The sequence below is a fragment of the Lactobacillus sp. ESL0246 genome, assembly GCF_003692965.1.
Lineage (GTDB): Bacteria > Bacillota > Bacilli > Lactobacillales > Lactobacillaceae > Lactobacillus.
Genome location: NZ_REHC01000008.1, coordinates 112,882 through 170,552, shown reverse-complemented (window position 1 = coordinate 170,552; position 57,671 = coordinate 112,882). Strand labels below are relative to the sequence as shown.

Annotated in this window: 58 protein-coding genes, 1 tRNA gene and 2 pseudogenes (1 of these 61 running past the window's edge); 47 read left to right on the top strand and 14 right to left on the bottom strand. The window is 34.0% G+C overall.

The window, feature by feature from the left end; all coding sequences use genetic code 11:
* Positions 1 to 132: 132 nt before the first annotated feature.
* A complete protein-coding gene (locus tag F5ESL0246_RS04870; RefSeq protein WP_122018399.1) occupies positions 133 to 747 on the bottom strand; it encodes a 1-acyl-sn-glycerol-3-phosphate acyltransferase in 615 nt (204 codons plus the stop codon).
* A 59-nt stretch (positions 748 to 806) separates the two neighbouring features.
* Here F5ESL0246_RS04870 and F5ESL0246_RS04865 point away from each other — a divergent pair, with 59 nt between their 5' ends.
* The 28 genes from F5ESL0246_RS04865 (at position 807) to F5ESL0246_RS04730 (ending at position 34,147) form a co-directional block, all read left to right on the top strand.
* Complete coding sequence (locus F5ESL0246_RS04865; RefSeq protein WP_122018398.1) at positions 807 to 1,838, top strand: GIY-YIG nuclease family protein; 1,032 nt, start codon at positions 807 to 809, stop codon at positions 1,836 to 1,838.
* Between the two features lie 155 nt (positions 1,839 to 1,993).
* Complete coding sequence (rpsB, locus tag F5ESL0246_RS04860; protein ID WP_199688558.1) at positions 1,994 to 2,770, top strand: 30S ribosomal protein S2; 777 nt, start codon at positions 1,994 to 1,996, stop codon at positions 2,768 to 2,770.
* Positions 2,771 to 2,792: 22 nt separating this feature from the next.
* A complete protein-coding gene (gene tsf / locus F5ESL0246_RS04855) occupies positions 2,793 to 3,668 on the top strand; it encodes a translation elongation factor Ts (RefSeq protein ID WP_122018396.1) in 876 nt (291 codons plus the stop codon).
* A 302-nt stretch (positions 3,669 to 3,970) separates the two neighbouring features.
* Positions 3,971 to 4,885 carry an ROK family protein gene (locus F5ESL0246_RS04850; protein ID WP_122018395.1) on the top strand — a complete coding sequence of 305 codons (915 nt, stop codon included), beginning with the start codon at positions 3,971 to 3,973 and terminating at the stop codon, positions 4,883 to 4,885.
* Positions 4,886 to 5,047: 162 nt separating this feature from the next.
* A complete protein-coding gene (gene pyrH / locus F5ESL0246_RS04845) occupies positions 5,048 to 5,773 on the top strand; it encodes a UMP kinase (RefSeq protein ID WP_122018394.1) in 726 nt (241 codons plus the stop codon).
* Positions 5,773 to 6,330 carry a ribosome recycling factor gene (gene frr, locus F5ESL0246_RS04840; RefSeq protein WP_122018393.1) on the top strand — a complete coding sequence of 186 codons (558 nt, stop codon included), beginning with the start codon at positions 5,773 to 5,775 and terminating at the stop codon, positions 6,328 to 6,330. Before pyrH ends, frr begins: the two co-directional genes overlap by 1 nt.
* 3 nt (positions 6,331 to 6,333) lie before the next feature.
* Positions 6,334 to 7,068 carry an isoprenyl transferase gene (locus F5ESL0246_RS04835; protein ID WP_122018392.1) on the top strand — a complete coding sequence of 245 codons (735 nt, stop codon included), beginning with the start codon at positions 6,334 to 6,336 and terminating at the stop codon, positions 7,066 to 7,068.
* Between the two features lie 8 nt (positions 7,069 to 7,076).
* Positions 7,077 to 7,874 (top strand): phosphatidate cytidylyltransferase, encoded by a 798-nt coding sequence (locus F5ESL0246_RS04830; protein ID WP_122018391.1) that lies wholly within the window; start codon positions 7,077 to 7,079, stop codon positions 7,872 to 7,874.
* 9 nt (positions 7,875 to 7,883) lie between these two features.
* On the top strand, positions 7,884 to 9,140 hold the full coding sequence (gene rseP, locus F5ESL0246_RS04825) for an RIP metalloprotease RseP (RefSeq protein ID WP_122018390.1): 1,257 nt from the start codon (positions 7,884 to 7,886) through the stop codon (positions 9,138 to 9,140).
* A 29-nt stretch (positions 9,141 to 9,169) separates the two neighbouring features.
* A complete protein-coding gene (locus tag F5ESL0246_RS04820; RefSeq protein WP_122018389.1) occupies positions 9,170 to 10,870 on the top strand; it encodes a proline--tRNA ligase in 1,701 nt (566 codons plus the stop codon).
* A 5-nt stretch (positions 10,871 to 10,875) separates the two neighbouring features.
* Complete coding sequence (locus F5ESL0246_RS04815) at positions 10,876 to 15,183, top strand: PolC-type DNA polymerase III (protein WP_122018388.1); 4,308 nt, start codon at positions 10,876 to 10,878, stop codon at positions 15,181 to 15,183.
* A gap of 104 nt (positions 15,184 to 15,287) precedes the next feature.
* On the top strand, positions 15,288 to 15,761 hold the full coding sequence (gene rimP, locus F5ESL0246_RS04810) for a ribosome maturation factor RimP (RefSeq protein WP_122018387.1): 474 nt from the start codon (positions 15,288 to 15,290) through the stop codon (positions 15,759 to 15,761).
* Positions 15,762 to 15,779: 18 nt separating this feature from the next.
* On the top strand, positions 15,780 to 16,961 hold the full coding sequence (gene nusA / locus F5ESL0246_RS04805) for a transcription termination factor NusA (RefSeq protein ID WP_122018386.1): 1,182 nt from the start codon (positions 15,780 to 15,782) through the stop codon (positions 16,959 to 16,961).
* Positions 16,962 to 16,981: 20 nt separating this feature from the next.
* Positions 16,982 to 17,278 (top strand): RNase P modulator RnpM, encoded by a 297-nt coding sequence (rnpM, locus tag F5ESL0246_RS04800; protein WP_122018385.1) that lies wholly within the window; start codon positions 16,982 to 16,984, stop codon positions 17,276 to 17,278.
* Positions 17,279 to 17,280: 2 nt separating this feature from the next.
* A complete protein-coding gene (locus F5ESL0246_RS04795) occupies positions 17,281 to 17,592 on the top strand; it encodes a ribosomal L7Ae/L30e/S12e/Gadd45 family protein (protein WP_122018384.1) in 312 nt (103 codons plus the stop codon).
* A 4-nt stretch (positions 17,593 to 17,596) separates the two neighbouring features.
* Positions 17,597 to 20,230, top strand: coding sequence for a translation initiation factor IF-2 (gene infB / locus F5ESL0246_RS04790; RefSeq protein WP_122018383.1), 2,634 nt, complete (start codon positions 17,597 to 17,599; stop codon positions 20,228 to 20,230).
* An 18-nt stretch (positions 20,231 to 20,248) separates the two neighbouring features.
* On the top strand, positions 20,249 to 20,611 hold the full coding sequence (locus F5ESL0246_RS04785; RefSeq protein WP_122018382.1) for a ribosome-binding factor A: 363 nt from the start codon (positions 20,249 to 20,251) through the stop codon (positions 20,609 to 20,611).
* Between the two features lie 39 nt (positions 20,612 to 20,650).
* Positions 20,651 to 21,544: a tRNA pseudouridine(55) synthase TruB gene (gene truB, locus F5ESL0246_RS04780; RefSeq protein ID WP_122018381.1), complete on the top strand. Its 894-nt coding sequence runs from the start codon at positions 20,651 to 20,653 to the stop codon at positions 21,542 to 21,544.
* Positions 21,545 to 21,563: 19 nt separating this feature from the next.
* Positions 21,564 to 22,499 carry a riboflavin biosynthesis protein RibF gene (gene ribF, locus F5ESL0246_RS04775; RefSeq protein ID WP_122018380.1) on the top strand — a complete coding sequence of 312 codons (936 nt, stop codon included), beginning with the start codon at positions 21,564 to 21,566 and terminating at the stop codon, positions 22,497 to 22,499.
* Between the two features lie 125 nt (positions 22,500 to 22,624).
* Positions 22,625 to 23,674, top strand: coding sequence for a heat-inducible transcriptional repressor HrcA (hrcA, locus tag F5ESL0246_RS04770; RefSeq protein WP_122018379.1), 1,050 nt, complete (start codon positions 22,625 to 22,627; stop codon positions 23,672 to 23,674).
* Positions 23,675 to 23,685: 11 nt separating this feature from the next.
* A complete protein-coding gene (gene grpE / locus F5ESL0246_RS04765) occupies positions 23,686 to 24,264 on the top strand; it encodes a nucleotide exchange factor GrpE (protein WP_122018378.1) in 579 nt (192 codons plus the stop codon).
* Between the two features lie 19 nt (positions 24,265 to 24,283).
* Complete coding sequence (dnaK, locus tag F5ESL0246_RS04760; RefSeq protein WP_122018377.1) at positions 24,284 to 26,125, top strand: molecular chaperone DnaK; 1,842 nt, start codon at positions 24,284 to 24,286, stop codon at positions 26,123 to 26,125.
* A 78-nt stretch (positions 26,126 to 26,203) separates the two neighbouring features.
* A complete protein-coding gene (gene dnaJ / locus F5ESL0246_RS04755; protein WP_122018376.1) occupies positions 26,204 to 27,340 on the top strand; it encodes a molecular chaperone DnaJ in 1,137 nt (378 codons plus the stop codon).
* 160 nt (positions 27,341 to 27,500) lie between these two features.
* Entirely contained in the window at positions 27,501 to 28,337 is an 837-nt protein-coding gene (locus F5ESL0246_RS04750) for a phosphotransferase (RefSeq protein WP_158592798.1), read from the top strand.
* 82 nt (positions 28,338 to 28,419) lie between these two features.
* Positions 28,420 to 30,258: a translation elongation factor 4 gene (gene lepA / locus F5ESL0246_RS04745; protein ID WP_122018374.1), complete on the top strand. Its 1,839-nt coding sequence runs from the start codon at positions 28,420 to 28,422 to the stop codon at positions 30,256 to 30,258.
* A gap of 119 nt (positions 30,259 to 30,377) precedes the next feature.
* Complete coding sequence (recJ, locus tag F5ESL0246_RS04740; protein ID WP_122018568.1) at positions 30,378 to 32,654, top strand: single-stranded-DNA-specific exonuclease RecJ; 2,277 nt, start codon at positions 30,378 to 30,380, stop codon at positions 32,652 to 32,654.
* Positions 32,655 to 32,753: 99 nt separating this feature from the next.
* Complete coding sequence (locus F5ESL0246_RS04735) at positions 32,754 to 33,281, top strand: adenine phosphoribosyltransferase (RefSeq protein WP_122018373.1); 528 nt, start codon at positions 32,754 to 32,756, stop codon at positions 33,279 to 33,281.
* Between the two features lie 347 nt (positions 33,282 to 33,628).
* Positions 33,629 to 34,147, top strand: a complete 519-nt coding sequence (locus tag F5ESL0246_RS04730; RefSeq protein ID WP_122018372.1) for a GNAT family N-acetyltransferase — start codon at positions 33,629 to 33,631, stop codon at positions 34,145 to 34,147.
* A 271-nt stretch (positions 34,148 to 34,418) separates the two neighbouring features.
* On the opposite strand, the gene F5ESL0246_RS04725 is transcribed toward F5ESL0246_RS04730, so the two are convergent.
* Positions 34,419 to 36,692: an HAD-IC family P-type ATPase gene (locus tag F5ESL0246_RS04725; protein WP_122018371.1), complete on the bottom strand. Its 2,274-nt coding sequence runs from the start codon at positions 36,690 to 36,692 to the stop codon at positions 34,419 to 34,421.
* A 254-nt stretch (positions 36,693 to 36,946) separates the two neighbouring features.
* Positions 36,947 to 38,233 carry a phosphopyruvate hydratase gene (gene eno / locus F5ESL0246_RS04720; protein WP_122018370.1) on the bottom strand — a complete coding sequence of 429 codons (1,287 nt, stop codon included), beginning with the start codon at positions 38,231 to 38,233 and terminating at the stop codon, positions 36,947 to 36,949.
* 237 nt (positions 38,234 to 38,470) lie between these two features.
* Between eno and F5ESL0246_RS04715 the strand changes: the two genes are divergently transcribed.
* Together F5ESL0246_RS04715 and F5ESL0246_RS08245 are read left to right on the top strand one after the other, a co-directional pair.
* Positions 38,471 to 39,298, top strand: coding sequence for a DegV family protein (locus F5ESL0246_RS04715; protein ID WP_122018369.1), 828 nt, complete (start codon positions 38,471 to 38,473; stop codon positions 39,296 to 39,298).
* Positions 39,299 to 39,348: 50 nt separating this feature from the next.
* Positions 39,349 to 39,525, top strand: coding sequence for a hypothetical protein (locus F5ESL0246_RS08245; RefSeq protein ID WP_158592797.1), 177 nt, complete (start codon positions 39,349 to 39,351; stop codon positions 39,523 to 39,525).
* A 12-nt stretch (positions 39,526 to 39,537) separates the two neighbouring features.
* On the opposite strand, the gene F5ESL0246_RS04710 is transcribed toward F5ESL0246_RS08245, so the two are convergent.
* Both F5ESL0246_RS04710 and F5ESL0246_RS04705 read right to left on the bottom strand, forming a co-directional pair.
* A complete protein-coding gene (locus F5ESL0246_RS04710) occupies positions 39,538 to 40,092 on the bottom strand; it encodes a phosphatase PAP2 family protein (RefSeq protein WP_122018567.1) in 555 nt (184 codons plus the stop codon).
* Positions 40,093 to 40,894: 802 nt separating this feature from the next.
* Positions 40,895 to 41,527 carry a helix-turn-helix transcriptional regulator gene (locus F5ESL0246_RS04705; RefSeq protein WP_122018368.1) on the bottom strand — a complete coding sequence of 211 codons (633 nt, stop codon included), beginning with the start codon at positions 41,525 to 41,527 and terminating at the stop codon, positions 40,895 to 40,897.
* A 281-nt stretch (positions 41,528 to 41,808) separates the two neighbouring features.
* On the opposite strand from F5ESL0246_RS04705, the gene F5ESL0246_RS04700 reads away from it, so the two are divergent.
* From F5ESL0246_RS04700 to F5ESL0246_RS04675, 6 genes and pseudogenes are all read left to right on the top strand, one after another.
* Positions 41,809 to 42,300, top strand: a complete 492-nt coding sequence (locus F5ESL0246_RS04700; RefSeq protein ID WP_122018367.1) for a hypothetical protein — start codon at positions 41,809 to 41,811, stop codon at positions 42,298 to 42,300.
* A gap of 381 nt (positions 42,301 to 42,681) precedes the next feature.
* Positions 42,682 to 43,176: pseudogene (locus F5ESL0246_RS04695) on the top strand (ATP-binding cassette domain-containing protein); the annotation flags it as partial.
* Positions 43,169 to 43,873, top strand: coding sequence for an HlyD family efflux transporter periplasmic adaptor subunit (locus tag F5ESL0246_RS04690; RefSeq protein WP_122018365.1), 705 nt, complete (start codon positions 43,169 to 43,171; stop codon positions 43,871 to 43,873). The pseudogene F5ESL0246_RS04695 and the gene F5ESL0246_RS04690, both read left to right, overlap by 8 nt.
* Positions 43,874 to 43,887: 14 nt before the next feature.
* Positions 43,888 to 44,784 carry an ABC transporter ATP-binding protein gene (locus F5ESL0246_RS04685; protein ID WP_122018364.1) on the top strand — a complete coding sequence of 299 codons (897 nt, stop codon included), beginning with the start codon at positions 43,888 to 43,890 and terminating at the stop codon, positions 44,782 to 44,784.
* Positions 44,777 to 45,985: an ABC transporter permease gene (locus tag F5ESL0246_RS04680; protein ID WP_122018363.1), complete on the top strand. Its 1,209-nt coding sequence runs from the start codon at positions 44,777 to 44,779 to the stop codon at positions 45,983 to 45,985. Before F5ESL0246_RS04685 ends, F5ESL0246_RS04680 begins: the two co-directional genes overlap by 8 nt.
* Positions 45,986 to 46,078: 93 nt before the next feature.
* A tRNA-Ser gene (locus tag F5ESL0246_RS04675) sits at positions 46,079 to 46,167 on the top strand.
* Between the two features lie 110 nt (positions 46,168 to 46,277).
* Here F5ESL0246_RS04675 and F5ESL0246_RS04670 read toward each other — a convergent pair.
* From F5ESL0246_RS04670 to F5ESL0246_RS08525, 5 genes are all read right to left on the bottom strand, one after another.
* Positions 46,278 to 47,363 carry a tyrosine-type recombinase/integrase gene (locus F5ESL0246_RS04670; RefSeq protein WP_122018362.1) on the bottom strand — a complete coding sequence of 362 codons (1,086 nt, stop codon included), beginning with the start codon at positions 47,361 to 47,363 and terminating at the stop codon, positions 46,278 to 46,280.
* 142 nt (positions 47,364 to 47,505) lie between these two features.
* On the bottom strand, positions 47,506 to 48,189 hold the full coding sequence (locus F5ESL0246_RS04665) for an MAE_28990/MAE_18760 family HEPN-like nuclease (protein ID WP_122018361.1): 684 nt from the start codon (positions 48,187 to 48,189) through the stop codon (positions 47,506 to 47,508).
* Position 48,190: 1 nt separating this feature from the next.
* On the bottom strand, positions 48,191 to 49,222 hold the full coding sequence (locus F5ESL0246_RS04660) for a DUF262 domain-containing protein (RefSeq protein WP_122018360.1): 1,032 nt from the start codon (positions 49,220 to 49,222) through the stop codon (positions 48,191 to 48,193).
* The gene (locus F5ESL0246_RS04655; protein ID WP_122018359.1) at positions 49,215 to 50,267 is read right to left on the bottom strand and encodes a DNA cytosine methyltransferase; all 1,053 of its coding nucleotides are present in this window, start codon (positions 50,265 to 50,267) and stop codon (positions 49,215 to 49,217) included. Before F5ESL0246_RS04655 ends, F5ESL0246_RS04660 begins: the two co-directional genes overlap by 8 nt.
* A 123-nt stretch (positions 50,268 to 50,390) precedes the next feature.
* Positions 50,391 to 50,579 (bottom strand): SHOCT domain-containing protein, encoded by a 189-nt coding sequence (locus tag F5ESL0246_RS08525; protein WP_370448555.1) that lies wholly within the window; start codon positions 50,577 to 50,579, stop codon positions 50,391 to 50,393.
* A 142-nt stretch (positions 50,580 to 50,721) separates the two neighbouring features.
* Here F5ESL0246_RS08525 and F5ESL0246_RS04645 point away from each other — a divergent pair, with 142 nt between their 5' ends.
* Both F5ESL0246_RS04645 and F5ESL0246_RS08240 read left to right on the top strand, forming a co-directional pair.
* Positions 50,722 to 50,904: a hypothetical protein gene (locus F5ESL0246_RS04645; RefSeq protein WP_122018358.1), complete on the top strand. Its 183-nt coding sequence runs from the start codon at positions 50,722 to 50,724 to the stop codon at positions 50,902 to 50,904.
* Positions 50,889 to 51,305, top strand: a pseudogene (locus F5ESL0246_RS08240) (DUF5067 domain-containing protein); the annotation flags it as partial. The gene F5ESL0246_RS04645 and the pseudogene F5ESL0246_RS08240, both read left to right, overlap by 16 nt.
* A 50-nt stretch (positions 51,306 to 51,355) precedes the next feature.
* On the opposite strand, the gene F5ESL0246_RS04635 reads toward F5ESL0246_RS08240, so the two are convergent.
* The 3 genes from F5ESL0246_RS04635 to F5ESL0246_RS04625 form a co-directional block, all read right to left on the bottom strand.
* Positions 51,356 to 52,219: a minor capsid protein gene (locus F5ESL0246_RS04635; RefSeq protein WP_122018356.1), complete on the bottom strand. Its 864-nt coding sequence runs from the start codon at positions 52,217 to 52,219 to the stop codon at positions 51,356 to 51,358.
* A gap of 123 nt (positions 52,220 to 52,342) precedes the next feature.
* Complete coding sequence (locus F5ESL0246_RS04630; RefSeq protein ID WP_122018355.1) at positions 52,343 to 52,975, bottom strand: helix-turn-helix domain-containing protein; 633 nt, start codon at positions 52,973 to 52,975, stop codon at positions 52,343 to 52,345.
* Positions 52,976 to 53,010: 35 nt separating this feature from the next.
* The gene (locus F5ESL0246_RS04625; RefSeq protein ID WP_122018354.1) at positions 53,011 to 53,661 is read right to left on the bottom strand and encodes a LexA family transcriptional regulator; all 651 of its coding nucleotides are present in this window, start codon (positions 53,659 to 53,661) and stop codon (positions 53,011 to 53,013) included.
* Between the two features lie 145 nt (positions 53,662 to 53,806).
* Between F5ESL0246_RS04625 and F5ESL0246_RS04620 the strand changes: the two genes are divergently transcribed.
* Genes F5ESL0246_RS04620 through F5ESL0246_RS08235 form a run of 4 tightly spaced genes read left to right on the top strand, consistent with a single transcriptional unit; the run spans position 53,807 to position 55,336 of the window.
* A complete protein-coding gene (locus F5ESL0246_RS04620) occupies positions 53,807 to 54,109 on the top strand; it encodes a helix-turn-helix domain-containing protein (protein WP_122018353.1) in 303 nt (100 codons plus the stop codon).
* Positions 54,066 to 54,812, top strand: coding sequence for a phage regulatory protein/antirepressor Ant (locus tag F5ESL0246_RS04615; protein ID WP_122018352.1), 747 nt, complete (start codon positions 54,066 to 54,068; stop codon positions 54,810 to 54,812). Before F5ESL0246_RS04620 ends, F5ESL0246_RS04615 begins: the two co-directional genes overlap by 44 nt.
* 60 nt (positions 54,813 to 54,872) lie before the next feature.
* A complete protein-coding gene (locus F5ESL0246_RS04610; protein ID WP_122018351.1) occupies positions 54,873 to 55,109 on the top strand; it encodes a hypothetical protein in 237 nt (78 codons plus the stop codon).
* A 50-nt stretch (positions 55,110 to 55,159) separates the two neighbouring features.
* Positions 55,160 to 55,336, top strand: coding sequence for a hypothetical protein (locus F5ESL0246_RS08235; protein WP_158592796.1), 177 nt, complete (start codon positions 55,160 to 55,162; stop codon positions 55,334 to 55,336).
* On the opposite strand, the gene F5ESL0246_RS04605 is transcribed toward F5ESL0246_RS08235, so the two are convergent.
* Complete coding sequence (locus tag F5ESL0246_RS04605) at positions 55,300 to 55,629, bottom strand: hypothetical protein (RefSeq protein ID WP_122018350.1); 330 nt, start codon at positions 55,627 to 55,629, stop codon at positions 55,300 to 55,302. The two genes, F5ESL0246_RS08235 and F5ESL0246_RS04605, sit on opposite strands and share 37 nt — an antisense overlap.
* A gap of 88 nt (positions 55,630 to 55,717) precedes the next feature.
* Between F5ESL0246_RS04605 and F5ESL0246_RS04600 the strand changes: the two genes are divergently transcribed.
* From F5ESL0246_RS04600 to F5ESL0246_RS04575, 5 genes are all read left to right on the top strand, one after another.
* Complete coding sequence (locus F5ESL0246_RS04600) at positions 55,718 to 55,915, top strand: helix-turn-helix transcriptional regulator (RefSeq protein WP_122018349.1); 198 nt, start codon at positions 55,718 to 55,720, stop codon at positions 55,913 to 55,915.
* A gap of 21 nt (positions 55,916 to 55,936) precedes the next feature.
* On the top strand, positions 55,937 to 56,275 hold the full coding sequence (locus tag F5ESL0246_RS04595; RefSeq protein ID WP_233551597.1) for a DUF771 domain-containing protein: 339 nt from the start codon (positions 55,937 to 55,939) through the stop codon (positions 56,273 to 56,275).
* A gap of 229 nt (positions 56,276 to 56,504) precedes the next feature.
* Positions 56,505 to 56,990: a siphovirus Gp157 family protein gene (locus tag F5ESL0246_RS04585; RefSeq protein ID WP_122018347.1), complete on the top strand. Its 486-nt coding sequence runs from the start codon at positions 56,505 to 56,507 to the stop codon at positions 56,988 to 56,990.
* Between the two features lie 10 nt (positions 56,991 to 57,000).
* Positions 57,001 to 57,663: a DUF1071 domain-containing protein gene (locus F5ESL0246_RS04580; RefSeq protein ID WP_369916909.1), complete on the top strand. Its 663-nt coding sequence runs from the start codon at positions 57,001 to 57,003 to the stop codon at positions 57,661 to 57,663.
* A gap of 3 nt (positions 57,664 to 57,666) precedes the next feature.
* Positions 57,667 to 57,671: the start of a conserved phage C-terminal domain-containing protein gene (locus F5ESL0246_RS04575; protein ID WP_147441040.1), read on the top strand. Its footprint extends 811 nt past the window's final position; 5 of the gene's 816 nt are visible here — the first part of the coding sequence; the start codon lies at positions 57,667 to 57,669; its stop codon lies beyond the right edge, outside the window.

Sequence of the window (57,671 nt, the reverse complement as noted above, 5' to 3'; positions counted from 1 at the left end):
CGAAAAATCTTGCATCAATTCCATATATAAGTTTGCTAGTGTTTATTTAATTAAAAAATCAAAAGTTGCAATAATAATGCGTTCTGAAATATTAAATGAGAACAAATAAAAGTCGAGAAAATTTCTCGACTTTTATTTAGGTTGATAATGAAAATTGGGATTTTGTTCGTAGTCTATTTTATTCCATGCCTCTTGAAGCTGCTTGCCCAGTAATTCTTCATTTTCATGTGTCAGTTTCACTTTTCGATCAACTTGAAAGGGTTCTCCAAAGCAAACTTCCAAAGGCTTACGTTTGAGTAAATCAGTAAATGTAAGCGGTCCTTGATAAACTACGGGGACAATTGGTTTGCCAGAAAGCTTGGCAATAGCAATCGTTCCTCCTTTAAGTTCTGTGGAATGGCGAGTTCCTGATGGAAAAATAATTAATGAATAATTGCCATTTTTAAGTCCCTTAATTGGGGTCTTTAAAGCAGAAGGTCCGGGATGCTGGCGATCGACAGCAAAAGCATGAGCATGTTTTAGAATAAAACGTAAAATTGGATTTTTAAATAACTCGATTTTACTCATAAACATAAATTCTTTTGGACTGGCAGCAAGAGCAAACAAGATGGGTTCCCACCAAGTGCGATGCGGCGCAGCTAATATATAATTTCCTTCAGGAATGCGTTCCTTATGATTAACGTGTAAATGCCCATTAATTAGCCACACAATGAAGCGAGCAACGGGTCGAATAAAATGATAAAACATAATTCCCTCCATTTGTTGTAAAATATTATAGCAAAGCTTAGGAAGAGGATAAAACTTTTATGATAAATTTGAAAAAAAATGAGCGAATTGACTATATGTATAGCGACCATTTAAAAATCATTCAGGATAAAACGTCCTTTAGTTTTTCTCTTGATACATTACTTTTGGCCTCAATGGCTAAAAATTCAATTAAGGATAACTTTAAAGTTGCAGATCTTTGTGCAGGTAACTGTGCGGCAACAATCTATATGGCATATTTTAACCGAGCAAAGTATGATGCAATAGAAATTCAAGAAGATATTGTTTCTCAAGCAGAGCGTTCAGTTACATTAAACCAAATGGAAAATCGAATCAAGGTTTATTCGGAAAATGTTAAGGATGCAACGACCTTTTTACGAAAGGATTACTATGATGTTATAGTCGTGAATCCACCGTACTTCAAGGTTGTTAAAGATCACAAGATTAATCCAGATGCTAAAAAAGCCATTGCTCGCCATGAACTTCTAATTAATCTTGAAGAAATAATTAACGTTTCGAGCATGTTACTTAAGATGAAGGGGAAGATGTTTATGGTTCATCGACCCGAGCGTCTGAATGAAATTGCCTACTGTTGTCTAAAGCATGATTTAAGCATTAAGTTGATTCAGCCATATGTTTCTCATCGCGGTGAAAACAGTAATTTAATTATTATTGAGGCAGTCAAGCATACCAGTAGTGATGGCTTGGTTTTAAAAGATCCAATTGAAGTTCATAATCAATCTGGAGATTATCAACCAGTCATTCAGCGAATAATTCGTGAATCAGATACTGAAAAGAGGAGTAGAGCAGATCGCAAAGAATATTATTTCTATGTTCTTCTTTGCAGTGACGGAAGCTTCTATGGTGGTTTTACTGATAATCTTAAAAAGCGCCTACAAACTCATAATGATGGCAAGGGAGCTAAATATACCAAAGCACGTCGACCAGTCAAGATGATTTACCACGAAAAGTTTGCTGATAAAAAGTTGGCTCTTAAACGTGAATACTGGTTTAAACACCATTCTAGACAATGGAAGGAAGCTTTTTTAAAAGAACACAGAGTTGACTTTTAGTCTTGCATCTTTAGTAAAAATTTAGTATTATTTTCTAGTGTGCTATAAGTACATGGATAAAACATCAAGGGCGATTAACATTTTGGTGCCAAATATTGGTGAAACGTTAAAATGACCGCTTGAGAGGATTAAAACCATAGGAGGAAGTTATAATTATGTCAGTAGTTTCAATGAAACAATTACTTGAAGCTGGTGTCCACTTTGGCCACCAAACTAGAAGATGGGATCCTAAAATGGCTCCTTACATTTTTACACAAAGAAATGGCATTTACATCATTGACTTGCAAAAGACAATTAAGATGTTAGATGATGCATACGCATTTGTTAGAGCAGTTGCTCAAAATAATGGTGTTATTCTTTTTGTGGGTACTAAAAAACAAGCTCAAGATTCAATTGCTGAAGAAGCAACTCGTGCAGGTCAATATTATGTTAACCAACGTTGGTTAGGTGGTACTTTGACTAACTGGAAGACCATCCAAAGCCGAGTTCAAAGATTAAAAGATTTAAAGAAAATGTCAGAAGATGGTACTTTCGATGTACTACCAAAGAAGGAAGCCTCACTTTTAACTAAAGAAATGGATAAGTTAGAAAGATTCTTAGGTGGTATTGAAGATATGCCTAGAATTCCTGATGTCTTATTTGTTGTTGACCCTAAGAAAGAAAAGATTGCTGTACATGAAGCAAATATTTTGGGTATTCCAGTCGTAGCGATGGTTGATACCAATACTGACCCAGAACCAGTAGATGTTGTTATTCCTTCAAATGATGATGCTATCCGAGCAATTCGCTTAATTTCTGGTGCAATGGCTGATGCTGTTATTGAAGGTAAGCAAGGTCAAGATGATAGTGATGAGAAAGTTGAAGCCGAAATGGTTAAGGGCAGTGACGACAATGCTACTGTAGAAACTGAAGAAGCTTCAGACGAAGACTAGTTTTATTTGGAAGGAAACTTTAATGGCTAACATTACTGCTAAACAAGTTAAAGAGTTACGTGACCGGACCGGTGCCGGGATGATGGATTCCAAGAAAGCTTTAGTTCAAGCTGATGGAGACATTGAAAAAGCAATCGATATCTTAAGAGAAAATGGTGTTGCTAAAGCTGCTAAGAAGAGTGGTCGGATTGCAGCTGAAGGCTTGGCAGAGTTCGCCTTTGAGGGCAATACTGCTGTTTTAGTTGAGATCAACTCAGAGACTGACTTTGTTTCTTCAAATGACAAATTCATTAAATTAGTCGACGATGTTACTAAGGCAATTCTTGCAACTAAACCTGCCAATGTTGAAGAAGCATTGAAAGCACCAATGGGTGATACTACTATTGGTGATGCAATCACTAATTTGACTGCTGTTATTGGCGAAAAGATCACTTTGAGAAGATTCGATTTGATTTCTAAGAATGATGATGAAGTATTTGGTGCATACAAGCATAATGGTGGTGCAATTGTTGCTCTTGTTACTTTAAAGGGTGATAGCGCAGAAGCCGCTAAGAATATTGCAATGCACGTAGCTGCAATTAATCCAGAATACTTAAACAAAGAATCAGTTCCTAAAGCTGACTTTGATCGACAAAAAGAAGTTTTCACTAAGGAAACTGAAAAAGAAGGCAAGCCTGCTAATATTATTCCTAAGATCGTTGAAGGTCGAGTTAATAAATACTTGAGTGAAATTTGCTTGGTTGATCAACCTTACGTTAAGGATAGCGACATGACAGTGGCAGAATATGCAAAATCAGCCAATTCTGAAGTAGTAAACTTTACTCGTTATGAAGTTGGCGAAGGTATTGAAAAGAAACAAGAAGACTTTGCTGCTGAAGTTAAAGAACAAATGAAATAATATTTTCAATTTTAATTTTTAAAATTGATACGAAACCCCATAATTAGTTGTCGTAATTATGGGGTATTTGTATGTTAATTAATGACTCATAATTAAAGGTATTATCATTGAATTCACAAAAATTATGAAGATAGTTTTACTGTCTTTAATATTGAAATTTGTTTTCAGTTAAAACTAATAATCCGTCCTAATTTAAGTGATGAATTCTAGCTAATTATAATAAATGTAAAGTTTGATAATATTACAATAGAGTGTTAATTAGATAGAGACGATAGATTAATTTAACTATATGAAAGAAAGTTATGAAAACGTATTTAAGTATTGACATTGGTGGTACAGAAATTAAATTTGCTCAATTTAACCAAGCTGGTAATGTTATCGATAAAGGGAAAGTTAAAACCAAACATGAGAAAAAAAACTTTTTAGCAACTATAGATCAAATTATTGATAATTACTCAGCCGAAATAAAAGGTATCGCTTTTTGTACTCCAGGTAAAGTTGAAAAGACAAGAATTCGATTTGGTGGAGCTTTGCCTTTTCTGGATGGAGTTGATTTTGCCCAAAGATATGGTAATAAGCTTAATATTCCAGTTGCAGTTATCAATGATGGTAAAGCTAGTATTTTGGCTGAGAGCTGGCTGGGCAGTTTAAAGGGTGAGAAAAATTGCGCAGCAATTACTTTGGGTACCGCTGTTGGAGGCGGCATTATAATTGATGGACATTTGCTGGAAGGAGTTCATTATCAAGCTGGCGAGCTTAGTTTCATGATTTGTAATAGTTCACATCTGTCAAAGATGGCTGGAAGTGCTGCAATAACTGGCTCGGCAGTCAAATTTATTCAGGAAGTTAATCATCATCTCGGTTATTCAGATGAAAATGATGGTCAAAATGCTTTTGATGCTATTCAAGAAAAAAATCCTGAAGCGGTCAAAATTTTTCATTCGTTTTGCTTGAGGATTGCAATCTTGATTTTGAATCTTCAAACAGTTGTAGATGTAACTAAAATTGCAATTGGTGGTGGAATAAGTGCCCAGCCCATTTTGCTTCCTGCAATTAATAAGGCGTATGATAAATTAATTTATGAGATAAACCCGGTGATCGGGCAAACCTTAACTAAACCAAAAATAGTTGCAGCAAGTTTTCAAAATGAATCTAATCTTTATGGGGCTTTGTATAATTTGTTGTTACAAATGAACAACGAAAATTTGAATCATTAAATTTGAAACTCATTTCGAAAAAATAGATTTTGTTAGTTTAACTACCAATTTGTTTGATAAAGGATGAGTTTTTTTATGACAAAAATCCGTTCTTTTGTTTTGTTCATCAACATTAAAAGACTTTATATGGTAGAATAATTTAAGTTAATAGAGGAGGTTGTCATGACTGAAGTTAAATATAGGCGGGTTGTTTTGAAAATTTCCGGAGAAGCTTTAGCCGGTGATAAGGGTACTGGTATTGATCCGACGGTCATTAGTCATTTAGCAGAAGAAATCAAGACAGTTCACGATTTAGGCGTTGAAATTGGAATTGTTTGTGGTGGCGGAAACATGTGGCGAGGAGAAACCGGGGCGAAACTTGGAATGGAACGTTCCCAAGCAGACTACATGGGAATGCTAGCGACTATCATGAACGGCCTAGCTCTTCAAGATGGTTTAGAGCATGTCGGTGTTCCAACAAGGCTTCAAACTTCTATTGAAATGAGACAAATCGCTGAACCTTACATTAGAAGAAAGGCAATCCGTCATTTAGAAAAGGGCCGTGTAGTAATTATGGGTGGAGGTACTGGTAATCCGTATTTTTCAACCGATACAACTGCGGCTTTACGTGCAGCCGAAATAAATGCTGATGTTATTTTAATGGCTAAAAATGGCGTTGATGGTGTTTATACAGCTGATCCTAAGCTTGATCCAAGTGCAACAAAGTATAGCGAATTAACTCAACTTGATGTTATCGCTAAAGATTTAAAGGTGATGGACAGAACAGCAAGTTCACTTTCAATGGACACAAATATTCCGTTAATTGTTTTTAATGTGAATACTGAAGGAAATATTAAACGAGTTGTTTTGGGAGAAAATATAGGAACAGTTATTGAAGGAGGAAAATAATGAATAATGAAGTAATTAAAAAAGCCAAACAAAACATGAGTAAGTCGATCAATGTTTTTGAAAAGAATCTTGCGTCTATTCGTGCAGGCGTAGCAAATTCAGCTATTCTTGATGGTATTAAAGTGGATTATTATGGTGTTCCAACTCCTTTAACGCAAATGGCAGGTATTACAATTCCAGAAGCACGTGTTCTTTTGATTACGCCATATGATCAAACTAGTTTAGATAACATTGAACATGCTTTGCTCGCTTCTAATCTTGGATTGACTCCAGCAAATGATGGTAAAGTCATCCGTTTGGTAATTCCACAGTTAACTGGTGAAAGACGCCAGGAAATTGCTAAGCAAGTTAATAAACTTGCCGAAGAAGGTAAAATTGCTATTAGAAATATTCGTCGTGATGCAATGAATAGTTTAAAAAAACAACAAAAAGATGATGAAATAACTGAAGATGAGCAACGTAATCTTGAAAAGCAAGTTCAAAAGGAAACTGATAATGCAACTAAAAAGGTGGATGAACTTGCTGAACAGAAGCGTAAAGAAATCACGCAAGGATAACGAATGGCAGATAAAAAGAATCAATTAAATCATCTGGCAATTATTATGGATGGTAATGGCCGTTGGGCTACTAAGCAGGGCAAACCTCGCATTGCTGGACATCATGAAGGAATGAATAATGTTGAGCGCATAACATTGGCCGCTAATGATCTTGGAATTAAAGTACTATCATTATATGCCTTTTCTACTGAAAATTGGGCACGTCCAAAAGAAGAAGTAGCGTATTTAATGAATTTACCTGTTCGCTTTTTTGATAAATTTATGCCAACATTGATGGAAAATAATGTTAAGGTTAATATTATGGGTTATCTTGATCAGTTGCCAGCAAAAACTTTTACAGTTGTGGAACGTGCCATGACTCAAACTGCTAATAATACTGGTTTGATTTTAAATTTTGCTTTCAATTATGGTTCAAGAAGTGAGATAACAACTGCAGTAAAGGAAGTAGCTGGGTTGGTAGAATCTAAGCAAATTACTTCTAGTCAAATTAATGAGCAAATGATTTCTGAGCATTTGATGACCGCTAACCTTGGAGAATATTGTGATCCAGACCTTTTGATAAGGACTTCAGGAGAGCAAAGGCTTTCAAATTTTTTGCTCTGGCAATTAGCTTATGCTGAATTAGCTTTTAGCCCTAAATACTGGCCGGATTTTACTAAAAAAGACTTAGCGGAGTTTGTTAAAGATTTTCAAAATCGACATCGTCGTTTTGGCAAAGTCGATGAATCAGATAGTTAGGTAATTATATGAAACAACGTGTGATCACAGCAATTATTGCTTTAATGTTATTTATTCCTATTGTTCTTTTAGGTGGAATATGGATGGATTTACTAACAGTGGCTTTTGCTGCAGTTGGTATTAGCGAAATATTCTTGATGAAGAAGCAAATTTTGGTTTCTATAAACTTTTTATTAGCTTTACTTGCAACGATAATTTGGGCAGTTCCTGATAGTTTTATCAAGAGTATGCCATTTCATTGGACAAAATATGGAATTTACTTTAGTTTAATTATGCTAATGTTGACTTGGACTGTTTTATCTAAGAACAAGACGACATTTGATGATGTCGGTGCATATACATTAGGTTCTTTGTATATTGGAACAGGATTTCATTACATGGCAAGTATAAGAAATAGTTCTAACGGATTAGCTTTATTGTGCTATGTATTTGTAGTGGTGTGGCTAACTGATACAGGAGCTTACATGATTGGTCGCAAAATAGGTAAGCATAAATTATGGCCCGTAATTAGTCCCAACAAAACCTGGGAAGGTTCCCTGGGGGGGACGTTATGTGCCGTAATATGTGCAGCAATTTATACTTATTTTGTTCAAGTAGGTCAACCACAAATAGAAATGATCGGTTTTGCACTAATTTTATCAATTATCGGTCAAATGGGGGATTTAGTAGAATCAGCGTATAAACGTTACTACGGCGTTAAAGATTCGGGTAAAATATTGCCAGGTCATGGTGGTATTTTAGATCGCTTTGACAGTATGTTGTTTGTTTTACCAGTTTTTGCTGCTTTATTAGGAATTGTGCATTAGGTGATAAATTTGAAAGGAATATTAATCTTTCTAATAGTTTTTGGCTTGCTGGTTTTTATTCATGAATTTGGTCATTTTATTGTCGCAAAAAAATGTGGGATTTTAGTTCGTGAATTTTCGATTGGGATGGGACCTAAACTCTTTCAAGTTCGTCGTAATCCAACTATGTATACTATTCGTTGGTTACCTTTAGGCGGATATGTACGTTTAGCTGGAAGTGACGAAGATACTGCACTTGAGCCTGGGATGTTAGTTATTGTCCAATTGGATAATAACGAAAAGGTAACAAGAATCGATGCTTCCGGTTCAGATATTCCAATTGAAGGAATACCTGTGCAAATTACCAAGGCGGATTTAGTTGATAAGTTGTTTATTAGTGGTTATGAAAATGGTAATGAAAGTAAAAACGTAACATATTCTGTCTGTCATGACGCCACTATTATTGACCAATCGAAGACAGAGTTAGTTATTGCCCCTCGTGATACGCAATTTCAAGAAGCCAATGTTTGGCAAAAGCTTGCTACAAATGTTGCTGGTCCTCTAATGAATATTATTTTAGGTTTTGTCGTTTTTTTGATCTGGACTTTTACGGTTGCTGGTCCTCCAACGACAACAATTGACAAGGTTAGTGCGGCCTCACCAGCAGAAAATGCACAAATTGAAGCAGGTTCAAAGATAATTTCAATTAATAATCATCCAGTCACCAGTTTTGACGATATTTCACAGCAAATTGATCAAAGCAGAGGAAACAATTTGCATATTAAGCTAAATAAAAATGGTCAAAATCAAGTAGTAAATGTTAGACCTCAAAAAGTTTCTATACAAGGTCAGACTAGTTATCAAATTGGTATTAAGGCCAAAAGTGATGAACGAGCAATAGTTAAATTAAAACGAGGCTGGTCTACCTCGGTTACAACAACGGGAATGATATTTAATGCTGTTGGGGATTTATTTAGTCATTTTAGTTTGAATAAATTATCTGGTCCGGTTGGTATTTATTCACAAACTTCACAGGTTTCACAGATGGGCTTTTCCTATGTATTAGCCTTTTTAGCAATGATATCAATTAATTTGGGGATAGTAAATTTAATTCCAATACCTGGCTTGGATGGTGGAAAATTTTTATTAAATTTAATTGAGCTTTTTCGTGGAAAACCGATTTCACCTGAACATGAAGCAATGGTTGAGCTTATCGGGTTTGGTTGTTTATTATTATTAATTATTGCTGTTACAGGAAACGATATTTATCGTTATTTTATTAAGTGAAAGATTTTTGTTCATTTGGGAGAAAATTAATGCGTCAATCTAAATTTTTTATGCCTACTTCAAAAGAAGCTCCTTCGGATGCAGTGGCAGAGAGTCATAAACTAATGCTTAGGGGAGGATATGTTCGTCAGGTTACTGCGGGGGTATATTCTTATTTACCATTAGGTTTTCGAGTTCTAAATAAAGTTCAACATATAATGAAGGAAGAAATGGCTAAGATCAATGTACCTGAAATGGCCATGCCTGATTTATTACCAGCTTCTCTTTGGGAAGAATCTGGTCGTTGGCAAAAATATGGTTTAGAAATGTTTAGACTAAAGGATCGACATGGTCGTCTAAGTCTATTAGGACCAACGCACGAAGAGACTTTTACCGAAATTGTAGCCAAAAATTTAAAGAGCTATAAACAGATGCCGATTGCGTTATATCAAATTCAAACTAAGTTTCGTGATGAAAATCGGCCACGCTTCGGATTACTTAGAACTCGTGAATTTATTATGCTAGATGCATATAGCTTTGCAGCTACCAAAGAACAACTTGATCAACAATTTGATGATGAGAAGAAGGCCTTTGAAGCTATATTTCATCGTTGTGGAGTCAAGGTGACCCCAGTTATTGCCGATTCTGGCACAATGGGTGGTAAAAATTCTACGGAGTTTCAAGCTCCAGCAGCAATAGGTGAGGATACTATTGCTACTAATGAAACTGGTACTTACTCTGCCAACCTAGAAATGGCAGCCAGTGTTGATACTTTCAAACCGGTAAAAGAAGATCCTCAACCTCTTAATCTGGTAGCAACACCCGATCAAGAAACAATTGCTGAATTGGCTAATTTCTTAAATGTTGAGAATACTCGAATTGTGAAGAGCGTTCTATATATTGTTAATGAAAAAGAACGTGTTTTAGTTTTAATTAGAGGTGATAAGCAAGTTAATGAGGTGAAGCTGACCCATTTGCTTGATGCGGATTCAGTTCGTGTTGCAACTGATGAAGAATTAAAACAAATAACTACTATTAGTAAGGGAAGCATTGGTCCGGTTAATGCAGACTGGGCTGATCAAATTGTTGCTGATGAAACAGTTAAGAATTTATCTAATGTGATTGTTGGGGCTAATAAGATCGGTTATCAGTTTGAAAATACAAATATCAATCGTGATTACAAAGTTGATATTTTTGGAGATATCCGAGTTGCTAATGAAGGCGAGCCTGACCCTATTGATCATTTGCCATTACAATTTACAACTTCAATTGAAGTTGGTCACATTTTCAAGCTTGGTACTTACTATACTGAAAAAATGGGTGCAAATTTCTTGGATCAAAATGGTAAGGCACAGCCAGTAATTATGGGTTCATACGGAATAGGTGTTACTCGCGTACTGTCTGCAGTTATTGAGCAACACCTAACTAAACATGGAATTGCTTGGCCACAGGAAATTGCTCCATTTGCTCTTCATATTGTCCAAATGAAAATGAAAGATGAAGCACAGACTCAATTAGCTGAAAAACTTGAACAAGAATATGGTAAGAAATATGATGTTCTATATGATGACCGCAATGAACGTGCTGGTGTAAAATTTGCAGATGCTGATCTTGTAGGCGCACCAATTAGGGTTACTATTGGTAAGAAAGCTAATGAAGAAATTGTTGAAGTCAAACGTCCGGTTGATGAAAAGGCTACTGAAATGACAATTAGTGAATTAGCTGATTTTGTAGAAAAAGAGTTAGGATAATTTTCGTGGCTACTAAAAACGAACTTTTCTTACGACTTTTAGAGCAAATCCATTTTCCAAATGAATTTGAGGATAATGAAGTTTTGCAAAAAGGCCAAATTACGGATGTAGACGTATATACTAAAGAACATAGGTGGGATATCCATGTTCTTTTTGCTACACCATTAAAATACGCGACTTACGATGCTTTAAATAATGCAATTACAGCAAGTTTTTCATCCTTTGTCAAAACACGGTTATTGATAAATTCTCAAGATGGTTCAGATGAATATTTGAAAGAGTATTGGAAACATGCGGTGCAAAATTCTCAAATTTTACAACCTGTTGCCCGAGAATTTATTTCAACTCATTTACCCAAAAAAGTAAATGGCCGCTGGATTATACCTGTTGATAATTTAGTAGTTGATGACTTAATTGACCAAAAGACACTTGATCAATTAGCAATGGAAATGCGTACGTTTGGCTTTTTCAATTTAAAATTTTTGACAGAAATTGATGAAGCAAACTCTCAAAATAATTTAGCTAGTTTGCAGCAACTACAAAAAGAACATGAGCATGATATGCAAAAAGCATACAATGCTGCAACACCAAAAGAACATTCTAACTCTCAACCTTATTCAACGAAAAAAACTCACTATGGAAATCATAAGCTTGATGAAAATATTCCAATTACTAAAATCAAAAACGTAATTGATGGCAGTAGAAATGTTGTAATCGAAGGTAATATTTTTAATGTTGAAACGCGCGAACTAAAAAATGGTGCAGTGATTTTTTTGGGTGAAATTACCGATTATACGGACTCACTGGTGTTTAAAAAATTTATAGCTGATAAAGATCAATTGCAAAATATTGCTAATTTAAAAGTTGGAACTTGGGCAAAAATGCAAGGTTCTGCTCTAGAAGATCAGTGGAGTCACGATACTGTTTTTAATATTTCTAATTTTGAAATTATCGAACATATTGGTCGCCAAGAAAAATATGATGGTGAGCAAAAGCGAATTGAGTTACACCTACATACTAATATGAGTCAACTAGATGCGACTAATCCAGCAAGTAAATTTATTGCAGCTGCAAAAAAATTCGGGCAAAAGGCAATTGCAATTACCGATCATGGCGGGGTTCAAAGTTTTCCCGAAGCCTATAACGCTGGGAAAAAGAACAATATTAAGATAATTTATGGTCTTGAAGCAAATATGATCGATGATCATGCTTTACTTATTCTTAATCCAGCTCCAATGAAATATCGAGACCGTGAATTTGTGATTTTTGATGTTGAAACAACGGGATTGTCGTCAGTGTACGATACAATCATTGAAATCGGTGCAGTCAAAATGAAAAATGGGGAAGTTATTGCTCGGTTTGATAAATTTATTAATCCCCATCACCCACTGAGTGAGCAAACAATTAACCTGACTTCGATTACTGATGAAATGGTGAGGTCAGCAGATGATGAAGCTGTTGTAATTAAACAGTTTCAAGACTTTTATGGTGATCGACCATTATGTGGACACAATGTACAATTTGACTTAGGATTTGTAAATGCTGCGCTAAGGCGTGCATCATTAGATGAAATCACGCAACCTGTAGTAGATACTCTGGAAGTATCAAGACTTTTACATCCAGAGCAAGCTAGACATACTCTGGATTCTCTTGCTAAAAAGTATCGAGTTGTTTTAGAACATCATCACCGTGCAAATCAGGATGCTGAAGCAACCGGCTATTTGATGTTTAAATTATTAGATGCATTTAATGATAAATATCATGAAGATGATTTGGGAAAAATGAATAGTTATGCTGCACATGGTCAGATCTTTAAGCGAGCAAGACCCCAGCATATGACTGTTTTGGCTCAAACGCAGGCTGGACTTAAAAATTTGTATCGACTAGTTTCAATTGCAAATACTAAATATTTTTATCGCATTCCACGAACTCCAAAATCAGACTTAATTAAAAATCATAAAGGCTTACTATATGGATCTGGATGTTCAGAAGGCGAAGTTTTTACTGCAATGTTGCAAAAAGGATATAATGAGGCTCGTGAAAAAGCAAAATTTTATGATTTTCTTGAGATTCAGCCCCCAGCGAATTATTCGACATTGATTGAAGACCATTTAATTAGTGACAAAGCGGAGTTAGAAGAAATTCTAACTAATATATATAAATTAGGTAAAGAGTTGGATAAACCGGTGGTGGCAACTGGTGATGCACATTATGTTGAACCAAGAGATGCAATTTACCGAACAATTTTAATTTCGGCTCAAAGAGGCAATCCTAATCGTAATAAAAAACAACCTGATTTACATTTTTACACAACTCAAGAAATGCTTGATGCGTTTAGTTTTTTGGGTGAAGAGGTCGCCAAAGAAGTAGTAATTTCAAATCCAAATAAAATAGCTGAGTCTACTGAAGAAATTTCTCCAATTAAGGATGGATTATATCCACCGCACATTGATAATGCAGATGAAGAAATGAAACGTCTAACTTATGATAAAGCACATGAATTATATGGTAACCCGCTACCTCAAATAGTACAAGATCGTTTAGATATGGAACTAAATTCGATTATTTCCAATGGTTATGCTGTTATTTATCTTATTTCACAACGATTGGTTGCTAAATCCAATAAAGACGGCTATTTGGTTGGTTCCCGTGGATCAGTTGGTTCTAGTCTAGTCGCTACGATGTCTGGTATTACTGAGGTTAATCCGCTAGCACCACATTATCGTTGTCCAAATTGCAAATACACCGAATTCTTTGAGAATGGTGAATATGGTTCGGGTTATGATTTACCAGATAAAAAATGTCCAAAATGCAATACTGAATTGGTAAAAGACGGACAAGATATTCCTTTTGCAACTTTTCTAGGCTTTCATGGTGATAAGGTGCCAGACATTGATTTGAACTTTTCTGGTGATTATCAACCGGTGGCACACAACTTTATTCGAGTTATGTTTGGTCCGACTAATTCATATCGGGCTGGGACTATTGCTACAGTTGCTGATAAAACAGCTTATGGCTATGCTAAACATTACGATGATGAAAAAGAATTAAGCTTGCGAAAAGCAGAATTAGATCGTCTGGCTACTGGTGTTAGTGGCGTTAAGCGAACAACCGGTCAACATCCAGCTGGAATTGTTGTAGTTCCAGATGACATGGATATTTATGATTTTACTCCTGTTCAATATCCTGCAGATGATGTAAATGCAGCTTGGAAAACCACTCATTTTGATTTTCATTCTATTCATGATAACATTTTAAAATTTGATATTCTTGGTCACGATGATCCAACGATGATCAGAATGTTGCAGGATTTGTCTGGGGTTGATCCATTAACTATTCCACCAGATGATCCTGGAGTTATGTCCTTGTTTTCTAGTCCTAAGATTTTAGGAGTAACTCCGGAGCAAATCCAATCAAAAACAGGAACTTTAGGCGTGCCAGAGTTTGGAACCAAATTTGTTCGTGGAATGCTTGAAGAAACAAAACCAACAACATTTTCAGAATTATTGCAAATTTCTGGATTATCCCACGGTACAGATGTATGGCTGGGCAATGCTGAAGAATTAATTAATAATGGCACGTGTAAATTAAAGAATGTAATTGGCTGTCGCGATAATATTATGATGGACTTAATTCACTGGGGTGTACAGCCTGAAGTTGCGTTCTCAACGATGGAGTCAGTTCGTCATGGGCGTGGAATTAGTGATGATGATATGGCTATTTTACAAGAAAATGATAAAATTCCTAATTGGTACATTCCTTCTTGTTTGAAGATTAAGTATATGTTTCCCAAAGCTCATGCCACTGCTTATATCTTAATGGCTTTGAGAATTGCATGGTTTAAGGTATATTATCCTGAAATATACTATGCCGCTTATTTTTCAGTTCGTGCAAATTTATTTGACTTAGTTGCAATGAGTCATGGGAAAAACACTGTAAAAAAAGCAATGAGTGATATTCAAGAAAAGGGCAATGATGCATCGGCGAAAGATAAGAGCTTGTTAACTGTTTTGGAAATTGCCAATGAATGTCTTGAACGCGGAATTAATATCAAAATGGTTGATCTTAATCAATCAGAAGCAACAAATTTTAAAATTATTGATCAACATACAATTTTGGCACCATTTAATGCAGTTCCAGGACTCGGTATTAATGCAGCAAAGCAAATTGTTGCCGCTCGCGCTGAACAAGAGTTTTTATCAAAGGAAGATTTGGCAAACAGGGGTAGAGTTTCTCAATCAATAATGAATTATTTAGAGGATAATGAGGTGTTAGCTGATTTACCAGATCAAAATCAACTCTCGCTCTTTTAATTTTTTGCAGTATTAATATAAATGTGGTATACTTCATATAGAAGTTCGAATAATGATTCGGAGTGAGCTATCTAGCTCACTCTTTTTATTACGGAGGAAAGTACTTGGCGAAAGTTAAAGAATCTGTTCTCGCAGAAATTAAGCCAATCATTGCGTCATGTAATGATGAATTAGTTGATTGTGAATACGTAAAAGAAAAAGGTCAAAATTATTTAAGGATATACGTTGATCGTGAAAATGGTATTGATATAAATGAAATTGCTAATTTAAGCGAGTTAATATCTGTAAAACTAGATAAAATTGAACCTGATCCATTTCCAGAGCCTTATGTTTTAGAACTATCTTCACCTGGAGTTGAGCGTGAGATTAAAACAGCTAATGATTGGAAAAAGGCATTGAATAATTATATTCATGTTGCCCTTTATCAAAAAATAGCTGATAAAAAAGAATATGAAGGTACATTGAGGTCATATAGTGGTGACGAGATTGAATTGGAAATCAAGATAAAAACTAGGCGAAAACAGATTACTATTCCCCGTAAATTGATTGCAAGTATTAGGTTTGCAATTGAATTTTAGAAAGGCTGATTAAAACTTATGTCTAAAGAAATGCTGGAAGCGTTTGCTACTTTAGAAAAAACAAAGGGCATTAAACAAGATGTTATCGTTGAGGCAATCGAAGCAGCTCTTGTTGCTGCTTATAAAAAAAATTATAACCAAGCAACGAATGTAGTAGTTGAATTTGATGAGCGCAAAGGTGATTTCAAATTAATGACTGAAAAGGCTGTTGTTGAAGAGGTTCATGATGATCGATTAGAAATCAGTTTAAAGGATGCTTTGGCTATTAATAGAGCCTATGAATTAGGCGATACAATTAGATTTGAAGTGGCTCCGAAGAACTTTGGTCGTATTGCCGCTCAAACAGCTAAGCAGGTCATTATGCAACATTTACGTGAAGCTGAAAGAAACCAAATAATAGATGAATATTCACAATATGAAGATGAATTGATCACTGGAACTGTCGAAAGACGTGATAATAGATTCGTTTATGTTAAAATTGGAAATGTTGAAGCAGTGATGCCACGTAATGATCAAATGCCTAATGAAAGTTATAATCCGCAAGATCAAATTAGAGTGCTAGTAACTCACGTAGGTTCCGATTCTAAAGGTGCACAGATTACTGTTTCACGAACTGCTCCTGACATGGTTAAGCGACTATTTGAACAAGAAGTTCCTGAAATTTATGACGGTACAGTTGAAATAGTTTCAATTGCTCGTGAAGCTGGTGATAGAACTAAGATTGCTGTTAAAACAAACGATCCTAATATTGATCCGGTTGGTACTTGTGTAGGTCAGCGTGGTGCCCGAGTTCAAAATGTAGTAAATGAACTTGATGGTGAAAATATTGATGTTGTTAAATATGAAGAAGATCCATCAGATTTTATTGCTAATGCGCTTAATCCTGCAGAGGTTATTGCAGTACAATTTGGAGATGAAGAGGATGAAAAGAGTGCTTTAGTAATTGTACCTGATTATCAATTATCGCTAGCAATTGGTAAAAAGGGACAAAACGTTCGCTTGGCAGCACGTTTAACAGGCTATAAAATTGATATTAGACCTGAATCAGAAGTTGAATTTGTTGATGAAGCTAATGCTGAAGAGCCTGAAGTCACAGCTGCTGTTGAAGCAAATGAGTCTTCTGAAGAAAGTAACGATCTTAGTCAAACCAGTGAAGCTGATGAGTCAACTTCTGATGAAGTTATTGATATTGAAGAATAATAAGTCAAGGAGGGGGTCTTTTGAAAAAAAGAAAAATTCCAATGCGAAAAGATCTGCTAACGAATACTATGAAGCCCAAAAAAGAGCTAGTTCGAATTGTAGTTGACAAGGATAAAAATGTGACCGTTGATCCGACAGGAAAAGAACCAGGTCGTGGAGCTTATGTTTCACTAGACCCGAGCAAAATTCAGTTTGCTAAAGATAAAGGCCTACTGGAACGCAGCTTAGGTGCAAAAATATCAGATTCATTCTATGAGGAATTATATTCTTATGTTGATCATCAAAAAGCAAGAAAAGAATTGTTTGGTGATAAATAACGTTGCAGAATAGACAAAAGGCATTAAATTTGTTGGGACTGGCTGAACGAGCTGGGAAACTAGTTACAGGACAAGAAATCGTTACTGTTGGACTTAAGGCAAAAAAAATTAAAATTGTTATTTTGGCTAGTGACATTCAACCAGATACCAGTGAAAAAGTAAGAAGAGTTGCTGGAAAAAATGAAATTAAAGTTATTTCCGACTTTACTAGTAATGAACTTTCACATGCTATCGGTAAGAAGCGTAAAGTATTAGGAATTACCGATGCTGGCTTTGGTAAAGCATTAGTTCAAAAGATTCATGAAGGAGTGTGATTGGATGACTAAGAAAAGAATTTACGAAATTGCAAAAGAGTTAGGCATCGATAATAAAGTTGTGGTCAATAAAGCTAAAGACCTAGGCTTTGATGTAAAAAATCATATGTCATCACTAGAAGATTCAGAAGTGGATCAGTTAAAGGGTAATTTGCGTAACCCCGCTCCCGCAAAAAAGGAAGATAAGTCAGTTAAAAAGATTAATAAAATCAAAATTTCTGTTACTTCAATTCGTAAAAACGAAAAAAAGCACGAAGAAGAAAAAAACAGTAGCAATCATCAAAATAGACGTCGTTCAAACAATCATAGGCGACAAAAAGAATCTAATGCAAAACTTGCCAACCACAGTCAAAAAACGGCAAAACCTGTGGCACAGGATTTGCTTAAACAACTAAAGCATAAACAAAGAGTAGAGGAAAATACGCTGAATCGTCAAAATGAAAAGGTTAGTAAAAATTTTGGTCAAGAAGTGACTAAGTCGACTTCTACAAGAGAAGAAGTAAAAAAAGAACCTAAAGAAAACAAAGAAGTAATTACTAAAAAAGAAATTTCAAAATCAAAAGTAACTGGTCCAAAAATTATTAAACCGTCACCTGCTAGAATGAAGCAAAATCATAATTCAGCAGTAGCAAACAAGGTTAAAATAGTTGAACCAAGTACTACTCAAGAGCCAGCAAAAGATGATAACAGACGTGGAAATGGACATACCCGCAATACTGGCAAACCAGGTCGCAAAGGTAGAAATCAATCATATGCTGGTGGCAATAATCATCCTAAACGCCAAGAAAGACGTAAAGCAAAGTCTAAAAAACGTCAAATAGAACAAATTCCTAAGAAGCAACCATCCCAAAGAAAGGAACGTCCGCTGCCAGAAACGTTGACTTATGAAGTTGGTATGAATGCTCAAGATTTAGGTAAAACTTTACACAGAGAACCAGCAGAAATTGTTAAGAAATTATTTATGCTTGGGATAATGACCAACCAAAATCAGTCGCTTGACAAAGATACAATTGAATTAATTGCAGCTGAGTATGGCATTAATGCTGAAGAAAAAATTCATGAGGATATTTCTGATATTGATAACTTGTATGAAAAACAGATGGCTGCTTCAAAAGAATCGAAGTTTCAAGTTAAGCGTCCGCCAGTTGTTACCATTATGGGACATGTTGATCATGGTAAGACTACATTGCTTGATCGATTGAGACATACTCATGTTTCAGCTCATGAAGCTGGAGGAATTACTCAAAAAATTGGTGCATATCAAGTAAGAATCGGTAAGGACTTAATTACATTCTTAGATACACCGGGACATGCGGCATTTTCAAATATGCGTGAACGCGGAGCAGAAATTACAGATATTGTTGTTTTAGTTGTTGCTGCTGATGACGGTGTAATGCCCCAAACAATTGAAGCTATTGATCATGCTAAGAGTGCCCATGTTCCAATTATTGTTGCAATTAACAAGATGGACGCCCCAGGTGCTAATCCGGAACATGTTATTGAACAGCTAATGCAGTATAACTTAATTCCGGAAGATTATGGCGGGGACACAATTTTTGTTAAAATATCGGCTAAAACAGGTGAAAATGTTGATGAGCTTTTGCAAATGATTCTCCTTCAAGCTGATGTGATGGAATTAAAAGCTGATTCAAAGCAAAAAGCTATTGGTACTGTAATTGAGGCTCGGTTATCACGTGGTCGTGGACCAGTTGCTGATATCTTAATACAACAAGGTACGTTGCACACAGGTGACCCAATTGTTGTTGGTAATCGCTTTGGTCGTGTTCGTGTGATGACTAATGATCGTGGTCGACAAGTTGAAAAAGCAACGCCTTCAATGCCTGTTGAAATAACTGGTTTGAATGATGTTCCTGAATCTGCTGATAAAATTGTTGTCTTTGATGATGAAAAAACTGCTAGAAGTGTTGGAGAGCAAAGGGCACAACAAGCTTTGCAGCAATCCCGTGAAAATACTCAACATGTTACGTTGGACAATCTTTTTGATACAATGAAAAAAGAAAACATGAAAGAAGTTGGTGTCGTTTTAAAGGCTGATGTTCAGGGATCAGCTGAGGCATTACAGCAATCACTTGAAAAAATTGAAGTTGAAGGTGTACGTGTAAATATTATTCACTCTGGTGTTGGTGCTGTTAATGAATCTGATGTTGCACTGGCAGCGGCTTCTAATGCCTTTATCCTTGGGTTTAATGTACGACCAACTGCAACAGCTAAATCACAAGCGGAATCCGATGCTGGAGTTGATATTCGACTATACAGTGTTATCTATAAAGCAATTGACGATGTTAAAGCAGCCATGCAAGGAATGTTGGAACCAACTTACGAAGATAAAGTTGTCGGAAATCTGACCGTTCGTGAAATTTGGAAAGTATCTAAAGTTGGGACTATCGCAGGAGCATTTGTTGATTCTGGCTATGTTTCTCGTGATTCTGAAGTAAACTTAATTCGCAATGGTGTTGTAATCTATACTGGTAAAGTTGGTTCGCTAAAGAGATTTAAAGACGATGTTAAGGTTGTTAAGCAAGGGTTAGATTGTGGACTGACAATTGAAGGCTATAATGACATTAAAGTTGGCGATGAGCTTGAAGCTGTTGAACAACAGGAAGTTAAGCCTAGTTAGTTAAAATTGGAGGCAAGGATGAAACACAGAATAGGTCGCGTTGAAGGTGAAATCCTTCGTGAGTTAACTAAAATTTTGCGCAAAAACATACGTGATCCACGTGTAAAAGATGTAACCATAACTGCTGTAGAATGCACCAATGATCTTTCATATGCAACTGTTTTTTATAGTATACTCAGTGATAGTCCTCAAAAAGAAGAAGAGGCTGCTAACGGATTAGAAAAAGCCAAAGGCATGGCACGTCATCTTTTGGGACAGGTTTTAACTGTCTATAAGGTTCCAGAGCTTATATTTAAGCGAGACAATTCAGTTAAATATGGTAGTAAAATTGATCAATTAATTGCCGAGGTAAAAAGACAAGAAGAAGATCGAAATAATTAAAAAAAGCGCTCTTTGGCGCTTTTTTGATAGGTAGGTAAGATGATAAACGGAATTTTAGTAATCGATAAAGATAAAGGAATGACTAGTGCAGATGTTGTTTATCAGTTGCGAAAAGCTTTACATATTAAAAAAATTGGTCACGCAGGGACGTTAGATCCCGATGTTACTGGTGTTTTACCTATTGCCCTAGGTCAAGCTACAAAGTTAATTGAGCTAATGCATACTAAAAATAAAGAATATTGTGGGACTGGTATTTTAGGTTTTTCGACTGATAGTTATGATCTTAGTGGTAAACTTTTACAAGTTCAAAATTTGACAGAACAATTGTCAGCTGAAGATATTAGTAAGGCAATGCAACAATTTGTAGGAAGAATAGAGCAAGTGCCACCAATTTATTCAGCTGTTCGAGTTAATGGACGACATTTATATGAATATGCTCGAGAAAATATTACGGTTGAGAGACCAAAAAGACTGGTCAATGTTTTTTCGTATAATCTAGTTGGTACGCCAACTTTTAATAAAGAAAAAGGGCAAGAGGAATTTAGCTTTCAAATTGAATGTAGTAAAGGTACGTATGTTCGTTCTCTTGTCAATGATTTATCCAATAAGTTGAATATCCCGGCCACAATGAAAAGTTTACGTCGTACTGCTAGCTCTGGCTTCGATATTAGCCAAGCGGTCAAGTTAGATGACATTGTTTGCAATCCATCCCACATTGTTGAATATATTCAACCGATCGAAACATTTTTTAAGGATTACCAACAACTAGATTTAACTGAAGATCAATGGAAAAAAGTTCAAAACGGTGCAGCAATTTCATTACAAACGAATGAAAAACAAGTTGCTTTACGTTACAATAAAAAGGTTAAAGCAATTTATCATGTGAAAGGACATCTTTATTGTCCCGAACTGATGCTTTTACAAAATAAATAGTTGAAATGAAGGTCTCAACGTGCAAATTATCCATTTAAATTATCCAATTACAGATAATATTGTTCAGGGTAAACTAATATTGGCTTTAGGCTTTTTTGATGGTGTTCATCGTGGACATCAACAACTTATCAAGATTGCAAAAAAAACTGCAATAAAAAAAGATCTGCCTCTAATGGTAATGACATTTGATAGACATCCTAAAGAAGTGTATCAAAATGCTGGTGTAACGTATATTGACAACTTAGATGAAAAAGCATATAAAATGCAGAAACTTGGCGTAGATTACTTATTGGTAATGCATTTTAATAAGATGTTCAGTAGACTAACTGCACAGAAATTTGTTGATAATATTATTGTCAAATTACATGCTGACACAATTGTTGCAGGTTTTGATTATACCTATGGTCCTAAAGATGTAGCTAATATGCAAAATTTACCACAGTTTGCTAAAGGTAGATTTGATATTATTAATGTTCCTGAACAATGCTATGATGGACAAAAAATAGGCTCAACAGAAATTAAAAAGGCAATTGGTGCAGGGAATATGACTTTAGCTAAGAAGTTATTAGGATTTCCATATGTAATGTCTGGTTATGTTGGTCATGGACTACGAAATGGACATAAGTTAGGCTATCCTACTGCTAACTTAGTTTGGGATACAAATAAAGTGATTCCTAAGATAGGAGTCTATGCTACTAAAACAAAAATTAATGGCAAGTGGTACAATTCAATGACCAGTGTCGGTTATAATGCTACAATCAATGACGATTCAAAAATTTATATTGAATCAAACTTGTTTGGTTTCAATCAAGATGCATATGATCAAAAAATGATTATAAAATGGTATAAGTATACAAGAGGAGAAATTAAATTTAGCAATTTAACCGACTTGAAAAAGCAAATGGTTCAGGATGAGGCAGAAATAAAAGCATATTTTTCTAATCTAAATAAATAGACTAATCTATTTATACAAATTTGTTCAAAAAAATTAGCACTCAACTTGACAATCTGCTAAAACCTAGTATCATAATAATTGTTAGCACCTTTGAAGTGTGAGTGCTAAAAGTGAGGGCGATATTTATGTTGACCGAACGTCAAGAACTAATTTTAAAAACTATTATAAATGATTTTACGCAAACGCATGATCCTGTAGGCTCTAAAACTGTTATGAATCAGTTACCAATTAAAGTTTCTAGCGCAACAATTCGAAATGAAATGGCTCTATTGGAAGAGCGGGGATTGATTGAAAAGACCCATCTGTCTAGTGGACGTGTGCCATCAACTGATGGATATCGTTATTATTTGGACAATTTAGTTGAGCCTCTTCAAATTCCATCTTCTGTTTATAAAAAAATTATTAATCAGTTTAGTCAACCGTTTCATCAAGTTAATGAAATTGTGCAAGAAGCCGCTAAGATTTTGTCTGATTTAACAAATTATACAGCTTTTGCGGAGGGTCCTGAAAGTAGTACATTGACTATTACCGGTTTTCGAATAGTTCCCTTGTTCAGTTGTCAGATCATGGCTATTTTAGTAACTAGTGATGGTAACGTTCATAATCAAGTTTATCAATTGCCATCTAATGTTAATGGCGATGAAGTAGAAAAAGCTGTTCGAATGATAAACGATGAACTTGTTGGTAAAACATTGGGAGATGTATCACCAACCATATTAAGTCATGTACTAAATAAGAAATTTAACAGTAGTCATATCGATGGTTTGATTGAACTAGTGGAAGATGTTATTAATGAAGCAGCTAGTGAGCAAATGTATGTCGATGGTCAAATCAATCTGCTCAATAATACATCTTTAAATGATGTAACCAGCTTACGAACGCTTTATGACTTAATTGATCATGAAGATCTAATTTCACACTGGATGAGTCAAGGAACAATTACGAATAATAATCATTCTCCCATTCAAGTCAGTCTAGGTTCAGAATTATCTAATGATTTGCTAAAAGATTATAGTTTGTTAACAGCAGAATATAGCGTTGGTTCTCATGGTAAAGGTGTAATTGCTTTACTTGGCCCCAATAATATGCCATATTCGCAAATAATTAGTTTATTAGAATATTTCAGGAATGAATTAGCTAAAAAAATGCTTGAGTATTATGGTCGATTTAAATAAAGGAGGTTAACGTGAGTAAAGAAAAATTTACTAGCGAACAGGATTTGGATAAGGCTCAATCACAAACAACTAAAGCAACTGATAGTGATACTAACAAAATTAATAAAAAGAAGTCAAAATCTATAGAAAATAAAGAAGTGGCTGAATTAACTAAGTTGCGCGAAGAAAATAAAGATTTAGAAGATAAATTTTTACGTAGCCAAGCTGAAATGCAAAATATGCAAAATCGGTATAATAACGAGCGGGCACAGTTGATTAAGTATGAATCACAATCATTAGCTAAAGACGTTTTACCTGCAATGGATAATTTAGAGCGGGCTTTAGCAACTAAAGTTGACGATGAAGCTTCTAAGCAATTAAAAAAGGGTGTTGAAATGACCCTTGATTCGCTTGTAAAAGCCATGAAAGATCATGGAATTAGCGAAATTGATGCTGAAGGTGTGGAATTTGATCCAACTTTGCATCAAGCGGTTCAAACCGTTGATGCTGAAAGTGATGATCAAAAAAATCATGTTGTGCAAGTTTTACAAAAAGGATATTTATATAAAGATCGTACATTAAGACCAGCAATGGTTGTTGTCGCACAATAATTGGAAGGAAGTTAAAAAAATGTCAAAAGTTATCGGTATTGATCTTGGAACTACTAACTCAGCTGTTGCAGTTCTTGAAGGTAAAGAACCAAAAATTATTACTAATCCAGAAGGTAATCGAACTACTCCATCTGTAGTTGCTTTTAAGGATGGTGAAATTCAAGTTGGTGAAGTAGCAAAAAGACAAGCAATCACTAACCCTAATACAATTTCTTCAATTAAACGCCACATGGGTGAAACAGATTATAAGGTAAAGATTGGTGATAAAGCATATACACCACAAGAAATTTCTGCGATGATCTTACAATACATTAAGAAATTCTCAGAAGATTACTTAGGTGAAAAGGTTACTGAAGCAGTTATTACGGTTCCTGCATACTTTAATGATGCACAGCGTCAAGCAACTAAAGATGCTGGTAAAATCGCTGGTTTAGATGTTAAACGAATTATTAATGAGCCAACCGCTTCATCACTTGCTTATGGCCTAGATAAAGACGCAGAAGACGAAAAAGTTTTGGTATATGACCTTGGTGGTGGTACCTTTGACGTTTCAGTTCTACAATTAGGTGATGGTGTGTTCCAAGTATTGTCAACTAATGGTGATACTCGTCTTGGTGGTGATGACTTTGATAATAAAATTATGGATTGGCTCATCAAGAACTTTAAGGATGAAAATGGTGTTGATTTATCAACAGACAAAATGGCTTTGCAGAGATTAAAAGATGCCGCAGAAAAGGCAAAGAAAGATCTTTCTGGTGTCTCTTCAACACATATCTCACTTCCATTCATTTCTGCTGGTGAGGCAGGACCTTTGCACCTTGAAGCTGATTTGACTCGAGCAAAGTTTGATGAGTTAACTGCTGATCTTGTTGATAGAACCAAAGTACCATTTGACAATGCTCTAAAAGATGCTGATTTGACGGTTAATGATATTGATAAAGTGATCTTGAACGGTGGTTCAACTCGGATTCCTGCTGTTCAAGAAGCAGTTAAGAAATGGTCTGGTAAAGAGCCTGACCACTCAATTAACCCTGATGAAGCTGTTGCTTTGGGTGCTGCAATTCAAGGTGGTGTTATTTCAGGTGATGTTAAGGATGTTGTTTTACTTGACGTTACGCCGCTTTCACTAGGAATCGAAACTATGGGAGGCGTTTTCACTAAATTAATTGAAAAGAACACGACTATTCCAACTTCAAAGAGTCAAATTTTTTCGACAGCTGCTGATAATCAACCAGCGGTTGATGTTCATGTGCTGCAGGGTGAACGACCAATGGCAGCAGATGACAAGACTTTAGGTAGATTCGAATTAACTGACATTCCGGCTGCACCACGTGGAGTTCCTCAAATTCAAGTTACTTTTGATATTGATAAGAATGGTATCGTAAACGTTTCCGCAAAAGATATGGGTACTGGCAAGGAACAAAAGATTACTATTAAGAGTTCATCTGGTTTGTCTGATGAAGAAATTCAAAAGATGCAAAAAGAGGCCGAAGAACACGCTGAGGAAGATAAGAAGAAGAAAGAAGAAGTTGACCTACGCAATGAAGTTGACCAATTAATCTTCTCAACTGAAAAGACTTTAGGTGAAGTTAAAGACAAGGTATCTGAAGATGATACTAAGAAGGTTCAAGACGCACTTGATGCACTTAAGAAAGCTCAAAAAGATAATAATTTAGATGAAATGAAAGCTAAGAAAGATGAATTATCTAAGGTTGCTCAAGACTTAGCAGTTAAATTATATCAAGCTAACGGTGGAGCTCAAGGACAAACTGGACCACAAGATCCTGGTGCACAAGGCGGTAATCCAAGTGATGGTTCTGCTAGTGACGGAGAATTCCATAAGGTAGACCCAGATAAGTAAAGGGTTTATAATTAAATAAATTAGAAAAGAACTGCCACGAAGTAGTTCTTTTCTTTTGGAAAGTAAGGAGCTTTGTAGATGGCACAAGAAGACTATTATAATGTGCTAGGCGTTAATCGAAATGCCAGTGATAAAGAAATTAACTCTGCTTATCGTAAATTAGCTAAGAAATATCACCCTGATATTAATCATGAGCCGGGTGCTGAAGAAAAATACAAAAAAATAAATGAAGCATATGAAGTTTTACATGATCAACAAAAACGTGCACAATATGATCAATTCGGCTCAGCAGGAGTAAATAATGGTCAAAGTGGATTTGGAGGTGGCCAAGGTTATGGTGACTTTGGAGGCTTCGGCGATTTTGGAGATATTTTCAACGATTTCTTTGGTGGTGGTACTGGCCAAAGGCGTGCCGATCCGACAGCACCTACACGAGGAGAAGATCTAGATTATACTCTAACGATTGATTTTATGGATGCAATTACGGGTAAAAAAACGCAAGTATCATATACTCGAAGCGAGACCTGTTCAACTTGTAATGGCAGTGGTGCAGAAAAGGGCACACATCCTATCACCTGTGATAAGTGTAACGGTACAGGATATATGACAATAACTCAAAAGTCAATGCTTGGGGTTATTCGGCGACAAACTACTTGTGATAAGTGTAATGGTCGTGGGACAATTATTCAGCATCCCTGCCAGACATGTCATGGTAAAGGTGTAATTGATAGTAAAAATACGATTGAAGTTAATATTCCAGCCGGAATTGATAATGGTCAACAACTTCGCTATGAGGGTCAAGGTGAAGCCGGTAAGAATGGTGGTGCTTATGGTGACTTATATATTAGCTATCGCATAAAACCATCTAAGGAATTTAAACGAGAAGGTACAACTATTTATACTACAGTTCCGATTTCATTTGCTCAAGCGACCCTTGGAGATGAAATCAATGTAAAAACTGTTCACGGTGATAAAAAGCTCAAGATTCCTGCGGGAACGCAACCTAATAAGAAGTTTACAATTCGCGATGAAGGTGTTCCGTATCTTCGTGGCAACGGTAATGGTGATCAAGTTACAACTGTTGAAGTTCAGATTCCAAAGTCAATCAACGAAAAGCAAAAACAGGCTTTAGTTGACTTTGTTAAAGCAGGTGGTGGTTCAATTACACCGCAGGAAAAAGGCTTTTTTGAAAGACTAAAAGATAAATTGCAATAAAAAAACGAAGCATTAAGGTAGGTGAATTACCTTAATGCTTTATTTTTATTCTCTGATAAATCATTAAATATGAAAAAATACAAAGGTTATAATTTATCAGTGCAATTAATGGTATCCTATATTTTAGAACTACTATTTCACTTGCTAAATGAGAGAGGCTATGATGAACGTAAAACAAATTTTGGATCAGCAACTGGTGGCGGATTTAAAACTGATCCCCCATGAATCGAAAAACATATCCTTTAGTGGATTTAGCTATTTATACCAACAAACTATCTTTGTCAAAGTTTTTCAAGTCAAGCATAAAATGGAAACGGAAAAGAAAGTCAACCAACAGATCAATCAGCGTTATTTAACTGACTTTGTGATTGAACCGGCACAATATGTTTTAGTTATGCATAATCTCGACCTTGAAGATATTGCTAGACCGATTACACCTGATTTGGCTAGCACAATGGGAGAGGTGTTAAGTGATTTTCACCGAGAAGTAAAACCGTTTGCGGGTATTAATAAAGAGATTGATTATTGGATCATGGCGAATGAAACACTGACCAACATCTCTGCAAGTAGTTTTAATATTCATTTGCAAGAAATACTCAGTTACTTTGAGCTTTATGCAAAAACAATTGAGCAAGACATTAATCGTACCTCCAAGCATGTAATTCATGGGGATGTAGGTTTGCGCAATTATAAAATTGTTGCTGGCAGGATATGTTTGATCGACTTTGAAAAAGCTAAAATTGGACCAGTTTTTTTAGATTTCACCAAACTGTTCTACCAAGACTTTCGCAATGATCAAAAACTGAAAAAGGCGTTTTTACGTGGTTACCAGTCAAACCAAATCGATTGGCAAATAAGCAAAGTTACTGAGAATTTTCTACTTTTTATAACTGCTCTAGGAATCTTTAGCTATACCAGTCAAATTATGGATACTAATTTTGAGCAAGTAGGAATGAGAATGCTGGCTGACGTTGAGCAGTATTTATCACAGCAATAACATGTAAATGTAACGCTTTAGTTTTAACTGCTACTTTTGATTTGGTATAATAAAAAGATAGAAAAAAGGATGCAAATAATTTATGGACATTAAAAAATTACAAGATTATCAAAATCATATTCGCAACTTTTCAATTGTGGCACACATTGACCACGGTAAATCAACGATTGCCGATCGAATTCTCGAATTAACTGATACCGTTTCTGAGCGTCAATTAAAAAATCAAATGCTTGATGACATGCCGCTTGAGCGGCAGCGTGGAATCACTATCAAAATGAATTCGGTTGAAATCAAGTATCATGCAAAAGATGGTGAAGACTACATTTTTCACTTAATCGACACCCCAGGACACGTTGATTTTTCCTATGAAGTATCACGGTCGCTTGCAGCATGCGAAGGGGCTCTTTTAGTTGTTGATGCTTCACAGGGGGTTCAGGCACAGACACTGGCTAATACTTATTTGGCGATTGATGATGATTTGGAAATTTTACCCGTCATTAATAAAATAGATCTGCCATCGGCAAATCCAGAACAAGCAAAAGAAGAAATAACTGAAATGTTAGGAATTGATGCAACAGAAGCTGCTGAAGTTTCTGGCAAAACTGGTCAAGGAATCAGTGACTTATTAGAAAAGATTGTACAGGAAGTTCCCTCACCGACAGGTGATTTAGAGTCACCACTGAAAGCTTTGATTTTTGACTCAAAATACGATGACTATCGCGGTGTTGTTCTGTCCATTCGTGTTGAAGATGGTATGGTTAAACCTGGAGATCATATCAAGATTATGAATACAGAAAAGGAATATGAAGTTACTGAAGTAGGAGTTTCTAGCCCACATCCAGTTAAAAAAGATCTTTTAATTGCTGGTGATGTAGGCTATTTAACAGCGAATATTAAATCTGTTCGAGAAACTCGAGTTGGAGATACGATTACCTTGTCTGATCGACCTACTCAAGAACCACTTCCGGGCTACCGTCAGATTCCACCGATGGTTTATTCTGGTATGTATCCCGTTGACAATTCTAAATATGATGATTTAAAAGAAGCATTACAAAAATTACAGCTTAATGATGCGGCTCTAGAATTTGAACCTGAAACCTCTACGGCATTAGGTTTTGGTTTTCGTTGTGGCTTTTTGGGCTTGTTGCACATGGATGTAGTGCAAGAACGACTGGAACAAGAATTTGACTTAGATTTAATTATGACTGCCCCATCGGTTGACTATCATGCTATTATGAATGATAATTCAACTAAGATAATAGATAATCCTTCTGACTTGCCTTCGGCGGGCGAATACAAAGAAGTACAGGAACCGTTTGTCAAGGCTGAGGTTATGGTGCCCAATGATTTTGTGGGTCCAGTGATGGAATTGTGTCAACGTAAGCGGGGAGAATTCGTCACTATGGATTATTTAGATAAGTACCGTGTAAATGTTATCTACAACATGCCATTAGCTGAAATTATTTATGACTTCTTTGACGATCTGAAATCTTCAACAAAGGGTTATGCTTCACTTGATTATGAGATTACGGGTTATCGAGCAACTGACTTAGTAAAGATTGATATCTTGCTAAATAAACAAGTTGTTGATGCGTTAAGTTTTATTGCTCACCGTGATGAAGCTCAAAACCGGGCTCGTCAAATGACTTCAATGCTGAAAAAGCTGATTCCGCGGCAAAACTTTGAAGTCGATATTCAAGGAGCAATTGGGGCAAAAATTATTTCTCGTGCAACTGTTAAACCATATAGAAAAGACGTTACATGGAAAATTCACACGGGTGATCCTGATCGGCGTGCTAAGCTGCTTGAAAAACAAAAACGAGGTAAAAAGCGAATGAAGGCTGTTGGTCATGTGGAAGTTCCTCAAGATGCTTTTATGGCTGTCTTAAAAATGAATGACGATGATTTATCTTCGAAATAATTATTAATTCCAGAGATGCATTTATTGATTTCCTATAATTGAGGTTAATTTTGAGTGCAGCTTTGGAATTTTTCTTAGAAATTAATCTAATGATAGAAAAAGGCGTAGTTAATTAAATGATAGAATGGAAAGAACGTTATAAAGAAACGTTAGATCCTGAATTAATTGAACAGTTTCAATTGTCTCCTGTTTCGGCAAGTTTATTGGCCTCGCGACATATAAATACGGCTGAAAAATTAGATTTTTGGCTAAATTCCACTGAAGATAGCCTAGCTGACCCCAAATTAATGCATGATCTTGTTAAAGCTGTCGAACGGATAAACCAAGCGGTTGACAATGGTGAAAAAGTTACGGTGTATGGTGATTATGATGCAGATGGGATTACTGCTACCACAATTATGGTGGAAACTTTAAGTATTCTTGGTGCCGATGTTCATTTTTTCATCCCGGATCGCTTTAAAGATGGTTATGGCCCTAATCTCGAAATTTATAAGCAAATTATAGCCAATGGTACCAAGCTGATTATTACGGTCGATAATGGTGTAACCGGAGTTGAAGAAGTTAAGTATGCCAAACAACAAGGCGTTGATACAATTATTACAGATCACCATAAAATGCAAGAAATTATTCCGCAAAGTTATGCGCTGGTTCATTCTAATTATCCGGGACAAAAATATCCGTTCGATGATTATTGTGGAGCTGGCGTTGCCTACACAATTTGTCGCGAGCTTATGCAAGACCCGATGACTGAATTGCTTGATTTGGTGATGATTGGGACAATTGGAGATATGGTTAAAGTTTCTGGTGAAGGGCATGTAATTATTAAACGAGGTCTGGAAATTCTAAATCAAACTCAGCGACCGGGGTTATTAGCCTTAATCAAAAATGCCGGATTAAATATGGGACAAATTAATGAAACAGATATTGGTTTTAGTATTGCTCCACGTTTAAATGCAGTTGGAAGATTGGCTAATGCGGGACTAGCAGTTGAATTGCTTTTGTCAGAAGATGAAGAAACTGCTCAAAAATTAGCTGATGAAGTCGAACAATTAAATGATAAACGTAAAGTTTTGACAGAAAAAGTTTACCAGAATTGCTGTCATCAAATTAAAATCAAAAATTGGTATTTACAAAACACCTTGGTTATTTATAATCCTGAGTTTCATGAAGGCGTTTTAGGATTAGTTGCCAATAAAATTGCGGATAAATTTCATAAACCGACAATTATTTTAACTAAAAATGCTGCTGGTATTATTAAAGGTTCAGGTCGATCAGTTCCAGGATTTAATCTTTTTAACGCACTTGTACCTTTGAAAGGTAAGCTACTGACTAAGTTTGGTGGACACGATTTTGCTTGTGGTTTATCCCTTGAAAAAGATAAAATTGTGCCATTAAGACAAGCTTTTGAAGCTAGCTTTACGATTGCTAATACCGCGATTATCAAACAATATGACTTTGAATTACCTTTTAATCAACTTGATTTGAACATTTTATCAGAAATTAAACTTGTTGGGCCTTTTGGAACTGACAACGATCAACCAATTTTCAAAATTACTTCGCCCCAAATTAAAAATTGGTTTTTTATGGGCAAAGAAAAAAATCATATTAATTTAACCATTGAAAAGAGTAACAAGAAACTTGAGGTTGTTGGATTTAATAAAAAATTTTTAACCAAATCACTTTTACCGTATATTGGTGAACTATTTATACAACTGAAAGAAAACTGCTATCGTAAGCAAAAAAAGCTTCAAGGAATAATAGAGGGAATTGTCTTTGCTGCGCCCAAACTAGACATAGTTGAGCCAGTAATAGATTTACGGCGAGAAAAGCATGTAATGGGTTTTGCAGACCGGTATCTATTATTTGATGAAAGAAATCGATCGTTAGCAGCTAACGCATTTGACCTTGATCCTAACAAAATCATCTCAATTGGTGATTATGATGGTGAGAATGAAGTTGCTGTATTGCTTGATGCGCCTCATAGTCAAAAGGAGCTTGATGCTGCTTTAACAGTTAGGTATGAACAATTATATTTACGCTTTATTCTCGATCGGCTACCTGTAAAAAAGATACCAACTAAAACTTCTTTTGAAACGGTTCTAAAATATGTTTATTCACATCCTGGACTTTCTATTGAAGATTATCGACAGGTCGGTCCCTTCATTGGATTAGATTTTCAAAGTATATTATTTATTTTGCGTGTCTTTTTTGAACTTAATTTTGTTGAATTACTTTCAGGAAAACTTTTTGGAATAAAAAATCCTTCTAAACAGTCTCTGACAGCATCAAAATATTTAATTGCAACACAGTCACAAATTAACTTTGTACAACAATTGCGTCGAATGTCTAGTTCTAGACTGTTAATGTATGTAAAAAAACAACTAAAGCAGCATTAAATAGGTGCTTTTGATGCTTTTCAGTAAAAAGTTTGTTAGAATAGGTAAGTCAAAGAAGCTTTAGCAAGCAATTAAAGTTTTGGAGGTTTTATTCTTCTTATGGCAAACGTTTTTGAAAAGCATATCGCTAGTGTTAAAGATTTTCCTAATCAGGGAATCATGTTTCGGGATATTACACCCATTTTGCAAGATGGAGAATTATTTCAAATAGCAACACATAAATTGGCTGAATATGCTAAGAGTCGGAAGGCAGATGTCATTGTTGGTCCCGAAGCACGTGGATTTATCGTTGGCTGCCCAGTTGCAACTGAATTAGGACTAGGTTTTGTCCCCGCGAGAAAACCTCATAAGCTTCCTCGCGAAGTTGAACGTGCTTCATATGATCTTGAATATGGATCAAATAGTTTGGAAATGCATAAAGATGCGTTAAAACCGGGTCAAAGAGTTGTTATTTGTGATGATTTGCTAGCTACTGCTGGAACACTGCGTGCATGTAAACAATTAGTTGAAGAGTTAGGTGCTCAATTGGTTGGTGCGGCATTTTATATTGAATTGCCTGATTTGAAAGGTAAAGAAAAGCTTCCGGGATTGGACGTATTTTCTCTTGTTCAGTATCATGGAGCATAATAACAATTATTAAACTCTTTCAAGTATTGTTAGTCGAGTTTAATGATTATTTTAGCACAAAGCTATTTAGATAGTTTTGTGCTTTTTTACTTCTTTAATTGATAAGTGATTTAAATTGCTGGGTCAAGAAAACAGCTTGATAATGGAAAGCTTAAAGGAGTTTCATTAAAAATAATGATTTTTGTCAATGAATTTTATTTGACTCCTTCACAGTTTAACTTATTCAGCAAAATTTGTGCTGAAAGTTAGTCTTAGTAAATTTTCTCGTAAGTAGAAGGCAAATTTTTTTACAAGCACTGGTCAAGTATATATAATAATACGGTATCTCAAAAAAGGAGAAAGGTATTATGCAATTAAGAAAAGCAACGATGGCCGACTTTGACCAAATTATTACCATTTTAAAGGATGGGGCAAATCAATTGGCTGAACGAGGAGTTAATCAATGGCAAGGTGATTATCCTTCGACAGAACAGATTAAAGAGGATATTAAAAACGGCTCAGCTTATTTAGCTTCATCAGCTGATCATGAAACTGTTGGAGCAATTTCGATTGTAAATGCACCTGATCATGCTTATGATAATTTAAATGGAAATTGGCTATGTGATACTGATAAGTATGTCGTCATTCATCGTGTGGCTATTCATTCAAATTATGCTGGTAAGGGATATGCAACAGAGCTTTTAAAATCTGTAATTAATTTTATTAAAGATCATGGTAATAATATTGATTCTATCCGAATTGATACACATGAAGATAATAAAGCTATGCAACATTTAATTGACAAGATGGGGTTCACAAAGGTTGGTACTTTACATGGTGTATACAGACCAGATGAAATTTCTTACGTTTATGAATTAAAAAAATAAGATTAAAATGACCAATTTTTACTTAAATTTTCTTGAATAATTTTTCTATTTCGTTTTGCTAGATTAATAGAAAAATGTTTTTACTTTAAAAATGTAAGAAAGAATATAATTGTCTTACAAGTTTACAATAACCGTATTTGATGATAAATCGAATGCGGTTATTTATATACAATGTAAACAAACGGATATATTTTTGTGATTTGAGAAAATATAAAAAAACACCCAAGATACGCATTTAGCAGTATTTTGGGTGTTTTATCAAATTTTGTAATTATTTATTTTTCATGATAGGTTGGTAGAAGAGATCAATAATTACTGCGGCTATGAGTGCGACAACAAAAGTAAGTAATAAATTAGTTAAATTGATTTTAGTCATCGCAATACCAAATAGTGCAAGAATTATTGTTAAAACAATGTCTGCAAGCTGAGTTAGACCAACTGATTTTGAGGGGTAATCCTGCCAGAAGTAATGTTTTGTACGAGTAATAAGAATAATAAACATTGCGCTCAATACCAAAAAGACATATACCATTGTTGATACTGTTCCATGACTATATCCATGGGTATTGAGAAAATCTATTCCTAATATTCCTATTAGAGTCCAACCAATGGCAAGTGAAAATGCAATTTTGGCTAATTTAGCCATATTCCAATTTTCAGGCTTATAAGTAATATGAGTGCGATCGGTTCCGATCATCATAGTAACCATATTATTCATAATAGTATATATGACCATTGCATTTAGAGCCATTGGAATGTAGTCGAAGAAAAGGTAGCCGAAGGTCAAGATCATAGTCAATTGAGCCGTTCGTGCAAGTTTTGTCAATGACCAGGTAGTCATACGCTGGTAGACACGGTGGCCTGCATCCAGAATTTTAACAATCGAAGTTAAACCATCATTTAGTAAGACCATTTTTCCCGATCGCTTAGCAACATCTGCAGCATTTGAAACGGCAATTCCAACTTCGGCTTGTTTCAATGCAGGCGAGTCATTAACACCATCTCCTGTCATACCAACAATATAACCCTTGCTTTGGAAAAATTTAACTACACGTAATTTATCTTCTGGGAGAACATCAGCAATTCCAGCAAGTGTCTCCATGTCTGTCTGATCATTAAAATTATGGATTGAAATAACTTGTCCTTGCAATTCAACTTGTTTTGCTACGGCTTCAGCCGTTTTTTGATTATCTCCAGTTAACATAATTGGTAAAACGCCACGTTTTTTGAGTTCAGCTAATGCTTTTTTTGAATCAGGACGAACTTTATCTTGTAAAATAAAGACACCAGCTAATTTATCATCAACTAAAAGAGCAACGGACCGTCCAGCACTAAAATCAATATCCTTAACTTTATCATTTGCACTTGGATCAATTCTTGACAACTGTTTAAATGAACCTAGCTTAATATTATGATTATCAATATTAGCCATTGAATATCCAGTAGCAGACGTGAAAGGAGAGAAGTTATCAGTTGACTTCATCTTTAAATCATTACTTAAGATAAAATCTTCAATCGCGTTATCAATAATTTTTTTGTTTCTTTGATCAACAGCTGCAGAGGCTAATTGCAAAATGATATTGTCATCAAGTTCACTAAAATTAATCCATTGCGAAACGGCAGTTTTATTTTCTGTAATTGTACCGGTTTTATCAAGTAAAATCAGATTTAAATTAGCTGCATCTTGAATTCCCGTTAAATCGGAGGTTAATACTCCTTCCTTACTTAATCTGGTCGCCTCAAATGAATTAGAAAGTGCAAAAGTTGAGGGCATAGCGACTGGAATAGAGGCAATAAACATCATAGCTAAGAATGGTAACATGTTAATCAGATTTTGAATGTCGCCACCCTTAAAAAATGAAGCAATAACAATTACAAGTGTTAAAATCCCATCTAATATACAAAGATAGTAAATAATTTTAGTTAATAATTGCTGTAAATGTCCCGGTGCAGCTGAATTATTGATCAAATTAATAGTTTTTCCTGAACGAGAATTAGCTCCAGTTGCAACAACTACTGCTAAGCCATTACCTTCAGTCACAGTAGTACCGGCAAAAGCAGTATCGGGAGGATTTTTGCGAACAGTTTTAGATTCACCAGTGATTGAACTTTCATCACTTGAAATTTGACCGTCAATTAATTTTACGTCAGCAGCAAGAACATCTCCCTGTTGAATACTTATTAAATCGCCAGGAACTAGGTATTTTGAATCAATATTTTGCCATTGACCATCGCGCTTAACGGAATTTGTAGGTGTCAATTTGTGTGAAATATCGTTTAGGACACGTCGCGATTGTTTTTTCTTTGAAGCACCATTCCAGGCAGCGAAAAGCAACATTAGTAACACGAAAAAAGATTGGATCCATTTACCTAAAATGCATTCTAAAAGTAGAGCTGCCTCCAAAATCCAAGCTGATAAATTCCACAATTTAGATAAAAATTCTTTAAAAAAATTGAATTGAGGTTCTGGGACTTCATTAAGTCCATTTTTTTTAAGAAGTTTATCTGCTTCGGCTTGACTTAAGCCGTTATTTTTTTCAGACATAATTACCCTTTCTTGATATTATAAATAATCTTTATCTAAATTAGCACAATTAGTTGATTTTTTCTAGCAAATGGGAGTAGACAAGTAGGGGAGTATTTAAACTTGCTAAATTTGAAAAAACTTTATGTAAGCCTAATTCTGTGATTGTTAAGCTTTAATTTTTGGGGGATTTTGCAATTAGCTAGTAATTTTTAAAAGCATTCTTTTATTGGAAACAAAAAAGCTTGCATCGCAAGCTTTTTTGAATTGACTAGTTAGTCTTTATCAACATTATCTGGGAATGTAGCTAAACGCTCACCTTCGCCAAGCTCTTCTTCAATTTCAAGTAGACGGTTGTACTTTTCAACACGTTCTGAACGAGCTGGGGCCCCAGTCTTCAATTGACCACCGTTAACGGCAACTGCAAAATCAGCGATAAACGTGTCGCCGGTTTCACCTGAACGGTGGGAAATCATGGTGTTGTAACCATTCTTACGTGAAAGTCGAATAGTTTCCAATGTTTCAGTAACAGTACCGATTTGATTTAACTTAATTAATGAAGCATTACCGGCACCTTCCTTAATGGCTTTGTTTAAAAGCTTAGGATTAGTACAGATGAAATCGTCCAAAACAATTTGAATTCTGTCTTTGTGACTTTGGGTAAACTTAATCATACCTTCTACGTCATTTTCGTCGTATGGGTCTTCAATTGAAATTAATTCTGGGAATTCTTCCAATAACTTGTCATAGTAATCAGCTAATTGATCATCATCAAAGACTTTACCTTCAAAGTGATATTTGCCATCTTCTTTGTTGTAGAAATATGAAGCAGCACAGTCACATGCAATAGCAATGTCTTCACCTGGTTTGTAACCAGCTTTAACAATAGCATCATGTAATGCTTGCAAAGCTTCTTCTGAGTTCTTCATGTTAGGAGCAAAACCACCCTCATCGCCAAGGCCAGTTTCGTAACCCATGTCTTCAAGAACTTTCTTCAAAGTATGGTAAGTGTTAACGATCTTTTCAAAACCATCACGGAATGATGTCTTTTTAACAGGGGTGATCATGAATTCTTGAACATCGATGCCGTTGTCAGCATGCTCACCACCATTGATAACATTGTGGAAAGTTTGTGGCATTTCTAGATCAGTTCCGCCAAGGTATCTGTACAAAGGTTGGTGACTATCTTTAGCAGCAGCAGCGGCAGTTGCCATAGATACACCTAAAATTGCGTTAGCACCAAGTTTAGCCTTGTTTGGGGTACCATCTAATTCAATCATAACGTGGTCAATGTTAGCTTGATCGTGTGGATCTAAGCCTTTTAATGCTTTAGCAATCTTAGTATTGACATTTTCAACTGCTTTAGAAACACCTTTACCGCCAACACGTTTACCACCATCACGCAATTCAACAGCTTCGTTTTCACCAGTTGAAGCACCTGATGGAACTTCGGCTTTTCCAACTACACCATTTGAAAGGGTAACAAAAGCCTCAACAGTTGGGTTACCACGTGAATCATAGATTTCCAGTGCATGAACATTTTCAATGACTGATTTTAACATCTAAAAACCTCCTAAATATTAAATGTTGTGCAACCGCACATACATTATTGGAGCAACAGCTCCATCTCTACAAAATAAATTTTAGACTAAGTTTGTGATTATGTAAACATTTGTAAACGATTTCTAATATTAAAAATTTCCAAAAACATTTTGTCGCTTTTTCTAGCATTTTGCATTATTATTTAACTATACAAATTAAAGTTTAGTTGGTTTATTTGATTTAAGGATATACAATACATGGAAAAAGTAAAATTAATAGTAGATTCAAGTGCTAATGAACAAGCATCTGACAAGTTAACGGTAGTTCCATTAACAATAACAATTGCTGGTCAAGATTTTATCGATAATGAAAACCTTGATATGGAAACCTTTATTTCTGATATGAACAAAAATACTGAAGAAGGTAAGACCTCATGCCCTAGCATTAATGACTGGCTTGAAGCACTTGAAGGAAGTACAAAGGCAATTATGTTAACAATAACTAGCGGATTAAGCGGCAGCTTTTCTTCTGCTTATCAAGCAAAACAGATTTATGAAAAGGATCATCCTGGTAGTAGCGTAATTGTTGTAGATTCAAGAACTGCTGGTCCAGAGGTTGCAATGATTCAACATAAGATTGAACACCTAGCTGAAAGTCAAGTTCGTTTTTTGGATTTGGAACAAAAAATTGCAAAATATAAAACGCATACCCATTTATTGTTTATCCTGCAATCGCTACATAATTTGGCATTAAATGGCCGTGTTAATATGGCCGTGGCTAAGGTTGCTAAGATGTTAAAAATTGATTTAGTAGGCACAGCAAGTGAAGAGGGGAAACTGGAACCAATTTCCAAAGTTCGGGGTATGAAACGAGCTTTAGGAGAAGTTATAAAGCTGATGACTGAAATGAAATATCAAGGGGGGCGAGTAATTATTGATCATTGTAAGAATGAAAAAGATGCAAATATATTAAAGGATAAAATAATTGCATTGTATCCAGATGCTAATATAGTTATTCGACCAATGATGGGATTATGTGCCTTTTATGGAGAAGAGGGAAGCCTGATGATTGGCTTTGAAGGATAAATGAGTAAAATTGACAGAAGCACTTTGTTTCTGGGTACTAAAAATTAAAAATGAACAGACTGGCTTTTAAAGAAAGCCATTTTTGTTTCAAAAAATCAGAAAACGCTATAAAAGTAATTTCACCACAAGTTATTATTGCAACTAAGCTTGAAGAACAAGAAGATCTTTTAAAAAAGTACCAAACATCGCTTAAATTAAAAGCAATGTTTGGTACTTTTTTAGTTTAATTAGTTGAATTCTTAGGGAAACAAAAGAAAAATTTGCTGTGATAAGGTAAAACAGAAGACAGCTAAAGAAGTTGCACCAATAACGTCTGAAGGATAGTGGGCTTTAAGACTAAGTCGAGAAATGACCACCATAACCCAAATCACAGTCAAAGTAATTAAAAGTCCACTACCAAGTTCACTTGCAAATATTTTCCATATAATAAGAACCATTATTGTGGTTCCTAAAACATGTCCACTGGGAAAACTATAGCCGTCTTCAAGGTTTGAATGTTTAATAGGACGTTTCCGGTGCATCCATTTCTTAAGTAGCAGTCCAGTTAAATCCGTAAAACCTAGGGTAAAAAGAACCCAAAAAGCAGTTAGATTTTTTTCTTCATTGATTAAAAAGCTGGCAAGAAAAATATCCCAAACTACTAAGAGTTTTGGATCATTGATGAAAGTAATTATTTGCCAGCTAAAACCATCATGTTGCCCAACTAATTTGTGATGGAGCCAATGGTCAAACAAATTAAATCGACGTGAGTTTCTAACATTAAAAATAAGTAGTACCAGTATTAGAGCGGACATAATTGCAACCCAGATGTTTAAATACAAGATAAATCCCTACCTATCAAACTTTAACTTTATTTGACTGTATTTTAACAGTTACCGAGGTTTCAATATACTTTAAAGTACACTCTTGAGTAAAAATTAAGAAAATTGCTAGTTATAAATGTTTTTTGTCATTAACTTGTTATTGGTTTAGTTAGAATTATAAACAATTAATTTTAAAAATTTAGTCAAATGTAATTGAATATTCCTAGGCAAAAATATTTTTTGCTTCATTAAAATATTTCTGCATGACTTAATAAATCAAGCTCTAATGCATGTCTTAGAAACTTAGCTTGAAAAAATGCCGACTTTGATTATAAGATATTATAATCTTAAAAGTCTAAATAGGAGAAATTAGAGGATGAAAAAACAAGAAACAGTTTTACTGAATTACTCTAACTTGTTTTTGTTTAGTTTTGTGAAAGTACGATTTTTTAGATTATTTAGTTAACTTTTTTAAATAATATTAATTTAAGAGAGGAATTAATTATGAAAAATGCAACAAAAAAATACAATTTTATTTGCTAAAAAATGCGGATTTAATTGAAATACGCGGAGGCAAACATTCTGAAACAAATTTATTAAATAAATACATACATAAATACATGGGTTTTTTTAGAAGTCTCAAAGACTAAAGAAATTAAAGCTAAAGGGTTTTTATTATAATCAAAAATAATTTTGTTCTACTTAAAATTAATAAAAACATATTACTGCTACCTATAGACTTATAGCAAAGATTGTCTAATGAAAAAGTTGATTAATCTAAGAGAGAAGTAGGCTAGAAATTATTTTTTGTGAGTTTTTTTATATTAAAAGGACTAAAAAAAACTATTGTTGTAATAATAAATGTGGTAATCAAAACATATGTAATTGAAGCTAAAGTAACTAAAATATTATTTATATAATCTGTCGAATAAGAAGAAAAAAGGTAGTTGTTTTTAAATAATAAACAGCAATTTAGTATAAGAAAAATAAAAATAGAACATAAAAGAAGGACAAGTGCTTTTGGTTTAGAAAATTTACTCCATTCAGAATAAAAATTAAGATAAACAATATTGATTATAAAAGCTATAAATGGAGTATATTTAATAATCAATTTAAATCCAAAAAATCTCAGATAAGTCATTACGGCAAATGCACATAATAATAAATATAGTATAACGGTTAACGGCTTATTTTTCTTTTTTACATTATTGTCTTTTTTTAATTTTGTATCTTGTATACTACCTAGCTCATCAAGTGAAATTTCAAATATACTACAAAGCTTAGAAAGCATTTCAATATTTGGTGTACTACGATCATTTTCCCAGCTTGATACTGTTTTACGAGAAACTAGTAATTTTTTAGCTAATTGTTCTTGTGTAAGACCATATTTAATACGATAATGTTTAATTTTGTCTCCTAACTCCATCTTTATGACTTTCTATTAAAAAATTTAAATCATGTGTACATACATAATGATATTCAAGCATTATTGGTTTAAAAAGACAATATAATATTTAAAAATTATAAAAGATAAATTTTATATTAATTATTTGTGATTTTTTCAGTACCAATTGTTGAGATGATATTTTTTTAGAAATCATTTTTATGGCTTACTGTAGAGTACATCAAGTAATAACTTTTAATATCATACTATTGAAAATGTTTTTTTAAAAAATTGTTTGGGTGCATAGAAGAGGTGAGACTAAAATGAAAAAAAACGGGATTATAGAAAGCTTAATGGATATCCATAACCATATTTCTAAATGGAAAAGATTAAATATGGATAAATTAGAGAAAAAAAATACTTTTCTAAAATTCGATTCCCGTTTATGGTTCTGTGTTTTCATGGTATTGCAAGATTTAAATTTTAATTATGGGGGTAACGAATCTGCAAGTGTTATGGGCCCACTTTTTGTTTTTGATGTATTTGCAGAAATATGGACTGGCTTTTGTTATCAATGTGCTATCATTAAAGAAATTAACGCTAATAATATCAACGATTCAATGAAAAGATGGATTTTAATTAATACATCTATAAGAATGAGCTTGATTATTGTTAGCATCATGCTTTCAATTTGTACTTATACTAAAATGAAATTTAATCTTTGGTCAGTATTAATATTTTCAATAATAGCTAGCTTAATAGGAGATGGACTTCAAGTTTGTTTTTTAATAAAGAAAAACTGTTGGGAAAATTAATGTTACTTTGAATTTTCGAATAAGTTTCAAAAATCGCGAGAAAAATGTTAATAATTGTTTGTCTTTGCTTAAATTCTTTTGCATCAAATAATAATCCGTTTTTCAAAAAATTTATTAAGCAATTTCTACATGACTTAATAAATCAAGCTCTAATGCATATCTTAGAAACTTAGCTTGAAAAAATGCCAACTTTGATTATAAGATATTATAATCTTAGAAGTTCAAACTAGGAGGAATTAGAGGATGAAAAAACAAGAAACAGTTTTCGAGGCGTTAAAAGATATTTATCATCATCTGAAAGAATGGTCAGATCCTAGCTCTGCTTTAAAAAAGGGTAATCTCTTGCCACTGGCGATTGTAATTTTTTGTTTTTCAATTCTAATTGTCTATATTCCGCAAGAGCCATTCATTTTTTCTGGAACAATTCTTGAAAATTTACAACTTGGAAATAGACCTGATATTAATTATTCAGATATTAGTGAAGCATGTCGAATTGCACAAATAAAAAATGATATTGAGTCTATGCCATTGCAGTACAACACAAAGCTAGATGAAAATAGTGCCGGACTGTCAGGTGGTCAAAAGCAGCGTTTGACTATTGCAAGAGCACTACTTTCTCCAGCACAAGTGCTAATTTTTGATGAATCGACAAGTAATTTAGATGCTCTAACTGAAGCAAATTTGGTGAATGAACTACTTAAGCTTCGTAAAACTGTAATCTTTATTGCTCACCGTTTATCGATTGCACGGAAAACTAATAATATTGTAGTTTTAAAAAAAGGAAGAATAGCTGAACAAGGTAGCCACTACAAATTATTAACCAAAAAGGGTGAATACTACCGGCTTTTGAATGCAACAGGTGAGTTAAATGAATAAATATGAACTAGAAAGCAGTGATTATTATAACAAGCATTTTAAGAATTTTTCTATAATAATTATTTTACCAAGTATAATTTTATTACTGATACTAGTGATTTTATTTTCATTTTTACCACATGAGTCAGTGTTAAAGTTAAAAGGTCAGATTGAGCCCATTGGTATAATTGAAACAATTCAAATGAATACTGAATTAAAACCTAAACAAAAATACTATTTTGAAGGTCAAAAGGTAAAACAAGGGCAGGTATTAGCTTCGTATAGAAATTCTAAAAACAGAATAGTAAAAATGAAGGCCAAGCAATCAGGCCTAGTTCATGTGGATTTTTTAAAAAAAGCTAAGCAAATAAACGAAATAATAGAAATTTATCCTAAATTAGGAGTAAACGATAGGGTAAAAATCATAGCCTTTGTGCCAAGTAACAACATTAGTTTAATAAAAAAAGGACAGGAACTGATATTAAATATTAAACAAAGTGAATCTTTAACAACATCTATTTTTGGAAAAATTAATACAGTGGGGATAAAGTCTATTACTATAGGTAATAATGATTTTTATTTAGTTGAGGCTCAAACCAAATTATCAGCTAAGCAGGCGAAAATAATTCGCTACGGCATGAAGGGTGATGCAGCAATTCTAATAAAAAAAGAAAACGCTCTATCTTATTTTATAAATCAATTATTTAGAAAAAATTAAAAAGGCGGTTTTATATGCTGAAAATTGAACATCTTAGTAAAAAGTTTGGTGACAAGGTCGCACTGGATGATATTGGTTTTGTAGCTGAATCCGGTAAAATTTTAGGACTAATTGGTCAAAATGGTGCTGGTAAAACTACAACTTTTCATAGTATTTTGAACTTTATTAGCTATGACGGTAAGATTTCCTGGGAAAATAAACAGATAAATGAAGATAATTTTGATCAAATTGGTTATTTACCTGAAGAGCGCAGTTTGATGAAAGAGTTGACGCTTCAAAATCAAATTATTTATTATGCTCAACTCAAAGGGATGAAAAAGCAAGATATTTTAAGTAAAATCGATGCTTGGCTAGATCGCTTTGAGGTCAATGGAAATAAATCTGACAAAATAAAGACTTTATCAAAGGGTAATCAGCAGAAAGTACAGTTGATCTGTACTTTGATTCATCAACCAAAATTAATTATCTTAGACGAACCATTTAGTGGGCTTGATCCAATTAATGCGGAATTACTAAAAACGGCAATTCTAGACGCTAAGAATAATGGAGCTATCATTATTTATTCAAGTCATGATATGGTGAATGTTGAGGAAATTTGCGATTCACTTTTGATGCTCAGAAAAGGCCAGGTAATTTTAAAAGGTCCGGTTGAAGAAGTTCGAAATTCGTTTTCTAAAAATGAAATTCTTGTCAAAACAGCTACACCGCTAGCAGAACTAATTAAATTGCCACATGTTCAAACTGTTGAGCAGAGGAAAAATAATCGCTATTTATTAAGAATAGATGACGAAAAAAGCGGTCCAGAAGTCTTTGCAGCTTTGACAAAAGATCAGTATATTGAAGAATATCAGCAGCAAGCACCAACTTTAGCTGAAATTTTTCGGATGAAAGCGAGTGAGAAGAATGCGTAAATTTGCTATTGTTGTTTGGCACACATTTTACAAACAAGTAAAATCATGGTCATTCGTGATGTTATTTTCAGTACCACTTTTGCTCTTAGCTGTTACATTTGGAACCGAATACTTCATTATTAACAGCATGGGTGACACTTATGCTGTTGTCAGCAATAATCCGGAGATAAGTAAACCTTTTGTAAAAGCTAATGTTGAAGATTACGTTGATGACACTATCAAAACAGTTTCAATTGCTAAAAAGAGTTTACAAAATGTTGATATTGACGGTTATGTTGATATTGAAGTTAAACGTGGTCAAATTCAAGCCGATTATTTTGGTACTAAGAAAATTGATTCAAAGTTTAAAAAGAGATTAGTAAAATACCTGAAACAACTTCAAAATGAGCGTAGCAAGAAAGATTCTAAACTAAACTCATCTCAGACTCATCTGACTCCAGTATTAAGCGAGCACTTGCAGAAGATGACCATTAATCTCGGTGAAGATCCTTATCTATTTTTATCGACTATATTTGGAATTATGTTTGTTATCGTTGGTATTTATACTAATATTACCGCACAAGAAATTGCTGCTGATAAAGGGACAAAGATAATTGAGGTTATTTTTTCAAGCATTTCTGCCGTTAAATATTTCACTGGAAAAATTACTGGCATTTTAGGGCTTGTAGTTTTTCAATTATTGATTTATTTAATCATTGGAGCTACTGGGCTAGAAATGATTAAACATATACCGCAAGCTGCTCCTTTTATGGCGCAAACTAATTTATTAGCTTACGCCCGAGATATTGTCCAAAGTCTTTTAGGAATTAAACTAGTATATCTTTTATTGGGAATAATTCTATTCATGATTTTGGCGGCATATTGTGGAGCAGTGGTCAAACGGACAGAAGATGCTTCAAAAGCTGCACAGCCAGTTACTTACTTCTCATTTGTTATCTTATTTATTGGATTAATATCAAGCAATATCAGTACACTAAAGAATCCGATTATAGTTTTTTTATCCTTTATTCCTGGATTCTCATCGTTTTTCATGCCTTTACGCTTAATTACTAAAACGGCTAATAATTGGGAGAGTGCCTTTTCTTTACTTATTTTAATTGGATGCATTGGTTTATTAGTATTTTCTGTTGGCAAATCATATAAACGGTTAATGTTGCAAAACGATAGTAAGCCATTTTGGCAAAAATTAAAGAAGTCATAGTTAAAATGGATAACAATTATAAGAACAAATTTGGCAAAATTGTAAAATTAATTTTGCAGTTTTGCCAATATCATGTATAATTATGATTGTTGTGGAGAGTTGGCAGAGTGGTAATGCACCGGACTCGAAATCCGGCGAACCAAGTATTCCTTGGCGCGCAGGTTCAAATCCTGTACTCTCCTTAATACAGTGCTTGAAAGCATTGATATAACAGCATTTAAAATATAAATGTTCGCCAAATGTTCGCCAAAGTAATAAAAATGACTTATCTAAATTAATAGATAGGTCATTTTTATATCTCATTAAGTATGTTCTCGATTTTGTCATTTTGCTGAGCTTTATATTCTTCTAACATGTAAGCATATGCTTTGGCTGTTATGGTCATATTTGAGTGTCCTAAGCGTTTAGAAATAGCATATAGGTCAATTCCTTTAAAAAGAAGCATAGCCACATGTGTGTGTCTTAGACTATGAAAATGAAAGCCGCTTCTATTGATATTGCATTCTTTTAAGTGGATGCGCAAAACTTTATTTATGCCAGCGGGTGATGGAAGCTTACCATTTTTGTCTGCGAAGACAAATTTTGGATTATTAGTGTTAAGCTGTTGCAATAAGTTTAGCAAACTATCATTGACTCTAATCGTTCTAACAGAAGAGGGGGTTTTAGGTTCTTTAAGCTTGTTATTGATATAATCGTAAGTCTTAGTGATTGAAATGGTATTTCTCTTGAAATTAATATCTGTCCATTCAAGAGCCATGATTTCGCCAATTCGCATTCCAGTATAAAGCGCAGTTATTATCATGTAACGACTAGTAAAACGTGGATTAATTTTATTTTCTAAATTTGCAAGTAATGCAACAACTTCTTTGTTAGTTAAATAATCAACTGTTCTAGTTTTGTCTTTATCCCAAATTAAATTAATACGTTTAGTAAAATTAGTAGTAATAATCTTATCAGCAATTGCGTCATTTACGCAAGCGCTAATTGTACTATGATTTTTTTGTACTGTTATTTTAGCGTGTTTGCTACCATATTCGTTAATAAATTTTTGATATTGAGATCGACTAATTTTACTTAGTTTTTGATTTTTAAAATATTCTTTTAGGTGCTTGTAAATTTGGTAATATCTATCAACAGAAGTGGTTGTTTTGCCAGGGATGCGATAAGTTTTGGCCCAATCTAAAAAGTATTCAATAAAAATAGGGTCATAATTTGTTATTTGATTTTTATCTTTAGCAACTTCGAATTCATTAGCCCACTTTTTAGCTTGAGTCTTAGTAGCAAAGCCACTTTTGGTTTTATACTTCCTAGTATTGTCTGTGTCATACCACGACACTTGTGCCTGCCAACTGTTGCCGCGTTTTTTGAAATATGCCATATTTATTTTCCTTTTAAAATTTGCTAAAATAGGGTAGACAAAAAGCTTTGGCTAATTGTCTACAATGTGAAGCCTTTAAGAATAGTTTTCCAGACGAGTTCTTAAGGGCTTTTTTGTTTTAAATTTTTTGTTGTTTAAGGTATTATTCTTTCTGTTTGTAATCTCCTTTTTTAATAAAAATCTTTATACTATCCATAAAATCAGTTAAAAAAGAAACTGTTATCTTTATTGAACTTTCTATACTTTGTATTGAAAGTTTTTCTCCCTCGGTTTCAAAAGATGTATTGCCATGTGATAAATGGTTTCTTACGATTTTTTGTTCATCCATTGCATAATGGATGAAACTGTTATCATCTTTTTCTTTAAAATCTATATTATATTTTCTACATAACTTAAAGATTTGCTCTTTGTTAATATTACCACCGGGCAAATATACGCTCTCCCATGATTCAAATTTAGAATCAAAATCTAAGTAATTATCATTTTTTAATATAGAATCAACTATGCAAGTTACTTTTTTTTTATATGTTGTGTAACTTGCGTTCGGGTCAAATAGGCCGTTTGTTTTAATATCAATCCATAAATTCTTAAACGGATCAGTTACGATATTATAATTTATTTTTTCATTTACTATAGTATCTATAATTGCTTGAAAAGCAATACGAACTGTTGATTCGCTTAAGTTATACAACATTATGATAATCAGAGATTTTAAGATGTTAAGATAAGTATCAGAGCTATTTAAAGTCTGTTTTTTGGTTAACTCTTTTATTTTGCATAAAACTAAATTAATTTCGTTAATTCGCTTTTGAAATTCTTTTTCCATATTATTTTTTTAACAGTTTTTCTTTTACAAAATTTATTCTTCTAAGTAAATTAGCTTTATTATTTGCAGAATCAGAAGAAGTTATATCTTTAAATTCTTTTCCGTTTATCCAATTCATGTTTTTGACACTTAAATTTTTTTCTTTCTGTAAAGCTAAATTTATTCCTACAGCTAAAGCTTCAAATCGGGCAGAAGGAACTGTGTTTGAATTTTTACTTTTTCTAAAGCCATATGGAAGATTATTACTGGCAAATTCAAATGTACGTTGAAATGCATTGCTCATTTCTTTTTTTGGAAACTCTTTTTCGTTCTTTTTCGTAAATTTATCAATAAATTCTTTTACCTTTCCATCATAATAGTTATTTACAAAATCACTATCACAATAAGCAAAAAATCTTATTATATATTCATAATTAGTTTTTCTTTTAAGCAATTTATCGTTAAAAGGCACAACTTTTTGAAAAGTTTCATCTTCGGCTAATTTTTTTACAAATGAGATAAATGGTCCTTCATATGTGGAAAGTCGCACTTCCATAGGATTTGCTTTTACTCCCTGAGTATTAATTCTTTTGAATAGTTCTTTTCTACTTTCAGGAGAAGTTTCTTTACTAAGAATAACAATTCGTAGAGAAGTATTATCAAATTCTCTTTTTATATTAATTGGCAAGTCCTCATATTTTAAACCATTGAACTCATTAAGAACTTCTAAACTTTGCAATGTTAAATCATTATTTGTAAAGTCGTTTAATGTATTCAACCTTTGGGCACCGTCAACTACTTCCATTTGTCCTGTGCTAGAAAGTATCGAAAAAAACATCATAGGTATAGGTAGTCCAAGTAAAATTGATTCTACTAAATTAGATTGGCTATCCTTGGTCCAAATAAATTTTCTTTGATAATCCGGAATGTTTATAACATTCTCTTTAAATTCTTCCATAATATATTTTATTGGAAAATCACGTATGTTATATTCTATGGTTTTGTTTTTAGCTGTAAATTGCTTCTGTATCTGTTTTATTTTGTTTTTACTCATTATTGTAAACGCTTTCTATAATGGATTTACCGATGCTTTTAGCTAATTCAACTGGTACAGCATTACCTATTTGCAAGGCAATTTTTCTTTTAGTGTTTTTTTTACTTTCGTTTTTTGGAAAAAAAACATAATCTTTTGGAAAAGTCTGTAATAAGGCTCCTTCTCTCAAAGAAAGAGCTCGGTCTTGCTCTGGATGACCAAAGCGACCATTGCCATATCCAAAATATTGTGTAGTAATAGTAGGTCCCGGTTCGTCCCATTTCATTCTTCCGTATACACTTTTATATGTTTGACCTGATTTCTTTTTATATGCTTTAGGTAATAATTTAGGATCCCAATCCATCCAAGTTCCCCCTGGCTTTGATTGCTTGATTCTTTCCATATTAATGCTATTCAATTTGGCAGCAGTATGTAGGGGATCATTCTTTGATGTTTCGCCAGCTTTGATCGGAGGGAGGTAATCTATTGCATCTCTGACCGTTGGATAATTTGTTTTGTTGTATAGGGGTGAGATTAACTTTATCTCGAATGCTTTACAGGCTAAAAGAACTAAACGCTTTCTTTTTTGGGGTACGCCATAATCTGGTGCATAAACAATTTTCCAATTAATTTTATAGCCGCATTCTTGTAGTGTAGATAAAAATTCTAAGAATATTTTTTCTTTGGCCATTTGGGGAACGTTTTCCATAGTTACAATGTCGGGCTTAATAAATTTAACAATATTTCCAAAATATCCCAATAAGTCCATTTTATTTTGTAGTACATCTTTTCCCTTATATCTATAACTATAGGATGAAAAAGGCTGACAAGGTGCACATCCTGCTAATACTTTTATATCGGTATCATTAGGATATAGTGATTCTATAAAACTGGGAGATATTTCTTTAATATCAGCATTGTAAAATTTAGAATTATTATTTTGGGTATAGGCATATTCACAACTTTTTTCTATATCTATACCTGCTACTACGTTTATACCTGCTTTTTGTAAACCAAGTGTTAGACCACCAACTCCACAGAATAGGTCTATTGCATTAATTTTCATTTTATTTCACCTCTCAATATATTTTATGCCAGAAAACTATAAAACCCGTAATTTTGCTTATTTATCAATTAATAGTAAGTTTTCCAGACGAGCTATTAGTGGATTTTTTGTGTTGTCTGTCGATTATAAGTTAAGAATTTGTTTTTTCTTAGCAGCGAATTCTTCCTCAGTAAGAATACCGGTATCTAATAGCTCTTTTAATTGTTTTAATTCTTCAATCTCGTTCATTGATGAATTAGAAGCTTCTTGAGTCGAAGACTGGTTGCTTTGATTTTTAAATTTTTTGCTTAGCTTTTTCAATCCGATTGTCAACGTTACTCATTATTCTTTCTCCAAAGTATTGCCATAGGTTTAACGTCACTGGTGTTGTGGACAAAATTACTCTTTTCTTTATATTTTCAATCAAATATAATAATTATATATATGAAATAATAATTTTGTGAAGGAGTATACTATGAAGAAAATTATTACAATTATTTCTGCTGTGGTTGCAAGTTTGTCATTAGCGGGATGCTCTAGTTCCTCTACTAACAAGAGTAATAATCTAACAAGAGTAATAATCAATCTAAAACATCCACAGTTAAACCTAAGCCAAAGTATTATTTTGATGGCAAAAAGGCAAGTATCCGTGATTTAGATATAACTATTACAAAAGTTAAGTTTTTTAAAGGATTAACTCCTAAAAGTAAAAAGCAAATCGTTTTTGAATATATTGTAAAAAATAAGAGTAATAAAAAGATTGATATTACTAATGCATGGTTAGCCGTATTCAATGCATATCAAGATAATAAAAATACAGATGGCAAACTAGTAGTTGGCTCAACACCTTTGAATTATGCTGGTAAAATCTTGAATAATCAAAATAAGTCTATAAAAAAGGGTGGAAAACTTGAAGGTGCTATTGCCTATAACCTTGATAGTAATAAGATTCCCGTTACTTTGAAAGCTACTAAAGGTGTTGATGGACCAAAAATTGGTCAAAAGACATTCAAACTTGGAAAGTTTACAGCTCAAAGTAACAAGCTTGGAGTAAATTAAATTTAGCAGAATAACTGCTGTGCTATAGAAGTACAGCAGTTTTTATCTTTCTAAATATATTTACTTTTCCATTCGTTAAAACTAATATTATCGATATATTCTCCCTTTCCCGTTTTCGGATTTCGTGCCCATCTTTCAGAGCTTTCAGGTAATCTTTCAATATACGGCGTTGTCGTACATCTACAACCAGGATGTATTAAAGGATAGTTGATACCTGTCTTTGTTTCTTTAATGTCGAATATTTTTCCGTCTAAGTTACCACATATAGAGCAAGTTTTTGTATCAAGTGTAGCTAGAAAAGAATATTGCTTTATGCCACTATCTAAATATTCTTGATAGGTTGCATTTTCTAACTCTTCGGCTTCTTTGACTTTGTTATAATGATACTTAATCGGGCCAATTCCTGCCCAAGTTTTATCGGTTTTATGGTTATGAATAATTTTTTGTTTGTTTTTTAGAAGTTGTTTTCCATCTAAAGTTAGTCTTTTTTCAGTAGATAATAATCCGTAGCGTTGCAGTTTTTTAATACTTTCATTAGCATTAATTCCATATTCTCTATAAAAGTAAAGCGGAATACTATTAGTATTTTTTCGAGATGTTAACCACCATAATAAAACTATTTCGCCCGTAACAAGCTTTATGCCCTTAAAAATCTGATTTTTCATGTAAGCACGTGGTACGGGGGCGGAAGTATTCCAATTATTTAAAACATATTCAGCTGATTCTTCATCTTTAATATAAGGAATATTATTATAGTTATTTTCTCGGTATTTGTCTTCAAGCTTAGTAATATAGTTTTTCTTTTTTTGTTTAGCAGCTATAATCTGAGAAGATTTTGTAAGCATATACTTTTTATGTTTAGATTGCTGAGCTTTTTTCAACATTAAACTATGTATAATTTTTTTAAGTTTCATAAGTATATTTCATATCCTATTCCATTAAGTATAGTGCATAACAAAATCATTGTTATTAATATTTTTAGCCATTATATTTTTCCTAAAACTTTCTCCTTAATATCAATGGACAGCTTAATGATTTTATATTTTAGGAAAGAAATAATTAATATCAATATTAAATTCCTTAGCTATTTTAAAAAGCATTTCCGAATTAACATTTCTTAATCCATTTTCATATCTGGAAACATTTATGCGTAAAGTGCCAATTTTGTCTGCAAAGGTTTGCTGATCCATATCTAATGACTTACGCAATTTTTTTATTTGTAGACCAATGTACTTTGATATTTTTATTTCATCTTTAATTTTTTTAGATTGGATAATTTCAGGATGATAGTTTACATACACCTTTGAAATTGCATGAAAATATCTTTTTAATTCATCCGGAACTTCTCCAAGATATGGTAAATCTATGTCTTGCCAGGATATGCCATCCTTGTTAGAAGGAGATTTATCTTTCAATAAATATTCTGGAGTTGTATTTGAAACTGTTTCCTCATTCAATCCTATTAAGTTATCTAAAGAAACATCAAAATAATCAGCTAATAATTTTAAAGAAGAAAGTTTGGGTTCTTCCTTATCGTTTTCCCAACGTGAGAGCCTACCTTTTGATATTTTTGCATTTGAATATTTAGAATTTAATGCTTGTGCTAACTGCTCTAAAGTTAATTTTTTACTGTTCCTGTACGCTTTTAATTTAGAACCTAAATTTGCCATTATTTATTAAACCTATTTTATATCTCAGTTAAATTCTATAGTTCGCCATCGTAATGAATAGCTTTTCCTAGTATTTTTACATCATCATTACCATCTAAAAAAATGGGTTCATATTTAGTATTAAAGGGGTAGAGGATAGCGTGTTTTGAATCCATTTGCTTAAATTGTTTAAGCGTCGCTTCACCATTAATTAAAACTGCTGCAACTTCGTTTGTTTCAATCGTTGGCTGTTGAAGAATAGTAACATATGCTCCATTTGGAATTCTAGGCTCCATAGAGTCGCCTTTACAGCGTAATGCAAACAATTTACCAGCTGGCACGTGTTTTAAGTAAACATCATGATAACCTTCAACGTTTTGTTCAGCAGTAATAGGGGTACCACAAGCTATGTCACCAACAATAGGGATGCGTACATGATGCAAATTTGATAAATCTATTGCATTAGAAGGAAATTTGGGATCTAAATCGGATTGACTATTGTCAACTCCTAAAACTTTTTCAACCGTAGTATGTAAAGCTTTAGCAAATTCTGGGGTTCTGTTAATTGGAAATTCTCTTGTATGATTAAAATATTTTGACACACCCGACTTAGCCATCCCTACATGTTTCGCTAGTTCCGTAATTGACATACCTTGCTCTTTTCTTAATTCATTAAGTTCGTCAATTATTTGTCTACTTGTTTTCATTTTTTCTCCTTACTTTTAAATAATATTATATTACTGATGTTCATTAAAATAAACAACAAAATTATTTTTTTGATATTTTTGTTGACAAAAAGAAACAAAGGAATTATTATATATTTGTTCTCTAAAGTGAACAGGAGGTGGAAAAGTGATTTTTAATTTTAAGCGTCTGAGAGCTGAACGAGTTGCTAAAGGGTTAACTCAGGCTGAAATGGCAAAACGTAGCGGTATAAGCAGAACAAGTTATTGGAAAAAAGAAAATGGAAAATCAGATATTGGAGTGGAAGAATTTACACGAATGCTTACTGTACTGGGATATCCAGAAAATAAAATTTCGATTTTTTTTACAAAAAGTGTAGACAAAAGAGAACAAAAAGTAGATATAGTTAAGGAAAGAAGAAAACAACATGCAGGAATTAGTAATTATGCAAAATCAACAAGCTGTGACTAGCAGCTTACAAGTTGCAAAAACGTTTGGAAAGAACCATAGAGACGTTCTTAGAATAATCGATGGTTTTAAAAAAGATGTGCGTGATTTTGCGCAGATATTTGAAGAAGGTAACGAGCCTGATAGTTATGGTAGAAAACGCCGAGCATATTTTATGACACGAGACGGTTTTACATTATTGGCTATGGGATTTACAGGAAAGAAGGCTCTCAATTTTAAGCTCAAGTATATCAATGCTTTTAATCAAATGGAGAACGAAATAAAAGCAATTAAAGCTGGGCATCTCGACAGCTACATGATTGAAGACCCAGTCAAAAGGGCGCAGAAGTGGGTTGAGGAAAAGAAAGCCTATTTAAAAATTAAGCCTAAAGCAGACTATTACGACAGTCAGATGCACAATCCAGGCTTAATGACAACTACTGAAATAGCAAAGGACTATGGCTGGACTGCTAAGAAGTTGAACATTGAACTTCATAATCGTCATGTTATTTATAAGCAAGGGAAAGTATGGGTGCTATATCGAAAATATGATGCAAAAGGCTATACACAGTATGAACCATATTCTTATGCAAAAGATGGCAAGAAAGACCAAGGTGTCCACAACAATTTGAAATGGACACAGAAAGGAAAGAAGTTCATCTATGACTTACTTGCTGAAGATAATATTCATCCTGTACTAGAACAAATGGATTTACTGGAGGTGTAATGATGGAAAAAGACAGCAATAAAAAATTTATCGGATTTTAGGAATGGAGTAGAAGAATAAATGAACATTCGTGATGCCGCTTTGAAAGCACAAAAAATGGGTCTAGGTATTGCAAGAAAAAGCGACGGACCAAGACCCACAGTACTCATTTGTACTAATTCGTTAGCTGGAATCATAGTTTTATCAAAATTGGATAAAGCTATAGCTGAACCATGTTGGATGCCAACTTTAGATTATATAACTGCTAACGATTGGTACGTAATGGGAGATACGACTACGGAAAAATCAAATTTTTAATTTTATTTGCGTAGTCTAATACACTATCGACGTTAGGAAAACGAGACAAAATGAAAAAGTTAGTAGCTCAAATCGGTTTAAACAAAATAGAGATTGAATTTAAAGTCATAAAAGATAAGAAATATAAAAATAAAGCTTTAGTTGAAATCAAAGCTAATGAAGCCATTAAAGAACTTGATAAACTTAATCATCAACTAAAGTCGATACCAGTCCGTTTTGAAAGATAGACTTTAAAAGCAGCATTAAACATATCTTCGTAACTGGGAAAAGATGTCTTTTCTTTAACCTTTTCATCAAATTTATCATCTGGGTATGCATCAAATTCACTTTGATTTGTTATACCGCAATCTTCTAGGAATGAATTAAAGGAATTGTAACGAGTGTGGGTCGTCATAAATGATGGAGAAAAAATTTCATTTAAATTATAAGAGTGGGTACCATTCATTTTACTTAGTTCAGATTGTGCCCTCTCAAACTGATTGGATAATTTTTCTAAAGATTTACCAAAATCATCAGTCATTTGTTACCTCCCCTGATTTTTAAGATTGTAACTGGTAATTCAATCAAATTATACCATATGTTGTATAAAGATAGAAGGCGAATACAAAATGAAGTGGTCGAATGTACAAAAATTTTTAGATATGAAGCATTGGTCTCAAAGAGTATTGTCAGAAAAGTCTGGAATACCTATTACTACTTTAGACAAATACAAGTTCTACGGGAATGAACCATCTTTTACCAATGCATGTAAGATTGCTGATGCTTTAGAAATCAGCTTAGACGAACTAAGAGAGGAAGAAAACTAATGGAAAACGAGGTGAAATCAATTGACTGATCTAGTAAATCTACAAATACAAGTGGGGTCTCTGATTGAACTGGTTGATCAAATCATGCAAGAACGTGGTTATGTTCCAGCAGAGTCGCTGGAAGGCAAAACAATCAAGATGAAAGAATTCAGTGAAACTTATTGTGGAAATAGAGCGCCTGAGTGGATACGGACATTCATTTTCGACGAATATCCAGAAGTTGATGTTAAGAACGGCGGGTGGGTAGTACATCCACGGCGAACTAAAAACGGAAAAACAACAATTATTTTTCAAAGAAGGGCAGCAAAGTGGATGGATGAACATGATACAGAAATAGATTGGGACGCAAAACTACCATGATTGAAAGGATATTGAAAAAATGGGCAAACTTTTTAAGAACCTACACAGACCTAGAACTACACACCAAGATGTCACTGATAATCTCATTATTACTAGTCATTGTTGGGCTGGTATTAACGATTTGTCTGCTATCGCAGCCGGAATTGATTCCCGGAACATAAAAAGAGCCCGACGGCAATCGGACTCAGTAACTAAATTAAAAATGATTATATAGGAGATTATACCACAAATGAAACTTTTTGAAATTAATGATGCTATAAAGCAAATTGTAGATCGTGATGATATTGACCCTGTGACTTTAAAAGACACGTTAGATTCACTTGAGCTAACAAGGGATGCAAAGCTAGATGGATTAGCTGGTCTAATTGAACGTGATACAGCAAACATTGATTTTCTGGCTAAGAAAATTAAACAGCTGACAGAGCAGAAACACCATTATGAAAATCAGAAAGACAATCTACTTAAGTATATGACTGAAGTCATCGATAACGCAGATATCAAGCAGTTAAAAACTGAGCATTACATACTTAAGCCACGCAATTATCGTGATAAGACGATTGTTTCGGATGAGGCAAAGTTACCAGATAAATACAAAATTACTAAAGTAACTGAATCTACTAAAGTTAACACAAATCAAATATATAAAGATTTAAAAGATGGCGTGGAAGTGCCAGGTGCATATCTAGAGCCTAATCGCAGAACAGTAATTAGTTAAGGAGGGATGCATGATGACTGAAAGTAAAAAGAGTGTCTTTGCTACCTTATCAGAAATCGATGTTAAGCCCTACTTAGACAAAAAGGGCAGGCTAGATTATCTTAGCTGGGCGAATGCATGGAAACTTGTTAAGCGAGCATATCCAGATGCAAATTACAAAATTACAGAATTTCCTGAGTATGTCTTAACTAAAGATGGTTGGGTAGCAACAGGTAGGGATGTTGATTATCGGCAAACTGCTGCTGGATATGAAGTTGAAGCAGTAGTGACCATTGAGGGACAAGATTACAGTTCAAAATTGTTTGTCATGGATTACCGCAACAAAGCTTTATCTAAAGCAACTTATTTTGACATTAATAAGACGCAACAACGAGCTTTGGTAAAGGCTTTAGCAATTGCAGGCTTAGGTCTGAGTGTTTATGCTGGCGAAGATTTACCTGAAGAAAAGAGCAACGGACAAGTATCTAAACCACGTCCGGTAAGGCAATCATCAACTTCTACTAATCAGCAAAACGATTGGGAAAGCTACAAAGTTAATTATAACGGTCAACAAGTATTGATGAGTTTAGTTGTCAAACATGCGATGGAAGGTAATCAGCAGGCTAAGAATTTTGCCAACACCTTAAAAGGACAGGATTTAGAAGCGTTCAAAAAATTGTCTGGAGGGAAGTAATTGATGAA

Excerpts from the sequence above, each read along its gene's own strand:
- F5ESL0246_RS04870 (WP_122018399.1), bottom strand. The coding sequence starts at position 747 with ATGTTTTATCATTTTATTCGACCCGTTGCTCGCTTCATTGTGTGGCTA.
- F5ESL0246_RS04865 (WP_122018398.1), top strand. The coding sequence starts at position 807 with ATGATAAATTTGAAAAAAAATGAGCGAATTGACTATATGTATAGCGAC.
- rpsB (WP_199688558.1), top strand. The coding sequence starts at position 1,994 with ATGTCAGTAGTTTCAATGAAACAATTACTTGAAGCTGGTGTCCACTTT.
- tsf (WP_122018396.1), top strand. The coding sequence starts at position 2,793 with ATGGCTAACATTACTGCTAAACAAGTTAAAGAGTTACGTGACCGGACC.
- F5ESL0246_RS04850 (WP_122018395.1), top strand. The coding sequence starts at position 3,971 with ATGAAAACGTATTTAAGTATTGACATTGGTGGTACAGAAATTAAATTT.
- pyrH (WP_122018394.1), top strand. The coding sequence starts at position 5,048 with ATGACTGAAGTTAAATATAGGCGGGTTGTTTTGAAAATTTCCGGAGAA.
- frr (WP_122018393.1), top strand. The coding sequence starts at position 5,773 with ATGAATAATGAAGTAATTAAAAAAGCCAAACAAAACATGAGTAAGTCG.
- F5ESL0246_RS04835 (WP_122018392.1), top strand. The coding sequence starts at position 6,334 with ATGGCAGATAAAAAGAATCAATTAAATCATCTGGCAATTATTATGGAT.
- F5ESL0246_RS04830 (WP_122018391.1), top strand. The coding sequence starts at position 7,077 with ATGAAACAACGTGTGATCACAGCAATTATTGCTTTAATGTTATTTATT.
- F5ESL0246_RS04820 (WP_122018389.1), top strand. The coding sequence starts at position 9,170 with ATGCGTCAATCTAAATTTTTTATGCCTACTTCAAAAGAAGCTCCTTCG.
- nusA (WP_122018386.1), top strand. The coding sequence starts at position 15,780 with ATGTCTAAAGAAATGCTGGAAGCGTTTGCTACTTTAGAAAAAACAAAG.
- infB (WP_122018383.1), top strand. The coding sequence starts at position 17,597 with ATGACTAAGAAAAGAATTTACGAAATTGCAAAAGAGTTAGGCATCGAT.
- F5ESL0246_RS04785 (WP_122018382.1), top strand. The coding sequence starts at position 20,249 with ATGAAACACAGAATAGGTCGCGTTGAAGGTGAAATCCTTCGTGAGTTA.
- truB (WP_122018381.1), top strand. The coding sequence starts at position 20,651 with ATGATAAACGGAATTTTAGTAATCGATAAAGATAAAGGAATGACTAGT.
- hrcA (WP_122018379.1), top strand. The coding sequence starts at position 22,625 with ATGTTGACCGAACGTCAAGAACTAATTTTAAAAACTATTATAAATGAT.
- dnaK (WP_122018377.1), top strand. The coding sequence starts at position 24,284 with ATGTCAAAAGTTATCGGTATTGATCTTGGAACTACTAACTCAGCTGTT.
- dnaJ (WP_122018376.1), top strand. The coding sequence starts at position 26,204 with ATGGCACAAGAAGACTATTATAATGTGCTAGGCGTTAATCGAAATGCC.
- F5ESL0246_RS04750 (WP_158592798.1), top strand. The coding sequence starts at position 27,501 with ATGATGAACGTAAAACAAATTTTGGATCAGCAACTGGTGGCGGATTTA.
- lepA (WP_122018374.1), top strand. The coding sequence starts at position 28,420 with ATGGACATTAAAAAATTACAAGATTATCAAAATCATATTCGCAACTTT.
- F5ESL0246_RS04735 (WP_122018373.1), top strand. The coding sequence starts at position 32,754 with ATGGCAAACGTTTTTGAAAAGCATATCGCTAGTGTTAAAGATTTTCCT.
- F5ESL0246_RS04730 (WP_122018372.1), top strand. The coding sequence starts at position 33,629 with ATGCAATTAAGAAAAGCAACGATGGCCGACTTTGACCAAATTATTACC.
- F5ESL0246_RS04725 (WP_122018371.1), bottom strand. The coding sequence starts at position 36,692 with ATGTCTGAAAAAAATAACGGCTTAAGTCAAGCCGAAGCAGATAAACTT.
- eno (WP_122018370.1), bottom strand. The coding sequence starts at position 38,233 with ATGTTAAAATCAGTCATTGAAAATGTTCATGCACTGGAAATCTATGAT.
- F5ESL0246_RS04715 (WP_122018369.1), top strand. The coding sequence starts at position 38,471 with ATGGAAAAAGTAAAATTAATAGTAGATTCAAGTGCTAATGAACAAGCA.
- F5ESL0246_RS08245 (WP_158592797.1), top strand. The coding sequence starts at position 39,349 with ATGAACAGACTGGCTTTTAAAGAAAGCCATTTTTGTTTCAAAAAATCA.
- F5ESL0246_RS04710 (WP_122018567.1), bottom strand. The coding sequence starts at position 40,092 with ATGTCCGCTCTAATACTGGTACTACTTATTTTTAATGTTAGAAACTCA.
- F5ESL0246_RS04705 (WP_122018368.1), bottom strand. The coding sequence starts at position 41,527 with ATGGAGTTAGGAGACAAAATTAAACATTATCGTATTAAATATGGTCTT.
- F5ESL0246_RS04700 (WP_122018367.1), top strand. The coding sequence starts at position 41,809 with ATGAAAAAAAACGGGATTATAGAAAGCTTAATGGATATCCATAACCAT.
- F5ESL0246_RS04690 (WP_122018365.1), top strand. The coding sequence starts at position 43,169 with ATGAATAAATATGAACTAGAAAGCAGTGATTATTATAACAAGCATTTT.
- F5ESL0246_RS04685 (WP_122018364.1), top strand. The coding sequence starts at position 43,888 with ATGCTGAAAATTGAACATCTTAGTAAAAAGTTTGGTGACAAGGTCGCA.
- F5ESL0246_RS04680 (WP_122018363.1), top strand. The coding sequence starts at position 44,777 with ATGCGTAAATTTGCTATTGTTGTTTGGCACACATTTTACAAACAAGTA.
- F5ESL0246_RS04670 (WP_122018362.1), bottom strand. The coding sequence starts at position 47,363 with ATGGCATATTTCAAAAAACGCGGCAACAGTTGGCAGGCACAAGTGTCG.
- F5ESL0246_RS04665 (WP_122018361.1), bottom strand. The coding sequence starts at position 48,189 with ATGGAAAAAGAATTTCAAAAGCGAATTAACGAAATTAATTTAGTTTTA.
- F5ESL0246_RS04660 (WP_122018360.1), bottom strand. The coding sequence starts at position 49,222 with ATGAGTAAAAACAAAATAAAACAGATACAGAAGCAATTTACAGCTAAA.
- F5ESL0246_RS04655 (WP_122018359.1), bottom strand. The coding sequence starts at position 50,267 with ATGAAAATTAATGCAATAGACCTATTCTGTGGAGTTGGTGGTCTAACA.
- F5ESL0246_RS04645 (WP_122018358.1), top strand. The coding sequence starts at position 50,722 with ATGAAGAAAATTATTACAATTATTTCTGCTGTGGTTGCAAGTTTGTCA.
- F5ESL0246_RS04635 (WP_122018356.1), bottom strand. The coding sequence starts at position 52,219 with ATGAAACTTAAAAAAATTATACATAGTTTAATGTTGAAAAAAGCTCAG.
- F5ESL0246_RS04630 (WP_122018355.1), bottom strand. The coding sequence starts at position 52,975 with ATGGCAAATTTAGGTTCTAAATTAAAAGCGTACAGGAACAGTAAAAAA.
- F5ESL0246_RS04625 (WP_122018354.1), bottom strand. The coding sequence starts at position 53,661 with ATGAAAACAAGTAGACAAATAATTGACGAACTTAATGAATTAAGAAAA.
- F5ESL0246_RS04615 (WP_122018352.1), top strand. The coding sequence starts at position 54,066 with ATGCAGGAATTAGTAATTATGCAAAATCAACAAGCTGTGACTAGCAGC.
- F5ESL0246_RS04610 (WP_122018351.1), top strand. The coding sequence starts at position 54,873 with ATGAACATTCGTGATGCCGCTTTGAAAGCACAAAAAATGGGTCTAGGT.
- F5ESL0246_RS08235 (WP_158592796.1), top strand. The coding sequence starts at position 55,160 with ATGAAAAAGTTAGTAGCTCAAATCGGTTTAAACAAAATAGAGATTGAA.
- F5ESL0246_RS04605 (WP_122018350.1), bottom strand. The coding sequence starts at position 55,629 with ATGACTGATGATTTTGGTAAATCTTTAGAAAAATTATCCAATCAGTTT.
- F5ESL0246_RS04600 (WP_122018349.1), top strand. The coding sequence starts at position 55,718 with ATGAAGTGGTCGAATGTACAAAAATTTTTAGATATGAAGCATTGGTCT.
- F5ESL0246_RS04585 (WP_122018347.1), top strand. The coding sequence starts at position 56,505 with ATGAAACTTTTTGAAATTAATGATGCTATAAAGCAAATTGTAGATCGT.
- F5ESL0246_RS04580 (WP_369916909.1), top strand. The coding sequence starts at position 57,001 with ATGATGACTGAAAGTAAAAAGAGTGTCTTTGCTACCTTATCAGAAATC.